The 54,840-nt window shown below is 58.4% G+C and carries 40 protein-coding genes and 1 other RNA gene (1 of these 41 cut by a window edge); 16 read left to right on the forward strand and 25 right to left on the reverse strand.

The genetic code is table 11. The features are described 5' to 3' along the window. A protein-coding gene (ftsH, locus tag MF6396_RS19490) for an ATP-dependent zinc metalloprotease FtsH (protein WP_043863825.1) crosses the window boundary here: on the reverse strand, window positions 1-1,385 show its 5' portion. Its footprint begins 523 nt before the window's first position; only the first 1,385 of its 1,908 coding nucleotides appear in the window; the start codon lies at window positions 1,383-1,385; the stop codon falls past the left edge of the window. A gap of 212 nt (window positions 1,386-1,597) precedes the next feature. Next, the gene (rlmE, locus tag MF6396_RS19495; protein ID WP_043863826.1) at window positions 1,598-2,221 is read right to left on the reverse strand and encodes a 23S rRNA (uridine(2552)-2'-O)-methyltransferase RlmE; all 624 of its coding nucleotides are present in this window, start codon (window positions 2,219-2,221) and stop codon (window positions 1,598-1,600) included. A 101-nt stretch (window positions 2,222-2,322) separates the two neighbouring features. Between rlmE and yhbY the strand changes: the two genes are divergently transcribed. Further along, window positions 2,323-2,631 (forward strand): ribosome assembly RNA-binding protein YhbY, encoded by a 309-nt coding sequence (gene yhbY, locus MF6396_RS19500; RefSeq protein ID WP_038606752.1) that lies wholly within the window; start codon window positions 2,323-2,325, stop codon window positions 2,629-2,631. 12 nt (window positions 2,632-2,643) lie between these two features. Here yhbY and MF6396_RS19505 read toward each other — a convergent pair whose 3' ends face one another. From MF6396_RS19505 to grpE, 8 genes are all read right to left on the reverse strand, one after another. Further along, complete coding sequence (locus MF6396_RS19505; RefSeq protein WP_043863827.1) at window positions 2,644-3,039, reverse strand: hypothetical protein; 396 nt, start codon at window positions 3,037-3,039, stop codon at window positions 2,644-2,646. Between the two features lie 28 nt (window positions 3,040-3,067). Then, entirely contained in the window at window positions 3,068-3,550 is a 483-nt protein-coding gene (gene greA, locus MF6396_RS19510; RefSeq protein ID WP_078481340.1) for a transcription elongation factor GreA, read from the reverse strand. Then, a complete protein-coding gene (gene carB / locus MF6396_RS19515; RefSeq protein WP_043863828.1) occupies window positions 3,547-6,768 on the reverse strand; it encodes a carbamoyl-phosphate synthase large subunit in 3,222 nt (1,073 codons plus the stop codon). The genes greA and carB overlap by 4 nt, the downstream gene beginning before the upstream one ends. Before the next feature lie 108 nt (window positions 6,769-6,876). Beyond that, complete coding sequence (gene carA, locus MF6396_RS19520; RefSeq protein ID WP_043863829.1) at window positions 6,877-8,013, reverse strand: glutamine-hydrolyzing carbamoyl-phosphate synthase small subunit; 1,137 nt, start codon at window positions 8,011-8,013, stop codon at window positions 6,877-6,879. 267 nt (window positions 8,014-8,280) lie between these two features. After that, entirely contained in the window at window positions 8,281-9,084 is an 804-nt protein-coding gene (gene dapB / locus MF6396_RS19525) for a 4-hydroxy-tetrahydrodipicolinate reductase (RefSeq protein ID WP_058540555.1), read from the reverse strand. Between the two features lie 13 nt (window positions 9,085-9,097). Further along, on the reverse strand, window positions 9,098-10,222 hold the full coding sequence (gene dnaJ, locus MF6396_RS19530; RefSeq protein WP_043863831.1) for a molecular chaperone DnaJ: 1,125 nt from the start codon (window positions 10,220-10,222) through the stop codon (window positions 9,098-9,100). 192 nt (window positions 10,223-10,414) lie between these two features. After that, the gene (dnaK, locus tag MF6396_RS19535) at window positions 10,415-12,331 is read right to left on the reverse strand and encodes a molecular chaperone DnaK (RefSeq protein WP_043863832.1); all 1,917 of its coding nucleotides are present in this window, start codon (window positions 12,329-12,331) and stop codon (window positions 10,415-10,417) included. Between the two features lie 102 nt (window positions 12,332-12,433). Beyond that, the gene (gene grpE / locus MF6396_RS19540) at window positions 12,434-12,988 is read right to left on the reverse strand and encodes a nucleotide exchange factor GrpE (protein WP_043863833.1); all 555 of its coding nucleotides are present in this window, start codon (window positions 12,986-12,988) and stop codon (window positions 12,434-12,436) included. Between the two features lie 229 nt (window positions 12,989-13,217). Between grpE and recN the strand changes: the two genes are divergently transcribed. Then, complete coding sequence (gene recN, locus MF6396_RS19545; RefSeq protein WP_054916543.1) at window positions 13,218-14,891, forward strand: DNA repair protein RecN; 1,674 nt, start codon at window positions 13,218-13,220, stop codon at window positions 14,889-14,891. 108 nt (window positions 14,892-14,999) lie between these two features. On the opposite strand, the gene fur is transcribed toward recN, so the two are convergent. Then, window positions 15,000-15,404: a ferric iron uptake transcriptional regulator gene (fur, locus tag MF6396_RS19550; protein ID WP_043863835.1), complete on the reverse strand. Its 405-nt coding sequence runs from the start codon at window positions 15,402-15,404 to the stop codon at window positions 15,000-15,002. Between the two features lie 97 nt (window positions 15,405-15,501). Between fur and MF6396_RS19555 the strand changes: the two genes are divergently transcribed. Further along, entirely contained in the window at window positions 15,502-16,026 is a 525-nt protein-coding gene (locus tag MF6396_RS19555; protein WP_043863836.1) for an outer membrane protein assembly factor BamE, read from the forward strand. A 57-nt stretch (window positions 16,027-16,083) separates the two neighbouring features. On the opposite strand, the gene MF6396_RS19560 is transcribed toward MF6396_RS19555, so the two are convergent. Then, the gene (locus MF6396_RS19560; RefSeq protein WP_078481341.1) at window positions 16,084-16,395 is read right to left on the reverse strand and encodes an RnfH family protein; all 312 of its coding nucleotides are present in this window, start codon (window positions 16,393-16,395) and stop codon (window positions 16,084-16,086) included. Further along, window positions 16,388-16,822 (reverse strand): type II toxin-antitoxin system RatA family toxin, encoded by a 435-nt coding sequence (locus MF6396_RS19565; RefSeq protein ID WP_043863838.1) that lies wholly within the window; start codon window positions 16,820-16,822, stop codon window positions 16,388-16,390. Before MF6396_RS19565 ends, MF6396_RS19560 begins: the two co-directional genes overlap by 8 nt. 170 nt (window positions 16,823-16,992) lie before the next feature. Between MF6396_RS19565 and smpB the strand changes: the two genes are divergently transcribed. Beyond that, entirely contained in the window at window positions 16,993-17,475 is a 483-nt protein-coding gene (gene smpB / locus MF6396_RS19570) for an SsrA-binding protein SmpB (protein ID WP_043863839.1), read from the forward strand. A 99-nt stretch (window positions 17,476-17,574) separates the two neighbouring features. Here the strand turns inward: smpB and MF6396_RS19575 are convergent, their stop codons facing one another. Then, window positions 17,575-18,342 (reverse strand): GntR family transcriptional regulator, encoded by a 768-nt coding sequence (locus MF6396_RS19575; RefSeq protein ID WP_043863840.1) that lies wholly within the window; start codon window positions 18,340-18,342, stop codon window positions 17,575-17,577. A 253-nt stretch (window positions 18,343-18,595) separates the two neighbouring features. On the opposite strand from MF6396_RS19575, the gene MF6396_RS19580 reads away from it, so the two are divergent. From MF6396_RS19580 to MF6396_RS19615, 8 genes are all read left to right on the forward strand, one after another. Beyond that, window positions 18,596-20,263, forward strand: coding sequence for a lactate permease LctP family transporter (locus MF6396_RS19580; protein WP_043863841.1), 1,668 nt, complete (start codon window positions 18,596-18,598; stop codon window positions 20,261-20,263). Window positions 20,264-20,331: 68 nt separating this feature from the next. Continuing rightward, a complete protein-coding gene (lldD, locus tag MF6396_RS19585; protein WP_043863842.1) occupies window positions 20,332-21,477 on the forward strand; it encodes an FMN-dependent L-lactate dehydrogenase LldD in 1,146 nt (381 codons plus the stop codon). 74 nt (window positions 21,478-21,551) lie between these two features. Next, a complete protein-coding gene (locus MF6396_RS19590) occupies window positions 21,552-24,362 on the forward strand; it encodes an FAD-binding and (Fe-S)-binding domain-containing protein (protein WP_058540556.1) in 2,811 nt (936 codons plus the stop codon). Between the two features lie 147 nt (window positions 24,363-24,509). Continuing rightward, a complete protein-coding gene (locus tag MF6396_RS19595) occupies window positions 24,510-24,791 on the forward strand; it encodes a hypothetical protein (RefSeq protein ID WP_043863844.1) in 282 nt (93 codons plus the stop codon). Window positions 24,792-24,892: 101 nt separating this feature from the next. Beyond that, window positions 24,893-25,284, forward strand: a transfer-messenger RNA (tmRNA) gene (gene ssrA, locus MF6396_RS19600). A gap of 188 nt (window positions 25,285-25,472) precedes the next feature. After that, window positions 25,473-26,729, forward strand: coding sequence for an integrase domain-containing protein (locus tag MF6396_RS19605; RefSeq protein WP_058540557.1), 1,257 nt, complete (start codon window positions 25,473-25,475; stop codon window positions 26,727-26,729). Window positions 26,730-27,042: 313 nt separating this feature from the next. Beyond that, window positions 27,043-29,568 carry an McrB family protein gene (locus tag MF6396_RS19610; protein ID WP_058540558.1) on the forward strand — a complete coding sequence of 842 codons (2,526 nt, stop codon included), beginning with the start codon at window positions 27,043-27,045 and terminating at the stop codon, window positions 29,566-29,568. 15 nt (window positions 29,569-29,583) lie between these two features. Then, window positions 29,584-30,894, forward strand: a complete 1,311-nt coding sequence (locus MF6396_RS19615) for an McrC family protein (protein ID WP_058540559.1) — start codon at window positions 29,584-29,586, stop codon at window positions 30,892-30,894. 31 nt (window positions 30,895-30,925) lie between these two features. Here MF6396_RS19615 and MF6396_RS19620 read toward each other — a convergent pair whose 3' ends face one another. The 5 genes from MF6396_RS19620 to MF6396_RS28490 form a co-directional block, all read right to left on the reverse strand. Then, window positions 30,926-33,955: a DEAD/DEAH box helicase gene (locus MF6396_RS19620; protein WP_058540609.1), complete on the reverse strand. Its 3,030-nt coding sequence runs from the start codon at window positions 33,953-33,955 to the stop codon at window positions 30,926-30,928. A 7-nt stretch (window positions 33,956-33,962) separates the two neighbouring features. Continuing rightward, window positions 33,963-35,843, reverse strand: coding sequence for an EH signature domain-containing protein (locus MF6396_RS19625; RefSeq protein ID WP_058540560.1), 1,881 nt, complete (start codon window positions 35,841-35,843; stop codon window positions 33,963-33,965). Continuing rightward, window positions 35,840-36,583 carry an OmpA/MotB family protein gene (locus MF6396_RS19630; RefSeq protein WP_058540561.1) on the reverse strand — a complete coding sequence of 248 codons (744 nt, stop codon included), beginning with the start codon at window positions 36,581-36,583 and terminating at the stop codon, window positions 35,840-35,842. The genes MF6396_RS19625 and MF6396_RS19630 overlap by 4 nt, the downstream gene beginning before the upstream one ends. Next, window positions 36,583-38,931: an anti-phage ZorAB system protein ZorA gene (gene zorA, locus MF6396_RS19635; RefSeq protein WP_058540610.1), complete on the reverse strand. Its 2,349-nt coding sequence runs from the start codon at window positions 38,929-38,931 to the stop codon at window positions 36,583-36,585. Before zorA ends, MF6396_RS19630 begins: the two co-directional genes overlap by 1 nt. A 156-nt stretch (window positions 38,932-39,087) precedes the next feature. Beyond that, window positions 39,088-39,294, reverse strand: coding sequence for a hypothetical protein (locus MF6396_RS28490; RefSeq protein WP_153002451.1), 207 nt, complete (start codon window positions 39,292-39,294; stop codon window positions 39,088-39,090). A gap of 1,233 nt (window positions 39,295-40,527) precedes the next feature. Here MF6396_RS28490 and MF6396_RS19640 point away from each other — a divergent pair. From MF6396_RS19640 to MF6396_RS29060, 4 genes are read left to right on the forward strand one after another with little or no spacing between them, the layout of a single operon-like run. Beyond that, window positions 40,528-41,925: a YfjI family protein gene (locus tag MF6396_RS19640; protein ID WP_078481342.1), complete on the forward strand. Its 1,398-nt coding sequence runs from the start codon at window positions 40,528-40,530 to the stop codon at window positions 41,923-41,925. After that, a complete protein-coding gene (locus MF6396_RS19645) occupies window positions 41,909-42,268 on the forward strand; it encodes a hypothetical protein (RefSeq protein WP_078481344.1) in 360 nt (119 codons plus the stop codon). Before MF6396_RS19640 ends, MF6396_RS19645 begins: the two co-directional genes overlap by 17 nt. Then, complete coding sequence (locus MF6396_RS19650) at window positions 42,246-43,226, forward strand: integrase domain-containing protein (RefSeq protein ID WP_078481345.1); 981 nt, start codon at window positions 42,246-42,248, stop codon at window positions 43,224-43,226. The genes MF6396_RS19645 and MF6396_RS19650 overlap by 23 nt, the downstream gene beginning before the upstream one ends. Beyond that, window positions 43,223-43,483 (forward strand): hypothetical protein, encoded by a 261-nt coding sequence (locus tag MF6396_RS29060; protein ID WP_078481347.1) that lies wholly within the window; start codon window positions 43,223-43,225, stop codon window positions 43,481-43,483. Before MF6396_RS19650 ends, MF6396_RS29060 begins: the two co-directional genes overlap by 4 nt. A gap of 35 nt (window positions 43,484-43,518) precedes the next feature. On the opposite strand, the gene qatC is transcribed toward MF6396_RS29060, so the two are convergent. From qatC to MF6396_RS19685, 6 genes are all read right to left on the reverse strand, one after another. After that, on the reverse strand, window positions 43,519-44,829 hold the full coding sequence (qatC, locus tag MF6396_RS19660) for a Qat anti-phage system QueC-like protein QatC (RefSeq protein WP_235593663.1): 1,311 nt from the start codon (window positions 44,827-44,829) through the stop codon (window positions 43,519-43,521). Next, window positions 44,826-45,341, reverse strand: a complete 516-nt coding sequence (locus MF6396_RS19665) for a hypothetical protein (protein WP_058540564.1) — start codon at window positions 45,339-45,341, stop codon at window positions 44,826-44,828. Before MF6396_RS19665 ends, qatC begins: the two co-directional genes overlap by 4 nt. A 127-nt stretch (window positions 45,342-45,468) precedes the next feature. Next, entirely contained in the window at window positions 45,469-47,373 is a 1,905-nt protein-coding gene (locus MF6396_RS19670) for a KAP family P-loop NTPase fold protein (protein WP_238596456.1), read from the reverse strand. 395 nt (window positions 47,374-47,768) lie between these two features. Further along, window positions 47,769-48,959 carry a GIY-YIG nuclease family protein gene (locus tag MF6396_RS19675; protein ID WP_058540566.1) on the reverse strand — a complete coding sequence of 397 codons (1,191 nt, stop codon included), beginning with the start codon at window positions 48,957-48,959 and terminating at the stop codon, window positions 47,769-47,771. Continuing rightward, entirely contained in the window at window positions 48,952-50,967 is a 2,016-nt protein-coding gene (locus tag MF6396_RS19680; RefSeq protein ID WP_238596457.1) for a DEAD/DEAH box helicase, read from the reverse strand. Before MF6396_RS19680 ends, MF6396_RS19675 begins: the two co-directional genes overlap by 8 nt. 237 nt (window positions 50,968-51,204) lie before the next feature. Next, window positions 51,205-54,042: a class I SAM-dependent DNA methyltransferase gene (locus MF6396_RS19685; protein WP_058540568.1), complete on the reverse strand. Its 2,838-nt coding sequence runs from the start codon at window positions 54,040-54,042 to the stop codon at window positions 51,205-51,207. Window positions 54,043-54,840: the final 798 nt, after the last annotated feature.

The following is a 54,840-nucleotide window of genomic DNA, read 5'->3' on the forward strand; positions in this document are numbered from 1 at the left end:
CGCTTGGACAGGCTGTAGCGGTCCTCTTCCGGCAAGAACATGGTGACGCCCAGGGCGCGACCGCGCGGAATGATCGAGACCTTGTACACCGGGTCGTGCTCGGGCACCACGCGACCGACGATGGCATGACCCGCCTCGTGGTAAGCGGTGTTCTGCTTCTCTTTCTCGGACATGACCATCGACTTGCGCTCGGCGCCCATCATGATCTTGTCCTTGGCCAGCTCGAACTCCTTCATCTCGACCACACGCTTGCCGCCGCGCGCAGCGAACAGCGACGCCTCGTTGACCAGGTTGGCCAGGTCGGCACCGGAGAAGCCGGGCGTACCACGAGCGATTACGGCAGGGTTCACGTTGTCGCCGATCGGCGTCTTGCGCATGTGCACCTTGAGAATCTGCTCGCGACCACGGATGTCGGGCAGGCCCACGACCACTTGGCGGTCGAAACGACCTGGACGCAGCAACGCAGGATCAAGCACGTCCGGACGGTTGGTAGCGGCGATCACGATGATGCCATCGTTCATTTCGAAGCCGTCCATCTCCACCAGCAACTGGTTGAGGGTCTGCTCGCGCTCGTCATGACCACCGCCCATGCCGGCGCCACGGTGGCGACCGACGGCGTCGATTTCGTCGATGAAGATGATGCACGGTGCGTGCTTCTTGGCCTGCTCGAACATGTCACGTACACGGCTGGCACCGACACCCACGAACATTTCAACGAAGTCGGAACCGGAAATGGTGAAGAACGGCACCTTGGCCTCACCCGCAATGGCCTTGGCCAGCAGGGTCTTACCGGTACCGGGCGGGCCGACCATCAGCACGCCGCGCGGAATACGACCGCCCAGGCGCTGGAACTTGCCTGGATCACGCAGGAACTCGACCAGCTCGCCAACCTCTTCCTTGGCTTCGTCGCAACCTGCGACGTCGGCCAGGGTGGTCTTGACCTGGTCTTCGGAGAGCAGGCGCGCCTTGCTCTTGCCGAAACTCATCGGCCCACCCTTGCCACCGGCACCGCCCTGCATCTGGCGCATGAAGAACATGAACACGGCGATGATGACCAGGATCGGGAAGCTGGCGACCAGCAACTGGGTCCAGATGCTTTGTTGTTCAGGCTGCTTGCCTTCGACCACGACGTGGTTGTCGACCAGGTCGCCGATCAGGCCGTTGTCGGCGATCGCGGGACGCACGGTCTTGAAGCTGTCGCCGTCGGTACGCTTACCAATGATGACTGCACCGTCGACCGTCACACGCTCGACCTTGCCATCCTTGACCTGCTGAATGAAGTCGGAATAGTTGAGGGTCTGCGGCTCGTTCGGGCTGGAGAAGTTGTTCATCACAGTCACCAGGACCGCGGCGATGATCAACCACAGGATCAGATTCTTTGCCATGTCGTTCAATTAGCTACCCTCTGAGGCAGGCCTTAGGCGCAGCCGTGCCTCGCATGATAATCACCGGCTTAACTTACTACATTACCTACATGTCTGCAGGCGCCGTCTGTAACCCTTTGTGAAACCTAGACTACACGATGTTCATCCAGGTCAGGCAGGACATCCGATTGGAAATAGCTATCGGATACCCTGGAAGCTGCCGGCCTGAAGCCCTACTCGCCCTTGTAGCCACGCCCCAGCATGTACTGCTCGCGGGAGCGATCGCGTGAAGAATCGGGCTTGAGCATCTGCACCTTGTCGAATTTCTTGCGGGCGTCCTTGAGGTAGACGTCAAACCCCTCGCCCTGAAAGATCTTGATCAGAAAATCGCCACCCGGCTTGAGTACCCGGGTCGCCAGATCAAGGGCCAGCTCGCACAGGAACATGGCCTTGGGCATATCCACAGCGGGCGTACCACTCATATTGGGGGCCATATCGGAAATCACAAGGTCTACGTGCGAATTACCGACCGCCTCGAGAATCTGCGCCAGCACTTCATCCTGGGTAAAGTCGCCCTGGATGAAGGTAACGTCGGGAATACTGTCCATTTCGAGGATGTCGGAGGCGATCAGACGCCCCTGACCGCCAATCAGACGACTGGTCACCTGCGACCAGCCACCGGGCGCCGCGCCCAGATCGATCACGCTCATGCCCGGGCGGATCAAACGGTACTTTTCCTGGATTTCGAGCAATTTGTAGCTCGCGCGCGAGCGATATCCGTCCTTTTGCGCCTTTTTGACGTAAGGATCGTTGAAGTGTTCTTTCAGCCAGCCAAGGCTTGTCTTGGAACGCGCCACTGGGCACCTCGATGATAAGGGTCGTGATTAACTGGGCGGATCCACGGGCCCTCGGGTAAAATGGCCGCCATTTTTACAGAATCTAGACAAAGGGTCAGATTATGCCGCTCAATAACGAGCAGAAGAAACAGTACAAATCCATTGGCCACGACCTGAAACCAGTTCTGATTGTGGCAGGCAACGGCCTGACTGAAGGGGTTATCGCCGAACTCGAGCGCGCCCTGGCCGATCACGAACTGATCAAGGTAGAGATCCGCTCGGAAGACCGCGAAGAACGTGCCGCCGCCATTGCCGCACTGTGCAAGGCCGGCCGCGCCGAACTGGTGCAGACCATCGGCAAGAAGGCACTGATCTATCGCCGCAACCCGCAGCCCAACAAGCAACTGTCGAACATCCACCGCTACAAGTGATGTTCGCGCCGTTCAGTGGCGCGCCTTGCGCGCCCTGCCCGGCGGCGGCTGCAGCACCAGCAGCAAACCGCTGAGGCCCAGCACCAGGTAGCAGAACAGCTGCCAACGCAACTGCCCCGCCCCGCCAACCCGCAAGACGAAATACATCACGCACGCCGCCACTGCCATCAGCAGCAGTTGCCCACGCATGTCTCGCCACAGGCTGGCCATCCCTTCGGCCTGAATCAGCACCAGCACCTGCACGCCGCAGCCCACCGCCGCAAAGGCGACCAGCAGCGACGCGGCCAGCACGCCAAAATCCTCGATCAACAGCGGCGCCAGGCCAATCTGGCCCAGCACCGGCAGCACCGCAAAATGCAACATCCACACGCCGCCGACCCAGAGCACCTGGGCCAGCTGCCAGATCACTGCCGACGCGGCAAAGCCGCGCGGGCGATCAAATGTGACGAACTTCGACAATCTCGTACTCGACTGTGCCGCTCGGCGTCTTGATCACCACAGTGTCACCCTCTTCCTTGCCGATGATGGCGCGGGCGATCGGAGCACCGACCGAGAGCTTGCCGTTCTTGACGTCCGCTTCGTCCTCACCAACGATCTGGTAGGTCACCTGATCGCCGGTTTCGGTGTTTTCAAGGTTCACGGTGGTACCGAAGATCACCTTGCCCGTGTGGGCAATGGTGGTAACGTCGATCACTACCGCATTCTGCAGGCGGCCTTCGATATCGCGGATACGCGCCTCGACCATGCCCTGCTCTTCACGGGCAGCGTGGTACTCGGCGTTTTCCTTGAGGTCGCCCAGCTCACGGGCTTCGCCAATCGCCTGGCTCAGGCGCGGGCGTTCGGTCTTGCTCAGGAAGAGATGCTCTTCCTCCAGGGCGCGAGCGCCCTGAACGGTCATCGGGTATTTGGTAATACTCATGCTTTGAGTCCTGCATGCAGATCCTGCAAGCGACGTACGGTTTTTTCCGGACCGAACTTCAGCGCTTCGCAGATGGCTTCACCGGCCGCAATGGTCGTGGTGCAGTAGATCTTGTGCTGCAACGCATTGCGACGAATCGAGTAGGAGTCGGCAATCGACTGGCGACCTTCGGTGGTGTTGATGATCAGCGACACTTCGTCGTTCTTGATCATGTCGACCACGTGCGGACGACCTTCGGTCACCTTGTTCACGCGACGCACTTTCAGGCCTGCCGCCTCGATGATCTTGGCGGTACCGGCCGTGGCAACCACTTCGAAGCCCAGGTTGATCAGGTCGCGGGCAACGCCAGCCACCTGCGGCTTGTCGTCGTCACGCACGCTGATGAACGCGGTGCCGCCGGTCGGCAGCACTTCGCTGGCGCCCATCTGGGCCTTGGCGAAGGCTTCGCCGAAGGTGTCGCCGACACCCATGACTTCACCGGTGGACTTCATTTCAGGGCCGAGGATCGGATCGACGCCCGGGAACTTCGCGAACGGGAACACCGCTTCCTTCACGCTGTAGAAGTTCGGAATGATTTCCTGGGTGAAACCGATCTCTTTCAGGGTCTTGCCGGCCATGACGCGAGCCGCAATCATCGCCAGCGAGGTGCCGATGCACTTGGACACGAACGGTACGGTACGCGAAGCACGCGGGTTGACCTCGATCACGTAGATCTTGTCGCCCTGCAGCGCCAGCTGCACGTTCATCAGGCCGACAACGCCCAGCTCCAGGGCCATCTTCTTGACCTGGTCGCGCACTTCGTCCTGCACGTGGGCAGGCAGCGAGTACGGCGGCAGCGAGCATGCCGAGTCACCGGAGTGAACACCGGCCTGCTCGATGTGCTGCATGATCGCGCCGATCACCACGTCGGTGCCGTCGCAGACCGCATCCACGTCCATCTCGATGGCGCAGTTGAGGAAGTGGTCCAGCAGCACAGGGCTGTCGTTGGACACCTGCACCGCTTCACGCAGGTAGCGCTTGAGTTCGTCCAGTTCGTAGACAATCTCCATCGCACGGCCGCCCAGTACGTAGGACGGGCGCACCACCAGCGGGTAACCGATGACGCCGGCGGCACGAATCGCTTCGTCTTCGCTGCGCACGGTGGCGTTTGGCGGCTGCAGCAGGTTCAGGCGCTGAACCATCTGCTGGAAGCGCTCACGGTCTTCGGCGCGGTCGATGGAGTCCGGGCTGGTACCGATGATCGGTACGCCGGCTTCTTCCAGGGCGCGGGCCAGTTTCAGCGGAGTCTGGCCGCCGTAGTGCACGATGACGCCCTTCGGCTTCTCGACACGCACCACTTCCAGCACGTCTTCCAGGGTCAGCGGCTCGAAGTACAGGCGGTCGGAGGTATCGTAATCGGTGGAGACGGTCTCCGGGTTGCAGTTGACCATGATGGTCTCGTAGCCGTCTTCACGCAGTGCCAGTGCCGCATGGACGCAGCAGTAGTCGAACTCGATGCCCTGGCCGATACGGTTGGGGCCGCCACCCAGGATCATGATCTTGTCGCGGGTCGACGGGTTGGCCTCGCACTCTTCCTCGTAGGTGGAGTACAGATAGGCGGTGTCGGTGGCGAACTCGGCAGCGCAGGTATCGACGCGCTTGTAGACCGGGAAGATCTCGAGCTTGTGGCGGTGACGACGCAGGTTCTTGTCGGTGATGCCCAGCAGCTTGGCCAGGCGCTGGTCAGAGAAGCCCTTGCGCTTGAGGCGCAGCATCAGTGCCTTGTCGATATCGGCCAGGCCCAGGGTCTTGACCTTCTCTTCTTCCTTGATCAGGTCTTCCATCTGCACCAGGAACCAGCGGTCGATCATGGTCAGGGCGAAGATTTCATCCACGCTCATGCCCGAACGCATGGCGTCGGCCACGTACCAGATACGCTCGGCGCCCGGCACGGTCAGCTCGCGCTTGAGGATGCTAGCAGCTTCCGGGCTGGCCAGGTCGACTTTCGGGTCCAGCCCGCATACACCGACTTCCAGGCCGCGCAGGGCTTTCTGCAGCGACTCCTGGAAGGTGCGGCCGATAGCCATGACTTCACCCACGGATTTCATCTGGGTGGTCAGGCGGGCATCGGCTTTCGGGAATTTTTCGAAGGCAAAGCGTGGCAGCTTGGTGACGACGTAGTCGATCGACGGCTCGAACGAGGCCGGCGTGCGACCACCGGTGATGTCGTTCTGCAGTTCGTCGAGGGTGTAGCCAACAGCCAGCTTGGCGGCGATCTTGGCGATCGGGAAGCCGGTGGCTTTCGAGGCCAGGGCCGAGGAACGCGAAACCCGCGGGTTCATCTCGATCACGACCATGCGGCCAGTGTCCGGGCAGATACCGAACTGCACGTTGGAGCCGCCGGTTTCGACACCGATTTCACGCAGCACAGCCAGCGAGGCGTTGCGCATGATCTGGTATTCCTTGTCGGTCAGGGTCTGTGCCGGTGCGACGGTGATCGAGTCACCGGTGTGCACGCCCATCGGGTCGAAGTTCTCGATGGAGCAGACAATGATGCAGTTGTCCTTTTTGTCGCGGACCACTTCCATCTCGTACTCTTTCCAGCCGATCAGCGATTCGTCGATCAGCAGTTCCTTGGTTGGCGACAGGTCCAGACCACGGGCGCAGATTTCTTCGAATTCTTCACGGTTGTAGGCGATGCCGCCACCAGTGCCGCCCATGGTGAAGGACGGGCGGATAATGCACGGGAAGCCCAGCTTCTCGAGCACCGCATTGGCCTCTTCCATGCTGTGGGCGATACCCGAGCGCGGGCATTCCAGGCCGATGGCCTTCATGGCCTTGTCGAAACGCGAGCGGTCTTCGGCCTTGTCGATGGTGTCGGCGTTGGCACCGATCATTTCCACGCCGAATTTTTCCAGGACGCCTTCGCGCTCCAGGTCCAGTGCGCAGTTCAGCGCGGTCTGGCCGCCCATGGTCGGCAGCAGCGCGTCAGGGCGCTCCTTCTCGATGATCTTGGCCACCGACTGCCACTTGATCGGCTCGATGTAGGTGGCGTCGGCCATGGCCGGGTCGGTCATGATAGTGGCCGGGTTGGAGTTCACCAGGATGACGCGAAAACCCTCCTCGCGCAGGGCCTTGCAGGCCTGGGCGCCGGAGTAGTCGAATTCGCAGGCCTGGCCGATCACGATCGGGCCGGCGCCGAGAATCAGGATGCTTTTGATGTCTGTACGTTTTGGCATGGGTTGTCACTCAAATCCGCGGGTCAGTGGGCAAGCTGTGTCGAACAATCCACTCGAGGAGCGCCTGAACGCGGCCTGTGCCGGTTCAGGGCTGCCTCCGGGGGGTGCTCAGCGGCGCTTGGCCATGGCATCGATGAAACGATCAAACAGTGGCGCGACGTCGGTCGGGCCCGGGCTCGCCTCAGGGTGACCCTGGAAGCTGAAGGCGCTCTTGTCGGTGCGCTCGATGCCCTGCAGGGTACCGTCGAACAGCGACTTGTGGATGGCGCGCACGTTGCCTGGCAGGGTCGCTTCATCTACCGCGAAACCGTGGTTCTGGCTGGTGATCATCACCACGCCGGTGTCCAGGTCCTGGACCGGGTGGTTGGCACCGTGGTGACCATGACCCATCTTGACGGTCTTGGCACCGGAGGCCAGGGCCAGCAGCTGGTGGCCCAGGCAGATACCGAACACCGGCACTTCGGTTTCGAGGATTTCGCGGATCGCCTGGATCGCGTAGTCGCAAGGCTCGGGGTCGCCCGGGCCGTTGGACAGGAACACGCCATCGGGGTTGAGCGCGAGCACTTCGCTGGCCGGGGTTTGCGCCGGCACCACGGTGACGCGGCAGCCGCGCTCTACCAGCATGCGCAGGATGTTCAGCTTGACGCCATAGTCGTAGGCCACGACGTGGTACGGCAGCTCGGCGGCGTCGATGGTCGGGTGGCTGTCGGTCTTCAGGTTCCACACGCTGGAGCGCCACTCGTAGCGGCTCTTGGTGCTGACGACCTTGGCCAGGTCCATGCCCTTCAGGCCCGGGAAGCCGCGCGCGGCTGCGATGGCCGCCTCTTCAGAAATGTTGTCGCCAGCCAGGATGCAGCCGTTCTGCGCGCCCTTCTCACGCAGGATGCGGGTCAGGCGACGGGTGTCGATACCGGCAATGGCCACCACATTGTTGGCCTTGAGGTAATCGGACAGCGACATCGTGTTGCGCCAGTTGCTGGCGATCAGCGGCAGGTCACGGATGACCAGGCCGGCCGACCAGACCCGATCGGATTCGGCGTCTTCCGGCGTGGTGCCGGTGTTGCCGATGTGCGGGTAGGTCAGGGTAACGATCTGCTGCGAGTAAGAAGGGTCAGTCAGGATTTCCTGATAGCCGGTCATTGCGGTGTTGAACACCACCTCACCAACGGTCTGACCGTCGGCTCCAATGGCCTCACCGCGAAAAATGCTGCCATCGGCAAGGGCGAGTATGGCTGGCTTAGTCAAGAAGACCTCCCAAAAATAAAGCCTGAAGGGGCGATCGCAGGTTGCAAAAAAGCGGAATGACGTATAGACACGTCACCCCGCTTTCTTCGTCGAATTATCTGCGCGCTTTTAGTGGACACACTAAAGCTGTAGCTTACAGAAAAAGGCTTTTTCGGTCTACCACTGATGTGCCTGAAAGGCATGGGAATGCGACAGAAAGTCGCTTGTTTCAAACGCTCGGCCAGGGAGGCCGGCGAAGGGGCCGCATGGCAGCCCCTGGTGCAGCGATCAACGCAGGTCGAGCACGTCCTGCATGTCGTACAGGCCCGGCGCACGCCCATCCAGCCACAGCGCGGCACGTACCGCACCCTTGGCGAAGGTCATGCGGCTGGAGGCCTTGTGGGTGATCTCCAGGCGCTCGCCGTCAGCGGCGAACAGCACGGTATGGTCACCTACCACGTCACCGGCACGCACGGTGGCAAAGCCGATGGTCTTGCGGTCCCGCGCGCCAGTCTGGCCTTCCCGGCCATACACGGCCACTTCCTGCAGGTCACGGCCAAGTGCATTGGCCACCACCTCGCCCATGCGCAGCGCGGTACCCGACGGCGCATCCACCTTGTGACGGTGATGGGCCTCGATGATCTCGATGTCCACATCGTCGCCCAGCACACGCGCCGCCATGTCCAGCAGCTTCAGGCTGAGGTTGACGCCAACGCTGAAGTTGGCGGCAAACACGATAGGGATGTCCTTGCCCGCCTCGGCCAGCAGTTGCTTCTCTTCAACACTGAAACCGGTGGTGCCGATGACCATCGCCTTGCCCGCCTTGCGGCAGAACGCCAGGTTCTTCAAGGTCACCGAAGGATGGGTGAAGTCGATCAGCACATCGAACTCGTCGACCACCCGATCCAGATCACCCGACAGCGGCACACCAATACGCCCCAGCGCCGCCAGCTCGCCGGCGTCGGCCCCGACCAGGGTACTGTCCGGACGATGCACGGCGGCGGTCAGGCCCGCCCCCGGCGTCTGCTGCACTGCCTCGATCAGGGTCTTGCCCATCCGCCCTGCCGCGCCCATTACCGCTATACGTCGCATGCCCTGTTCCTTCTTACAGATCGCCGAAGAAGCGCTTCACGCCTTCGAACCAGCCATTGGCCTTGGGAGAATGGCAGCTGTCGCCATCCAGCGAAACACGCAACTCTTCGAGCAACTCACGCTGACGACGACTCAGGTTGACCGGCGTTTCTACCGCCACCCGGCACATCAGGTCGCCCGCGCCACCGCCACGCACCGGCGCAACGCCCTTGCCGCGCAGACGGAACTGCTTGCCGGTCTGGGTCCCCTCGGGGATCTTCAGCTTGACCCGGCCATCGAGGGTCGGCACTTCCAGCTCGCCACCCAGCGCCGCATCGGTGTAGCTGATCGGCACTTCACAGTACAGGTGCTTGCCGTCGCGCTGGAAGATCGGGTGCTCGCGCACATTGATCACCACGTACAGGTCGCCGGTCGGGCCACCCTGAGAACCTGCCTCGCCTTCGCCCGACAGGCGAATGCGGTCACCGGTATCGACGCCGGCCGGCACCTTGACCGAGAGGGTCTTGTACTCTTCGACACGGCCTTCGCCATGGCACGAATCGCACGGATCAGTGATGATCTTGCCCTGGCCGTGACAGCGCGGGCAGGTCTGCTGCACCGAGAAGAAGCCCTGCTGCATGCGCACCTGGCCAATACCGCCGCAGGTCGGGCAGGTCGAAGGCGACGAGCCCTTCTTGGCACCCGAGCCATCGCACGGTGCGCAGTTGACCAGCGTCGGCACACGGATGTTGACCGTGGTGCCGCGCACGGCCTCCTCCAGGTTCAGCTCGAGGGTGTAGCGCAGGTCGCTGCCACGCTGAGCGCCACCGCGACCACCGCCCCGGCCACCGCCGAAAAAGTCGCTGAACACATCACCGAAGATGTCGGAGAAGTTGGCGCCACCGAAACCGGCACCGCCGCCACCCATGCTCGGGTCGACACCGGCATGGCCATACTGATCATACGCAGCACGCTTGCTGGCATCGGAGAGCACTTCGTAAGCCTCGTTGGCTTCCTTGAACAGCTCTTCCGAGGCCTTGTCATCAGGATTACGGTCCGGGTGGTGCTTCATCGCCAGGCGACGATAGGCCTTCTTCAGGTCGGCCTCGCTCGAGCCGCGCTCGACTCCCAGAACCTCGTAATAGTCACGCTTTGCCATAATTCTTTGCACTCTTGAGGACGTTCGGCATACCTCGGCGCATACCGCGCTGTGCCGCCAGCATTCAAGCACGCTCGAATGCTGTAAAAATTCGGGTATTCCAGACACGCCAACGCGGGAGCAAGCCCCCGCGCGGCGACATCCTACCAGTCACTGCCGAACAGCAGTCAACCGGGCGACAACCTGTAGCTATTACTTGTTGTCTTTTACTTCTTCGAACTCAGCGTCGACCACGTCGTCGTGCTTGGGCTCTTCAGCTTCTGGCTGAGCACCGCCCTGAGGCTGTTCGGCCTGCTCGGCGTACATCTTCTGAGCCACTGGCGCGGAGACCTTCGACAGCTCTTCGACCTTGGCTTCGATGGCAGCCTTGTCGTCGCCTTTGACAGCGGCTTCCAGGGCGACAACGGCAGCTTCGATAGCAGCCTTCTCGTCCGCGGTTACCTTGTCACCGGCGTCGGCGACCATCTTGCGGGTCGAGTGAACCAGCGCGTCACCCTGGTTGCGGGCAGCGGCCAGTTCTTCGAACTTGCGGTCTTCCTCGGCGTTGACTTCAGCGTCACGCACCATCTGCTGAATCTCTTCCTCGGACAGACCCGAGTTGGCCTTGATCACGATCGACTGCTGCTTGCCGGTCGCCTTGTCCTTGGCACCTACGTGCAGGATGCCGTTGGCGTCGATATCGAAGGTCACTTCGATTTGCGGTACGCCACGTGGCGCTGGCGGAATCTCGGCCAGGTCGAATTTACCCAGCGACTTGTTCTGCGCGGCTTGCTTGCGCTCGCCCTGCAGCACGTGAATGGTCACGGCGCCCTGGTTGTCGTCGGCCGTCGAGAACACCTGCGACTTCTTGGTCGGGATGGTGGTGTTCTTCTCGATCAGCGCAGTCATCACGCCACCCATGGTTTCGATACCCAGGGTCAGCGGGCTGACGTCCAGCAGCAGCACGTCTTTCACGTCACCAGCCAGTACGGCGCCCTGAATGGCAGCACCCATGGCGACAGCTTCGTCAGGGTTCACGTCCTTGCGTGCTTCCTTGCCGAAGAAGTCGGTCACCAGCTTCTGCACCAGTGGCATGCGGGTCTGACCGCCGACCAGGATCACGTCGTTGATCTTGCTCACGTCGATACCGGCGTCTTTCAGCGCGATGCGGCATGGCTCGATGGTGCGCTGAACCAGGTCTTCGACCAGCGATTCCAGCTTGGCGCGGGAAATCTTCACGTTCAGGTGCTTAGGACCGGTGGCGTCTGCAGTGATGTACGGCAGGTTCACGTCGGTCTGCTGGCTCGAGGACAGCTCGATCTTGGCTTTTTCGGCAGCTTCTTTCAGGCGCTGCATGGCCAGCGGGTCACCCTTGAGGTTCATGCCGCTTTCTTTCTTGAATTCGTCGACGAGGTAGTCGATCAGACGAATGTCGAAGTCTTCACCACCCAGGAAGGTGTCGCCGTTGGTAGCCAGTACTTCGAACTGGTGCTCGCCGTCGACTTCAGCGATCTCGATCACCGACACGTCGAAGGTACCGCCACCCAGGTCGTAGACGATCACGGTGTGATCACCCTTGGCCTTATCCATACCGTAGGCCAGTGCGGCTGCGGTCGGTTCGTTGATGATGCGCTTGACGTCCAGACCGGCAATGCGACCGGCGTCCTTGGTAGCCTGACGCTGGCTGTCGTTGAAGTAGGCAGGTACGGTGATGACCGCTTCGGTCACTGCCTCGCCGAGATAGTCTTCGGCGGTTTTCTTCATCTTTTTCAGAATTTCAGCCGAGATCTGAGGCGGAGCCATCTTCTGGCCGTTCACTTCCACCCAGGCGTCGTTGTTGTCAGCCTTGACGATCTTGTAAGGGACCATCTGGATGTCTTTCTGAACGACTTCTTCGTCAAAACGACGGCCGATCAGACGCTTTACCGCGTACAGGGTGTTGTGCGGGTTGGTCACCGCCTGACGCTTGGCCGACTGGCCAACCAGGATCTCGCCGTCATTGGCGTAGGCAATGATCGAAGGGGTGGTACGAGCGCCTTCGGCGTTCTCGATGACCTTGACGTTGCCGTTTTCCAGAATGGAGACACAGGAGTTGGTGGTCCCCAGGTCGATACCGATAATTTTGCCCATGTTAACTCTCCCGAAACTTTGGATTTGGTTGCCGCAGCGGTGGTTGCCAACTGCGGTAGCACTTAAACGCTTGACACTTAAATGGGGGCCGCCAGGCTAATTTCAAGCCTTCTCGTCAATCGAGGGCGAAACCGGAGCCGGAGCCTTGCTGACCACGACCATGGCCGGGCGCAGCAGACGCCCATTGAGCTGGTAGCCCTTCTGGAACACCTTGAGCACGCTGTTGGGCTCGACGTCCGCACTCTCCTGCATGGCCATGGCCTGGTGCAGTTCGGCGTTGAACGGTTCGCCGTGCGGGTCGATCGCCTCGAGGTTGTAGCGCTTGAGGGTGTCGTGGAACATCTTCAGGGTCAGCTCGATGCCTTCACGCATCGGGCGGATGCTCTCGTCTTCGGCGCTGGACAGCTCCAGGCCGCGCTCAAGGCTGTCGATCACCGGCAACAGGTCACCAGCGAATTTCTCAAGGGCGAACTTGTGCGCCTTCTCGACATCCTGCTCGGCGCGACGGCGCACGTTCTGAAGGTCTGCGGCGGTGCGCAGGGATTGATCCTGGGCCGCCGCCAGTTGCTCTTCGAGCACCTGCACGCGCGTGCTCAGCTCATCGCCGGCCGCCTCGGCGTTCAGATTCTGTTCATCCAGCGTCTGTTCGTCAGCCATAAAATCTCTCCTTTGCAATTTCGTCAGCGAACTTACTCGCACGTCTGCCGGCTATATGGGGTCTGAAAATGCAGCTTCAAGGGCTGATGAACAGTCAGCAGCATTACCCTCATAACCCCTTGCGATCAAAACCCTCACCGAGCAACCGAATCAAACTAAGCACAAGCATTGTCAGGCGATTTCAAAACACTGTATAAATAACCAGACCTTACGCCTGGGAGCCGCCCCAATGCTGGTGCATCTTTCCGTACACAACTACGCCATCGTCGAACACCTGGACCTCGAACTCGCCCGCGGGATGAGCGTCATCACCGGTGAAACCGGGGCCGGCAAATCGATCATGCTCGATGCCCTCGGCCTCACCCTGGGTGATCGCGCCGACAGCGGCGTGGTGCGCCCCGGGGCAGACAAGGCCGACATCCTGGCCACCTTCGACCTGGGCGACATTCCCGAGGCCCGTACCTGGCTGGCCGAGCGCGACCTGGACACCGACGGCCCGTGCATACTGCGTCGGGTGATCACCGCCGAAGGCCGCAGCCGCGGCTATATAAACGGCACGCCTTGCCCGCTGGGCGACCTCAAGGCCCTGGGCGAGCTGCTGATCGACATCCACAGCCAGCACGAACACCAGTCGCTGCTGAAGACCGACACCCATCGCCGCCTGCTCGACGAATACGCCGGCGCCACCGACCTTGCACGCCAGGTGCAACTGGCGGCGCAGCGCTGGCGGCAGACCCGCCAGGAGCTCGAGCGGCTGAGCAATTCCGGGGACGAACAGCGCGCGCAGCACCAGTTGCTCAGCTATCAGCTCGAAGAGCTGGAAAACCTCAACCTGGGCGAAAACGAACTTGAGCTGCTGGAACAGGAACACAAGAACCTGACCAATGCAGAGGCCCTGTTCGGTATCTGCCGCCAGGTCATCGACCATTGCAGCGAGAGCGACTCGGGCAATGTGCTCAGTGCGCTGACCGTCAGCCTCAATCGCCTGACCGCCGTACAGAATGCCCCCAAGGCGCTGGCCGAGGCGGCCAACATGATCGCCAGTGCGCAGATTCAGGTAGAAGAAGCAGTGGGCGAGCTCAACCGCTTTCTCGACCATTTCGACGCCGACCCCGCGCGGCTGCAGCAGCTGGAAGAACGTCTCGACGCCCTGTACACCCTGGCGCGCAAACACCGCGTGCACCCCAGCGAGCTGGCCGACCTGCAGCAACGCTTGATGGAGGAGCTCGAAGGCCTCAACGCCAACGACGAGTCCATTGCCCGACTGGGTGACGAACTTGCCGCCTTTGCCCGCCATTACCAGGAAAAGGCCTCGGAGCTGAGCCGCCTGCGCCAGCAGGCCGCGACCCAGCTGGCTGGCGCGGTGGAGCTTGAGATTCAGCGCCTGGGCATGCCTGGCGGTCGCTTCAGCATCGAACTTCGCCCCAACAGTGGCGAAGACTTGTTGCCCCAGGGCCTGGAGCAGGTCGAACTGCTGGTCAGCGCCAACCCCGGCCAGCCGCTCAAGGCACTGGCCAAGGTGGCTTCCGGGGGTGAATTGTCACGGATCAGCCTGGCGATCCAGGTCATTACCGCTCAGACCTCGCGCATTCCGACCCTGGTGTTCGACGAAGTCGACGTGGGTATCGGCGGCCCGACTGCTGAAATCGTGGGGCAGCTGTTGCGGCGCCTGGGCGAGCGTGGGCAGGTATTGACGGTCACCCACCTGCCGCAGGTTGCCGCACAGGGCCACCATCACCTGTTCGTGCACAAGGTGCGCAACAGCGATGCGACCCATACGGCGGTGGCGAGCCTGGGCAAACGCGAGCGGGTCGAAGAGGTGGCGCGCATGCTGGGCGGCATCGACCTGACCAAGGAATCGCTGGCGCATGCCAGAAAGATGGTCGTCACCAGCAAAGCCTGACTGCCCCCGCAGGAGCCGGCCTTGCCGGCGTACAACATTACAGCCCCCACAAAGCACGAAGGCGACCCCAGGGTCGCCTTCAATGCCGTGCAATTCAAAGCAAAGTGCTTACTTTTTCTTGCGCACGTACAGCACGAGATTGTGATCTACCAACTCGTAGCCGTGCTCCAGCACGATTTCCTTCTGGCGCTTTTCGATTTCGGCATCGAAGAACTCGATGACTTCGCCAGACTCCACGTTGACCATATGGTCGTGGTGGCCGCCGTCGGCCAGTTCAAACACTGCATGACCGCCGTCGAAGTTGTGACGAACGACAAGACCTGCCGCCTCGAACTGGGTCAGAACACGGTAAACCGTGGCCAGACCGACGTCCTCGCCTGCCTCCATCAACGCCTTGTAGACGTCTTCAGCACTCATGTGGCGCTGCTCGGTGGAGTCGAGCATCTGTAGAATCTTGACTCGAGGCAGGGTCACCTTGAGACCGGCTTTGCGTAATTCGCTATTTTCAACCATGGTCAGCTTTCTCGCCGATGCTGCTTCGCAGCTTCTCTGAATACGGGTATGATCGGGGTTTACGTTGTCCAGCCAAGATAGTGGAAGTCGCCCACCGATGCAAAACACCAAGCTCTTGCTAACCAGCCTCACCTTTGTGGGACTGCTCGCACTCGCCGGTTGCTCGTTCCCCGGGGTTTACAAAATCGACATCCAGCAGGGCAATGTCGTCACGCAGGACATGATAGACCAATTGCGGCCGGGAATGACCCGCCGGCAAGTACGGTTTATCATGGGAAACCCTCTGATCCAGGACACCTTCCACACCAACCGTTGGGACTACCTGTACAGTCTGCAACCAGGTGGGGGCGAGCGCCAGCAGGAACGGATGAGCGTGTTCTTCAACGAGAACGACCAGCTCGCCAGCCTGTCGGGTGACTTCATGCCGGGCGTGAGCCGCGATCAGGAAATCCTTGGCGGTGCAGCGGGCACCACTGTCAGCCCTGCCGAAGGCGAGACACCTGCCAAGCAGGAAGCCCCCGCCAAGCCTGGCTCGCTGGAAGACACGATCCAGCGCGACGTCGATACCATCGAAGTCATCCCGGTTCCAGTGCCGGAACCGCTGGACACCTCGCCGCAGTAAGCAAGGCGCAGGCAATAAAAAGCCCGGATCATTCCGGGCTTTTTATTGCGCGGCGTTTCACCGCTTGGCCTTCTTGAACACCCTGGCTACCTTGGCCGCGCGCTGTTTGCGCACCTCCTTGGGGTCGATCAGCAGCGGCCGATACAGCTCGATCCGATCACCCGCCTCGACCGGATGCTGCGACGCAACCACCTTGCCAAAGATACCCATCGGGCAATCCCCGATCGACACCCCCGGCAACTGCCCGGCGATGCCCGACAAGCGTACCGCCTCGCTCACCGACGTACCCGCTGGCACCTCCAGCGCCAGCAACAGCTGCTGCTCGGCGGTGGCGTAGACCACTTCGATGGGCAGCATCGGCTCAGCCATTGAGTTGCTTGGCCCGCTGGCAGAACGCATCCACCAGGGTGTTGGCCGCCTGGTTGAAGATCGGCCCCAGGGTGGCGCGCACCAGCGGCCCGGCGTAATCGAACGACAGGTCCAGGCTGATCTTGCAGGCCTTGTCGCCGAGTGCCTTGAACGTCCACAGCCCGTGCAGCTGATTGAACGGCCCCTCCTCAAGGTTCATCTCGATGGACTGCCCAGGCACCAACTCATTTCGCGTTACAAAACTCTGGCTCATGCCGCCCTTGGCCGCCTCGACTCGCGCACGCATCAGGGTCTCGCTCTGCTCCAGCACCGTGCTGGAGGAGCACCACGGCAGAAATTCCGAATAGCGGGCGACGTCATTCACCAGGTCATACAGCGCCTGAGCGGGGTACGGCAACAGTGCCGAACGTTGAATATGGGTAGTCATCCAGGCGTCACTTCCAAAGCTGAGCGGTAAACACGATGCGAATGCCGAGGGGCGCCACATAGCGCATCAAGAGGAAAAACAGCGCGTATTGTCCGGGATTCACTCCAACGGCTCAAGCGTACCGCTACCCCGTAGCCGACAGCGCGACGACTGCCTATAATGCCGCCCCTATGGCTAAACAAAAGAAGCATCCGACAGGGACCATCGCGCAGAATAAAAAGGCGCGTCACGATTACTTCATCGAGCACAAGTTCGAGGCCGGATTGGTCCTGTCCGGTTGGGAAGTAAAAAGTCTGCGTGCCGGCAAGGCGCATCTTGTGGACAGCTACGTGCTGCTCAAGGACGGTGAAGCATGGCTGATGGGTTGCCATATCACCCCCCTGACCGCGGCCAGCACCCACGTGATCGCCGACCCGACCCGTACCCGTAAACTGCTGCTCAATCGCCGCGAGCTGGAGCGCCTGTTCGTGGGCGTACAGCAGAAGGGCTATACCTGCGTGGCCTTGTCGATGTACTGGAGCAAGCACTTGATCAAGTGCGAGATTGCCCTGGGCAAGGGCAAGAAGGAATACGACAAGCGCGATACCCAGCGCGAGCGTGATTCCGATCGCGAGTTGCAGCGCGCCGTGCGCAGCAAGGGCCGCGACGAGTAGGCACGCCTGCTCTAGCCACTTTGCCAGCAAGGCCGGCTCCTACAGGCCAAGCGAAACCCTGTAGGAGCCGGCCTTGCCGGCGAAAGCCGCAACGCTTGTCTAGCGCCCGTTGCGCCGCTCTGCCCGCGCGACCCGCTGCACTTCCTGACGCACCTCTTCGAGCACCTCCTGCACATACAGAATGTGCTGGCTCGACACCTCCCGTGCATCCTGCGCACGCCCTTCGACAATCGCCAGGTACAGGTCCCGGTGCTGCGCAATCAGCATGTCGCGGGTCTCGCTGCGCTGCTTGTACATACCGCCGATGTTGGTCACCACGTTGCGCTTGAGCAGGTCGAACAACCCGCGAATGGTATGCAGCAGCACCGCGTTATGGCTGGCCTCGGCAATCGCCAGGTGGAACGACGCATCCGCCGCCCCTTCCTCGGCGCGGCTCACCTCATCGGCACGCGCATAACAGTCCTGCAGCGCATCGAACGCCACCTTCAACCGCTCGCGATCCACCGCGGTGGCACGCAATGCGGCGTAATAGGCACACGACGCCTCCAGCGTATGACGAAACTCCAGCAGGTCGCGTTCGACCTCCGGATTGTTCTCCAGCAATTGCAACAAGGGGTCGCTGAACGTCGAACCCATCGACTGGGCAACATAATTGCCGCCGCCCTGTCGGCTCACCAGCATGCCCTTGGCTACCAGCTTCTGGATCGCCTCGCGCAACGACGGGCGTGACACCCCGAACTGCTCGGCCAGTTGCCGCTCGGCCGGCAACCGCTCACCGGCGGTCAAGGTGCCTTCAAGAATCATCCCCTCAAGCCGCTCGACGATATCGTCGGACAAACGGCGTTGGCGGACCTGGTTGAAAACCATCACATGCTCTCCACAATCCCGAGTTCGTTCGGGGCCGCCTATTTTGGCCTATCGGTGCCCACGCCACACCCACCAGTTGGCGAATTTCGAAGCCGCTCAGCCGACCTTTTTTCAACCGTCCGACGAAAGTTTTAGCGGGGCAAATTGACACACCCACCACAGGGCTCTTAACCTAGCGGCTCGACATTGTAAATTGGTATGACCAATTAGCCAATGCCACTGCATGACCAACAACAATTAGGGGCCACCCCATATGCAAACCTGGCAACAACTCTATAGCCCGCTTGGTAGTCTCGGCCTGTCCGCCCTGGCGGCAGTCATCCCTATCGTGTTCTTCTTCCTGGCGCTGGCCGTGTTCCGCCTCAAGGGTCATGTGGCAGGCAGCATCACGCTGGCGCTGTCGATCCTGGTCGCCATCTTCGCCTTCCAGATGCCCGCCGACATGGCCCTGGCTGCTGCCGGGTACGGTTTTGCCTATGGCCTGTGGCCCATCGCCTGGATCATCGTCGCGGCGGTGTTCCTGTACAAACTGACGGTCAAGAGTGGCCAGTTCGAAGTGATCCGCAGCTCGGTGCTGTCGATCACCGACGACCAGCGCCTGCAGGTTCTGCTGATCGGCTTCTGCTTCGGCGCCTTCCTGGAAGGCGCGGCAGGCTTCGGCGCACCCGTGGCCATTACCGCTGCACTGCTGGTGGGCCTGGGTTTCAACCCGCTGTACGCCGCCGGCCTGTGCCTGATCGCCAACACTGCCCCGGTGGCCTTCGGCGCCCTGGGTATCCCGATCATCGTGGCCGGCCAGGTCACCGGTATCGACGCCTTCAAGATCGGCGCCATGACCGGTCGTCAATTGCCGTTGCTGTCGCTGTTCGTGCCGTTCTGGCTGGTGTTCATGATGGACGGCCTGCGCGGCGTCAAGGAGACCTGGCCTGCAGCCCTGGTGGCCGGCCTGAGCTTCGCCGTCACCCAGTACTTCACCTCCAACTTTATCGGCCCGGAACTGCCGGACATCACCTCGGCACTGGCCAGCCTGATCTCCCTGACCCTGTTCCTCAAGGTCTGGCAGCCCAAGCGCTCGATGACCACCGCCACCGGCAGCGTTGGTGCAGCCGTGGTCAACGGTGGCGGCAGCCAGCCTTCGCCATACAGCTTCGGCGAGATCTTCAAGGCCTGGTCGCCGTTCCTGATCCTCACCGTGCTGGTCACCATCTGGACCCTCAAGCCATTCAAGGCAGCCTTTGCCGCCGGTGGTTCGATGTACAGCTGGGTGTTCAACTTCGCCATCCCGCACCTTGACCAGTTGGTGATCAAGACCGCGCCGATCGTCGCCGCCCCGACCGCCATGCCGGCGGTGTTCAAGCTCGACCCGATCTCGGCCACCGGTACCGCGATCTTCTTCTCCGCGCTGCTGTCGATGCTGGTGCTGAAGATCAACTTCAAGACCGGCCTGACCACGCTGAAGGAAACCTTCTTCGAACTGCGCTGGCCGATCCTGTCGATCGGCATGGTGCTGGCCTTTGCCTTCGTCACCAACTACTCGGGCATGTCGTCGACCATGGCCCTGGTACTGGCCGGCACCGGCGCAGCGTTCCCGTTCTTCTCGCCGTTCCTTGGCTGGCTGGGCGTGTTCCTGACCGGTTCGGACACTTCGTCCAACGCGCTGTTCAGTTCGCTGCAGGCCACCACCGCGCACCAGATCGGGGTCAACGACACCCTGCTGGTGGCCGCCAACACCAGCGGCGGCGTTACCGGCAAGATGATCTCGCCACAGTCCATCGCCGTGGCATGCGCGGCCACCGGGCTGGTTGGCAAAGAGTCGGACCTGTTCCGCTTCACCCTCAAGCACAGCTTGTTCTTCGCCACCATCGTCGGCCTGATCACCTTGATCCAGGCGTACTGGCTGACCGGCATGCTGGTTCACTAAAGTGAAAGAGGCCGGGCGCCCCAAGGGCGCCCGGCAGCTGCCCCTTTCAACCGACGCTGCGAGACACCATGATCATTTCAGCCTCTACCGACTACCGCGCCGCAGCCCAACGCAAGCTGCCGCCCTTCCTGTTCCACTACGCCGACGGCGGCGCCTACGCCGAGTACACCCTGCGCCACAACGTCGAAGACCTGGCCAGCATCGCCCTGCGCCAGCGCGTTCTGAAGAACATGTCCGAGCTCAGCCTCGAGACCCGCCTGTTCGATGAAACCCTGAGCATGCCCGTGGCCCTGGCACCGGTCGGCCTGACCGGCATGTACGCCCGGCGTGGCGAAGTGCAGGCGGCACGTGCCGCGGCGGCCAAGGGCATCCCCTTCACCCTGTCGACCGTGTCGGTGTGCCCGATCGAGGAAGTGGCCCCGGCCATCGACCGGCCCATGTGGTTCCAGCTCTATGTGCTCAAGGACCGCGGCTTCATGCGCAATGCCCTGGAGCGTGCCAAGGCCGCCGGCGTGACCACCCTGGTGTTCACCGTGGACATGCCCGTACCCGGCGCACGCTACCGTGACGCCCACTCCGGCATGAGCGGCCCGAACGCACCGCTGCGGCGCATGTGGCAGGCCATGACCCACCCCCAGTGGGCGCTGGATGTAGGCCTGCTGGGCAAGCCCCACGACCTTGGCAACATCTCCAAATACCGCGGCAGCCCCACCGGCCTGGCCGACTACATCGGCTGGCTGGGCGCCAACTTCGACCCGTCGATTTCCTGGAAGGACCTGGAATGGATCCGCGAGTTCTGGGATGGCCCGATGGTGATCAAGGGTATTCTCGACCCGGACGACGCGCGCGACGCCGTGAAGTTCGGTGCCGACGGCATCGTGGTGTCCAACCACGGCGGTCGCCAGCTCGACGGCGTGCTGTCCAGCGCCCGTGCCCTGCCGGCCATCGCCGATGCGGTCAAGGGCGACCTGAAGATCCTCGCCGATTCCGGTATCCGCAGCGGCCTGGACGTGGTGCGCATGATCGCCCTGGGCGCAGACACCGTACTGATCGGCCGTGCCTTCCTCTATGCCCTCGCCACCGCAGGCGAAGCGGGCGTGAAGAACCTGCTCGACCTGTTCGAAAAGGAAATGCGCGTGGCCATGGTGCTGACCGGCGCCAAGTCCATCAGCGAGATCACTCGCGATTCGCTGGTACGCGAATTCGGCGCCTGACCGCCTGCCCCATCACCGCCTGATTGTCCGGGGCACGCGGCGCGATAGACGCCGTGGCCCCGCGAGGAGTTTGCATGAGCCTGCCCACCGCGTTTCTCGACTCGGTTGAACGCCTGATCCCCCGTGAGCGCCGCTTCGACGACCCCACGTCTACCCTGGCCTTCGGTACCGACGCCAGCTTCTACCGGCTGATCCCCAAGCTGGTGGTGCGCGTGGAAAGCGAAGACGAAGTGGTGGGCCTGCTCCAGCTGGCCCAGCGCGACCGCGTGCCGGTGACCTTCCGCGCCGCCGGCACCAGCCTGTCGGGCCAGGCCATCAGCGACTCGGTGCTGATCGTGCTGGGCGACAACTGGAACGGTCGCGAGATTCGCGAGCAAGGCCGGCAGATCCGCCTTCAACCCGGCGTGATCGGCGCCCAGGCCAACGCCTGGCTGGCGCCGTTCGGACGCAAGATCGGCCCCGACCCGGCGTCCATCAACGCCTGCAAGATCGGCGGCATCGTTGCCAACAACGCCAGTGGCATGTGCTGCGGCACTGCCCAGAACACCTACCACACCCTGGCCGGCCTGCGCCTGGTGCTGGCCGACGGTACCCGCCTGGACAGCGAAGACCCGGCCAGCGTCGCGGCCTTCCAGAGCAGCCATGGCGACCTGCTCGAATCGCTCGCGCGCCTGGGCCGCGAGACCCGCGCCAACACCGAACTGGCCGCGAAAATCCGCCACAAGTACCGGCTCAAGAACACCACCGGCCTGTCGCTCAACGCGCTGGTCGACTACGACCAGCCACTGGACATCCTCAACCACCTGCTGGTGGGCTCCGAGGGCACCCTGGGCTTCATCAGCGCGGTTACCTACGACACTGTGATCGATCACCCGCACAAGGCGTCGGCGCTGATCGTGTTCCCGGACGTGGAAACCTGTTGCACCGCCGTCACCGTGCTGAAAAGCCAGCCGGTATCGGCCGTGGAACTGCTCGACCGGCGCAGCCTGCGCTCGGTGCAGGACAAGCCCGGCATGCCGGCCTTCGTGCAGCAGCTGTCCGAGGGTGCGTGCGCCCTGCTGATCGAGTCCCGCGCTGCCACCCAGACACTGCTGCACGAGCAGCTGGGCCTGATCATGGCCTCGCTGGCGCAATTTCCGGTCGAGAAACAGGTCGACTTCACCGAAGACGCCAAGGAAAACGCCAAGCTCTGGGCCATCCGCAAGGACACCTTCCCGGCCGTCGGCGCCGTACGAAAGACCGGCACCACGGTCATCATCGAAGACGTGACCTTCCCGGTCGAGCAACTGGCCATCGGCGTCAACCGCCTGATCGAGCTGTTCGAGCGGCACCACTATGACGAAGCCATCCTGTTCGGCCATGCGCTGGAGGGCAACCTGCACTTCGTGTTCACCCAGGGTTTCAACAGCGCCGAAGAGGTCGCCCGCTACCAGGCGTTCATGGACGACGTGGCACACCTGGTGGCGGTCGAATTCGGCGGTTCGCTGAAGGCCGAGCATGGCACCGGACGCAACATGGCGCCGTTCGTCGAACTGGAATGGGGCCACGATGCCTACCAGCTGATGTGGACGCTCAAGCGCCTGCTCGACCCCAACGGTATCCTCAACCCGGATGTGGTGCTCAGCGACGACCCGCAGATCCACCTTAAAAACCTCAAGCCGTTGCCGGCCGCCGACGAGATCGTCGACAAGTGCATCGAGTGCGGCTTCTGCGAACCGGTGTGCCCGTCCAAGGGGCTGACCCTGAGCCCGCGCCAGCGCATCGTGATGTGGCGCGACATCCAGGCCAAGAAGCGCGCCGGGGTCGATACCACCGCGCTTGAACGCGACTACCAGTACCAGGGCATCGACACCTGCGCCGCCACCGGCTTGTGCGCCCAGCGCTGCCCGGTAGGCATCAACACCGGCGAACTGGTGAAGAAACTGCGCGCCCAGGCTGCCAGCCACGTGAAGACAGTCGACTGGCTGGCGGAGCATTTCCACACCGCGCTAAGCGGCGCCCGCCTCACCCTGCGCGCAGCCAACGGTGCCCGCCGCCTGTTGGGCGCGCCACGGCTGGCCCGCATCAGCCAATCGCTGAGCAAAGCCAGCAATGGCCGCCTGCCGCTCTGGACGCCGGCCATGCCGCAGCCCCTGCAGCCCATCCAGTTCAGCCCGGCGAGCAACGATGCGCGGCCCCGCGTGGTGTACCTGGCGGCCTGCGTATCGCGCGTCATGGGCCCGGCCGCGGGCGATCGCGAACAGACCTCGCTGCTGGACAAGACCCGCGGCCTGCTGGAAAAGGCCGGCTACCAGGTGGTGTTCCCCGAGAACCAGGACAGCCTGTGCTGCGGTCAGCCGTTCGCCTCCAAGGGCTATGCCGAACAGGCCGAGCACAAGCGCCAGGAACTGATCGGCGCGCTGCTGCATGCCAGCCGCGGCGGGCTCGACCCGATCTACTGCGACACCAGCCCGTGCACCCTGCGCCTGGTGCAAGACCTCAAGGACTCGCGCCTGGACCTGTATGACCCGGTGCGCTTCATCCGCACCCACCTGGTGGACAAGCTGGAGTTCACCCCGCAGGACGCACCCATTGCCGTGCACGTGACCTGCAGCACCCAGCACCTGGGCGAGAGCCAGGCGCTGATCGACCTGGCACGGCGTTGCAGCAAAGAGGTGGTGATACCCGAGGGCATCCACTGCTGTGGGTTCGCCGGCGACAAGGGCTTCACCACCCCCGAACTGAACGCACATTCACTGCGCAGCCTAAAGGACGCCGTGCAGTACTGCAGCGAAGGCATCTCCACCAGCCGCACCTGTGAAATCGGCCTGAGCGAGCATGGCGGCATCGACTATCACGGCCTGGTGTACCTGGTGGACCGGGTGACCAGAGCCAGGGCGCTGTGAGCCAAGGCGGCTCCTGCACACCGGCAGGAGCTGGCCTTGCCGGCGAACAGGCCATCTGCCACAACATCCGTCTGAACCCCTGGCATTGGCCGCAGTCCATGCAAATAGGCCCCTTATCCTGAGGCCTTCCCAGCCAAGGAGATTCACATGAAGCGTACTGCGATTACCGGACTGTTCCTCAGCGCCGCACTGCTAGCCTCGCCTGTGTTCGCGGCGGATAAAGACCTGTGTACCAGCAACCTGCAGAAGATCGACGACCAGATGGCAACCATGGGCGCGACCTCCGAAGGGCTGGACGATGCGCTGAAGCAGCACGTGGCTGACGCCAAGGCCGCGCAGGCGGCGGGCAACGACAAGGATTGCATCACCATCAGCGCCAAGGTGCTGTCGCGCCTCGAGAAGACCGACAAGGGCGGCAACGGTCAGTAACCTCGGTGGGCGACCGGACCGGTAGTCGACGTCGCCCGACCGATGGCGTATACTCCGTCACATGCACCCGAAACGGTGCTAGCGCTAGAGCAGTAAAAAATGGGGCCGATTAGGATTCGACGCCGGTGATGAAACTCTAGGTGCATGCCGAGTTGGTAACAGAACTCGTAAATCCACTGTTGCAACTTTCTATAGTTGCCAATGACGAAAACTACGAGGGTTACGCTCTCGCTGCGTAAGCAGCCGAGCCCGCTCTCCTGGTAGCTTCGGCTCCAGCAATCACTAGGGGATGCCTGTAAACCCGAAGTGATTGTCATACAGAACAGGATCGTCGTGTAGCACGTTGGGGGCAAAGCGACTAAAACTTACCCAACTCGTCCAAAGCACCCTGCCCGTCGGGCGGCTGCGGATTAACTCAATAGACACGGCTAAGCATGTAGTACCGACAGCGGAGTACTGGCGGACGGGGGTTCAAATCCCCCCGGCTCCACCAAATGATCAAACAAAGACGTCCACGGACGTCTTTTTTTGTGCCTGGAAGTCAGCGAAATCAAGGGTTTACTGATCTTTTGAGGGCCACAACGTTTTTTTGAGTTCCAGCCATCCCGGTATTCCCCATGGTATTCCAGCTTACCTAGGGCTAATCTTGGGAATACCAAAAGGTGTCATGGAGCATCTCCCATGTGCGCTCAGACAGCTCGTCTCTCCGACCGCCAGCTCAAGACGGTCAAGCCCAAAGACAAGGACTACGTCCTCACGGATGGCGACGGCCTCCAGCTCCGAGTCCGGGTAAACCGCTCGATGCAGTGGAATTTCAACTACAGGCATCCGGTCACCAAAAATCGAATCAATATGGCGCTCGGCTCCTACCCTGAGGTCTCTCTGGCGCAAGCTCGGCGGAAAGCGGTTGATGCTAGGGAAGTGCTTGCTCAGGGGATCGACCCCAAAGCTCAGCGCAATGATCTGGCGCAGGCCAAGCTAGCCGAGACGGAACATACGTTCGAGAAAGTAGCTAGCGCCTGGTTCGAGCTGAAAAAGGACTCGGTCACGCCGGCCTATGCCGAGGACATCTGGCGCTCACTCACTCTGCACGTTTTCCCGAGCATGAAATCGACTCCGATCTCGGAAGTGAGCGCACCGATGGTGATCAAGATCCTTCGACCCATCGAAGCCAAAGGCAGCTTGGAAACCGTGAAACGGCTTAGCCAGCGCCTCAACGAGATCATGACCTACGGTGTCAATTCGGGAATGATCTTCGCGAACCCGCTCAGCGGGATTCGAGCGGTGTTCAAGAAACCGAAGAAAGAAAACATGGCGGCGCTTCCTCCCGAGGAGCTTCCTGAGCTCATGCTGGAAATTGCGAACGCCAGCATCAAACGCACAACCCGCTGCCTGATCGAATGGCAGTTACACACGATGACTCGCCCCGCCGAGGCGGCGACTACTCGCTGGGCAGACATCGACTTTGAAAGGCGTGTCTGGACCATCCCGCCGGAGCGGATGAAGAACCGCCGCCCGCACAGCATCCCGTTGAGCGATCAAGTCATGTCATTGCTGGAGATACTGAAGTCTCACAGTGGTCATCGAGAATACGTCTTCCCGGCAGACCGAAACCCTCGTACTCACGCCAATAGCCAGACCGCCAACATGGCGTTGAAACGCATGGGCTTCCAGGACCGCTTGGTCAGCCACGGCATGCGCTCGATGGCCAGCACCATATTGAATGAACATGGGTGGGACCCGGAGCTCATCGAAGTGGCATTGGCGCACGTCGACAAGGATGAGGTGCGCAGTGCCTACAACCGAGCCGACTACATCGAGCGACGGCGGCCGATGATGGCTTGGTGGAGCGAGTACATTCTGAAGGCGTCGACGGGCAATCTCTCGGCCAGCGCGATAAATGTGGCCAGGGATCGGAACGTAGTACCTATCCGATAGGACGGCGACACTGGCGATATCCCCCGATCAGCAAGGCCCTGAAGCCCGAGCAGGAAACAACCTATGAACTGAAGCTCGGACCAATCGGCTGGAGCGAGACAAATCGATCCTATAAAAGGCTCCCGCGCACTTGATGACCGACGAGCACAAGTGGCATTTTCCATAGATTCCAAACCACCGGGGACCGCTGTGATACTTGGGAGCTACAACATGCCGCATTCAGATCTCATGCTCTGAGGCGTCTTTTTGAAATGATGAACAACACGCAACTTGCAGATAAGCCAGCCAAAAGGACTCGTAAGGTTAGAACACGATGAATGACTTCCAAAAGGAATACGCCCTGTGGGATGACTTCCTGTCTGTGTGGCCGGCCTCCCGACTGACCAGCATGACTCTAGACGAATACAGCCAGGCGGGCTCAAAGGACAGCTTCACCTACTGGATTGAATCGCGGCTCGATGAGCTTGGCAGCATTTGGGGCGGCTCGGCGTTCAAGTTCGGCGTGTTCTCGCGCAAAGATACTGAAGGCAAGAGCTCAGACGCCAAGCTTTCCTATTCCGAATCGCACGGTTGGTACTCATCGCTAGGCACATCGGCAGAGGCTGCCTTCGAGAAAATCCGCAGCTACGTGGCACAAGTAGCCGCCTGGGCCGCCAAGGGGGATCTAGGGGCTATTGAGTCCTTCGGTCTGTTGGGCGAGGCGTTCAAGTGGAAAATTGCCTTTCATTACCAGGACCGTCAGGCCCCCGTGATCGTAGATATTTTCAAGCGGGCACCACTGGCGGTATTCGTCGGCAGCAATGTAAGCCAGGGCATGAGCATATTGCAGACAGCAACGCTCGGAAAACGCCCCAAAGGTCTGGGCATCCTAGAGTTCGGGCGACAGATATGGGAGGCATGGAGCCAGAAAAACCTAGCGATCTGGAAGCTATCGCACGGGTTAGACGATTTCCCCCCAGAGGAGCGCAAGCAATACCTGCAGAGCGAATTGGGGGTGATGCACAGTGATACTGCCAAGGGGCAGGGCGAAAGCTTCCAAGAGGCTCCGGTCGGCAGCTTGTTCTACTTGTGCCACGGCAATGAGCGGCTTCACCTGGTCGGACAGTTCATCTCTGCCCCCGCACCGAGCTTGAAAGGGGATGGTTGGCTACAGCGCCGCTACAGGGTGTTGAAGCAGGGCATCAAAACTGGTGGTTATCAGGGAGGCCAGAAAGGCTGGACACCAAACTATCGCTCAACCTTCAAGCGAGTGCCTGCTCACGACCTACCTGAGTTCGAAACTGCTTTGCTCAAGCCCTTCTTTGGCACAGATCTGGCCGAACTGGCAGCATTGGCTGGCGAGCCCATCGAAGATGTCAACCACCCCATCACAATGGCATTGCCCCCTACCCCTCAGGTACAACATGTGGCCAATAAACCTGTCGCGGCCTGTACCAACCGTCTCTACTACGGGCCACCTGGTACAGGAAAAACCTACACGCTGATGAAGTTGCTAAAGCGCGACTACCAAGAGCAGGTAGCCTCTATTAGCACAGAGGAATGGCGCAGCCAGATTATTGCTGAAAATATTGCTGCGCTGACTTGGTGGGAAGGCGCAGCCGCTGCACTGTATGACTTGGGTGGCAAAGCCAAAGTACCTGAGTTAGCTGAGCATCCGTTTATCCAAGCCATTGCAGATGCTAAAGGGCGCAGCAGCGGCATTAAGCAAACCCTCTGGGGAACTCTTCAACACCACACAATTCTTGAGTCGACAACGGTCAACACGAAGCTCCGCCTTGGATCGGCTGTTTTTGAAAAGTCGGCCAACTCGGTTTGGCAGTTTGCGGGGGATTGGCAGGAAGCATGTTCGGATCTCTTTGCACTTGTCGACAAAATCAAGCAAGGCCCAGAAGCTAACGACTCCGTCCAGCGCTATAGCTTCGTTACCTTCCACCAATCCTACGGTTACGAAGAATTTGTTGAGGGGTTGCGGCCGGTCTTGGCCGACGAAGCTAAAGAGGACGATGCCGAAGCAAGCCAGGTGGCATACAGGATCAAGGACGGGGCTTTCAAGGAGCTCTGCCGTCGCGCACGCAAAACTCCGGACAAGCGCTTCGCGATGGTCATTGATGAAATCAACCGAGGCAATATCAGCAAGATATTTGGCGAGCTGATCACGCTGATTGAAGCGGATAAACGCGACCAGCTTGACGGCACCCCACCTCCTACCGAAGTAGTCCTTGCGTACTCCGGAAAGCCATTTTCCGTACCTGCAAACGTTGACATCATTGGTACAATGAACACAGCTGATCGCTCGCTAGCCTTGCTTGATACCGCCCTGCGGCGCCGCTTCGATTTCGTGCCGTTACTGCCTGACACTCGGGCCGAAAAAGATCCCAGCGATCCACACAGCGCCCCTTTGGCTGGACTACGGGTCACAACAGGCACCACCACCATCGATGTGCGGTTGATGCTGGAGCGCATCAACGAGCGCATTGAGGCGCTTTACGACCGCGACCACTGTATTGGTCATGCCTATTTCACCTCACTGACCAATGTGGCTGACGGGGCGGCCCGCTTCGCCAAGTTGGCTGAGATTTTTCAGAAGCGTATCGTCCCCTTGCTGGAGGAATACTTCTTTGAAGACTGGCGCAAGATTCGACTAGTGCTCGGTGATAACCAGAAACCTGATACGGCCCAGTTCATTATAGAAAGCGATTCGCACGAACAGGATCTGAGCACCCTATTCGGGAACGATCATGGCCTTGATAGCTACTCCACCAAACGTCGTTACCAAGCGCAGGTCGCAGCATATGCTGAACCCGCCGCTTATCTCGGCATTTACCAAGCCTCGATTTAATTAATAGGTACGGAAATGGTGGGCATATCGATTTTCGAGTTTGACACTCTGACGGCTTCCTCGCCCTGCTCGACCGATATGGTCGGGCAGCGCAAGGTTTCTGCCGAAGTTTTTACCTGGCTGGAGACACAGGCATTACGCAGCACCGAGGCAGGTGAGCGGACCTGGCTACGCCTTACTCATCGGCACGGCCGCAAGGCCATTCAAGTGAAAAGCTTTGTTGGCGTCATTCGCTGTCCTAACGGCTTCCAGATTGAAGTGCTGCCCAAGCTAGGCAAGACGAATGGCGAAGAAGAGGCACGGCATCTATTAATCGAGATGCTGCGCTGTCTTGGCTGTTTCCGCCACATACAAACCAGCAGCGCCCAATTGCTCGCCCGCCACATGCCTCTACTAGAGGTGTTCATTGGTGAATTCTTACGGGCGGTGGATCACACCGTCAAGCGAGGACTCCGCAGCGATTACGTAGCGGAGCAGGGTAACCTGTTTGCCCTGCGAGGAAAGCTGCACATGGTCCAGCACCTGCGCAACAATCTGTGCCGTCGCGACCGTTTTTATACTGCGTACGATGAGTATTCTTTCAACCGGCCCGAAAATCGCCTACTACACGCTGCACTCAGGCGTGCATTGAAGTGGACTGCCTCTCAGCAAAACCAGCAACTGGCACGGGAATTATGCTTCGTGTTCACCGGCATTCCGGCATCTGAAGATATCGGCACGGATCTTGCGCAGTCTCGACCAGATCGCGGCATGGCACATTACGATACGGCATTGGCCTGGGCGCGGTTGATTCTTCAGGACGAGACACCACTCACCGGGACGGGATCGCACCAGGCACCATCACTGCTTTTCCCAATGGAAGTAGTTTTTGAGGCCTTTGTAGCTAAGCACCTTAGCCGACAACTTTGCTCAACCCTCAGCCTTCGCCTACAGACTCGCAGCCTCAGACTCGTCCGCCATAAGGAGCAGGACTGGTTTCAGCTCAAGCCTGATATGCTGGTACAGTCGCTCAAGACCAACCGCTTAGTACTCGATACCAAGTGGAAGTTGGTTGATGCCAAGAAAGCCAACGGCAAGGAAAAGTACGGGCTAGATCAAGATGACTTCTACCAGCTGCAAGCTTACGGCCAGAGCTACCTCGACGGAAACGGCGATGTGGTCCTGATCTATCCCAAAACAGAAGCCTTCAGCCAGCCCCTAGCTGTATTTGATTTCCCCAAGTCACCAGGCCTACGCTTGTGGGTATTGCCTTTTTGCCTGCACACCAAGCAGATGCTCTTACCGACTTGCGGTAGTCTCGACCTGTTTTTCACATCAAACACTTGAGCGATCAGCGATCGGCCACTTGATAGCAGATTCAAAGTCCCATGGATTGAATCATCTCACTCTCGCTAACCGCTTCAGGCGTCACGACCGCATCCTTTAGCATCAATTTGCCTCGAAGGAGGCGATCCAGATGAACATCGAACGAGTCATATTGTGGGTGTCGTACAGCAGGAAGATGAATGTGCACGTCTTTCTTTTGACCAATTCGATAAACCCGGTCAGATGCCTGAGCTTCCTTTGCAGGGTTCCAGTGACGCTCCAAGTGTACAACGTGGTTGGCACCTACCACTGTCAATCCAACCCCAGCAGCTACTGGTGACATGATCATCACGTTGAATCCAGGCTTGGATTCGAAGACACCGATCAATTTCTTGCGAGTCAGCTCGTCAGATTTCTTTGCAACTGCCGCCGTATCACCGTTGATGATTGCTACATCCAGTCCATAGATCTGATCAAGCCAGAGCTTCAGGATTCTCTGGAGCCGCTTGGTGACCATGAACAAAATGACCTTTTCTTCATTCTCTCGGATACGATCAAGTAACTCCAAAAGCACTGTCAACTTGCCCGACTGCGCCATGCTCGCACGTGCCTCGCTGGCACTGTTTGCCATCAGTTTTGCTTCTTCGCGAAGGCGAGGGTGCAGAGAGATCTCTCGCAACTGTGCCAACGCCGCCAGTGCAGTACCTCGCATGTCCTCGGTCGCACGTCGGGCACGAAAATCATTGAGTACTGCATCGTATGCCTGCAGTTGAGCACCCTTCATACAAACGGAAAGATGAGCCGCGTGTAGCAGTTGGCCGCCCTTCGGCTGCTCCACACCGCTATGGATGGTCTTGCTGGGAAGCCCCTTAAGCTGATCTTCCTTGATGCGACGGAGCATGAACCTGCCAACAGCTTCGCGTAGCCCCGCGCCAATCTTCCGCCTTACCTCATCCTTTTCATCATCTGCTGCGGAAAGGATGGGTTTGATCCAGCTATCGCGGAACTGGCTCCATCCTCCAAGGATGCCCGGCTGTGCGGTATCCATTAGGCACCAGAAATCCCCCAGACTGTTCTCGACTGGTGTACCAGTGGCCAGCAGTTTGAAATCCGCCTTCAGTCCTTTTGCCGCTCGCGTCTGCGCTGCATTGGGGTTCTTGATGTTCTGCGCCTCGTCAAAGATCACCAATCCCCAGTCAATCCTGCACAATGAAAACTGATAGTCCCTTAGTGTCTGGTAGGTGGTCAGTACCAAACGGCGATCCATGTCCAGACGATGTACTCCAGACTCCGGGCCGATAGTAAGAGCGTAACGAATGGCATCGTCGGCCATTGCTCCATCTTCATCAATGAGAGAGGCCAACTGTGCCGATTCCCGCTCGGAGCCCTTGACCCTGAAGCGACTTAAATCTCTTCCCGCCTGCAGCATCACGATGTCCCGGAATGGAATGCCCTTGAAGGTTTGACTGACCTCATCCTCCCAGTTCTCAAGGAGACTCAAGGGAGCCACGACCAGAACGGGCTTCTGTGCACGCCCCGCAACTTTCTGGCGGACAAGGTATTCACCTACCGCAACCAATGACATGTAGGTTTTGCCAAGGCCCATGTCGTCGGCCAATAACCCACCCTGAAGTCGGTAGAGATCACCATGATCATCTCGAACTGCCGACTCCAACAGCCCCAGCATCCATTCGATACCCTCGCGCTGATGCGGGAACGGTTGGCGCGCATAAGCGCCCCAATCTGGCTCATACTCTGGCTTGGCTTCACTTGCCTTGCTCAGCAAAGCACTGTTGATCTTGTCGGCATCGCGCAACAGCACACTGACTCGCTCCTTTGGCCCCTCCGAAGGCTCCACACCAGCAGTTACGTCAGGTTTTAGGTCTCCCAGACCACTCACGACTTTGTCGAGCTGCGCATCAATACGCACAGGGTCGGAGATATCAATGACCTCTCCCCCGAAACTCATGCTGTCCGCGCCCTGTTCCTTTGCAGCCTTGTAAGCTTCGTGGAAACGCGCCAAGTCCTCCTCGGACTGCACCAGGGTCGGAATAATTTCTGCGGGCGCCGGCCGTGAATCAAGCGCAAACCAGTCATTCTTCCGATTGTCTAGGTCACCAAACTCCATATGCTGGAGCTTGCCAATGCCGGCGACACGTACTGAAAACCCAACATCGAGATTGACTAGGGCGGCATCCAGAAACGCACTAGGAGTAGCGATGAACTCGGCCACTTTTTCAGCTGGAATTCGCTTGCTGCCCAGCACCTCCCTGATCGCTGCCATTTTCTGCGGATCAAGAAGCACCACGCGATTGTCGATTCGCAAAACGCCGCCATCGGCCCCGATGTCCAATTGCGACCAGCGCTTCTCCAATTGGTCCGGTGTAGAACCATCTCCCAAGCTAGGGCTGAGCATCAGGCTTCCATCGGGCAAGCGGGTGGCAATCACACCGATGTTCTCTGGCACCACCACATCAAGCCTGTCGAAATGGCTGAGGTCGACACGCATGCCGCTCCGAGCCGCAGTCTGCAGCTCAGCCATCATACGCAGATTGGCTGCCTCCCCACGCTGCTGGGGAAGCAGATTCTGGTGACGTTCCCAAGCCATCAAGCCCATCAGCTCAGCCGGGGTTAGGCGATAGGACTCTGTTGAGGTGAGAAAAAGCAGCGGTCCCTTACGTGTGAAAGGTGCCTCGGTGGCACCGGATAAAACTGCCAGATCGACATGGAAACCGCTATTCCCCGTCCTACCACTGATTTTGCTGGTGAAGTTCATGTTGAAACGTCGAGGCAGCCGGAGAATTTCTGCCTGCTCCTCGTCCATGCCTGCAACGTCTTCGGCAGCGACATGGAATCCATTGGCGAGCGGCTCAGCTAAACCCTGCTCCTGCAGCATGCGCAGAACGATCATCTGGACCTTCTGCAGGGAGTTACCTTTTCCCTCCAGCAATGCGCCATGCGCTGTCTTATCCAGATAGAAGTTCACACCATCCGAGTCCGCTGCATGAACGAATCCCTGCTGAGTACTCAGAGTTGCTCGCCCCTCTCCCAGCAGGCTTTTGAAGATGTCAGCTAGTCCCATAATCATCTCACTTCTCTGTGGCCTGGCGATCCAGTACAGAAGAAATTTCTTCCTTCAGCGACCAACTGAAGCCACTGCCTTGCTCGCAAAAGCTCTTCAAGGGCCCATAGAGCACTCGATTAATTTCACGTGCATCAACCCCCAGCACATTCGCCGCGTATCGAACTTTGTCCCCAGGGTTTTCCTTGAAATACCAGAGCACCTGCAGCTCAAAGACTCCGAGCTGCCCTATGGCAGCGTCTGCATCAGCGACCTCTGACACAACGCGGGACGCCACTAAACGTCGCGCCAATAGCGCCGCACGCGTTGCTGGCTCGGCGGCAGGGGCCGAATCAGAACGCACGCCGTGCTGGGGAAGAGGCTCAGTTCGCGCGGTCTTAAGTCCCACTACCGGCATACCGTACCTAATCAAATACGACTTGTACTCAGCTCGACTCAGCAGCTTCTCGATATCCAGTGCAATACCGTTAGCCGCCAAGAAGTCGAATACCTTGCGTTGCCAGGAGCCGTTGTGGGTTACCGACTCGTAGGGAAGATTCGGGTAGGCGGCCCTGTACTGCCCTGGCAACGAAATGGTCAAATCGGAGTGCGAAAACTGATTGCGTTCGTATGACTTGATCCAATCCCCAGGTTGGGCGAGATACACCCAGATCTTGAAGCTGTGAGAGCCCTCGACCAGATGAAAGTCGCCGCAGTCCAGATAGATCACAGCCTTGTCATTCATCACGGAGTCCATGCTGGCAAAGCTGGTCTTTACGTCTCCTCCGAGAATGCGCTTAACCGAGGCTTTGGCACTACGACCGAGCATCAACCTCGTGTGTCGGATCAATCCGAGCCTGAACAGACCTTCCAAAAACAATTTTCGCGCCGGGAACATTCGCTTGAGATCTTCTTTTCCCGACTCCACCCCGTACTGCTCGACTGCCTGCAGGAATAAACGCAAGTCCTCCTTGGACAGCCAGCCACAGACCTTGGCAATACGCTCATCGCCTAGTGGCTTCCACCACTCCCGGAAGTTCGGTGCTGAACTGGCAATTCGCGGGTCGCCGGCCAGAGTGAGGAAGAAGTTCTGCCAAGCGTCACCAGGATCGTCCCCCGCTCGGTCGATCATTATCTCTAGCGCGGCATGACCGATTCGCTTCTCGCCCTCGTAAGGAGCCTTGCTCACCGAGGGTTTGAGTAGCTCGTCGAGCACATCATCCCATTCCCCCGGAGGCAACTGGCTTAACACATCAAGATAGTAGTGTGCGCGACAAATATCGCCATAACGCCCAACATCAAAGCCACTTAGACCAAGGGCTTCAAACGCTTCTCCCAGCTCGCCCCCCTTACTACGTACTGACTTCACCAGCGCCGTCGGGCCATCGAGCGTCAGCAGCCACTCACCTTCCCGATTCAGGTTGACGAGCGGATCTACGCCGAATACCTGGCGTGGCGCCGGCATTCGCTGAAGCTGGTCCAGCAGGTGAAGCTCCAATCGACCGCGCAGGCTGCTTTCCGCTTGTTTGTCCCGCTCGTCCAAGCGATCGAAATAGCGGAAGTACAACTGCAGCAGTTGGATCAGAGTCAGCCGGCTAAGGCGAGGCTGCTGGTGCTCGATCAATGCATCAAGCATTCGCGCGTTGAACAGTCGGAAACCCACAACCTCGTCATGCAACCAGAGCCAAGTCAGCGCCCTCGCACCCAACCGACGCCCAAGCAATTCTTTAAGGCCGTCGAAGCGCCCGCTGCTAGCCATGTCGCGAAATCGAGCCAGCATTCGTTCAAAAGCGTCGCTTCCTCCCACTTTGGCCTTCATCCGATTGGCCTTTTCCACCAGCCGCACCCAACCCTCAATGACCGTAGGCGGCCATTCACCCGGGCGGTTGTCAATCGGCGGCAGATTCATTGGCTAGAGTTTCCAAGCAAGGTCTTGACCGCCTCATAATCAGCACTTTGCGGCCGGCGGATAGTGAATCGGATGTCAATGCGACGGTTCAGCCGATAGTCATCTTCTCCATCCTGCTGTTTGCTCACAGGTCGAGTCTCCGCATAGCCACTGACTGAGAACAGAGGTTCGCCATCCTGGTTGCTCAGCCGGTTCAGGCGATCAGCCTCTGGTATCTCATTGCTCCAGAATTGCCAGAGCGAAATTGCGCGGAATGTCGAAAGCCCCCAGTTACCTTTACCCATGAAGCCAGGAAACGGACGATTGTCCGTATGACCTTCGATAAAAATGGTGTCAAGGTAGTTGATTCGGTCGTCCTTGCTGATCACTTGATTGATGACCTCACCGATTTCCAGTGCCGTCTGCTGATAACGCGGCTGGATCTCGTAAGCGCCGGTATCGAAACCAAGCAGTTCATTGGGAATGCGCAGCACCGTATGGTTTTCACTGACCTCTACCTTGATGCCCCGCTCCCTCAGTTTTTCGACTGCCTCATCGAGAATCTGCTGCCGTACCGTTTCGGCCTTCTTCAGTTGTTCGACCTGCTGATCGAAGTCAGCGCTCTTCTCCATCAACTGCAAAATAAGAACAACCGAGGCGAGGATAAAAAGCACCAGAAGCGCCGACATGATATCCACGAAGGACTTCCAGTACGGATCCTCATCCTCCATCGGCACGTCATGGGATTTACGCCAGCGCATCAACGGGCCTCCAGCTCATCGACCACGTTGCTGATCGCCTGTACCGCTGCATGCATCTGACTGGCGAAGCTCATGGTCTCTTTGTTCCATTGATCCATGCGCTCATGAACCTGGTCACGCACCTCACTGGAGTATGTTCGTAGCCATTGTTCGGCCTGCTGCTCGATGCCCTGGACCTGCTCACGCAGAGCCTCACCTAAAGCAGTGAACTCGCCCCGCACGCCAGTAAGAAATTCCTGCTGGTGCCCCCTCAACTCGCCAAATCCATTGCGCGCCTCAGCGGCAGTCTGCTCAAAACGCTGCGCACTTTCCAACAGGGCACTCTGAAGTTGCGACAAAGCGGCGGCCTGGCCTTGTAGATGGCCAGCCAGCTGAGCGTTCTGCTCGCCTGCGGACTCGATACGCTGCGTCACGCTCTCCAAACGCTGGCCGAGCAAGTCAGCCGCCTGACGAACATTGGTCGAAAGCAGACCCAGTTGATTGGCACTGCTGTCCATATGCCGGCTGCTGGCAGCTGCGGCCTCACTGGCCTGCTGCAGGCGGCCCATCAGTTGCAGATGTTGTTCGCTCATCTGCCGGCTCTGTTGCTGAGTCGCCTGAACGGCCGTGGCTATACCCTCAAGCAGCGCCTGCTGTTGAGCCGCCATGCTTTGCATCTGCTCGTTGAAAAGCTTTTGGCGCGATTGCTCGCGGTTTTCCGCTTGCTGGTCATGACCCGCCATCTGCTCACTGAAGTTACTCAGCATTTTGCCGACGGTGACTTCTAGTGCCTGCTGCTGAGCAGAGGCAGCCTCAGCGATAGCGTTGATTTGCTGCTGACTGGTTTGCCCCAGGCTACCAATCAATTGCTGCTGTTGCGCCAGCGAGGCGGCCTGTTGCTGCTCGTGACGCTGAGCGCGCTCTTTCTCACGTGATTCTGCGGCGCCCATCTGCGAATCCAGCTGAGTATTCAACGTCATCATCAATCGGGAGAACACGGCTTCCAGGTTACTGTGTCGCTCATTGCCAGCCTCAGCCATGGCTTGCAGCTGTTCACGACTGGCGCCGGCGAACTTCTCAAGCAGCGCAGACTGGCTCTCACCTGCCTTGGCCAGCGTTCGCTCGAACAGTGATTGGCGCTCCACATCCCGTCTTTCAGCAGACGCAAGTTGTCCATCCAGTTGCCCCGTCAACCCACTCATAAGCTCGCTGAAGCGCGCCTCCAATTGATGCTGGCGCTGGTCTGCCGAAGTGGAAAGCTGTTGCAACTGGGCCTGGAACTCTCCACTTTGCTGGCGGGCGACTTCCAGTTGGCGCCCCTGCTGATCGCTCAAACTCTGGAAAAGCTGGTTCAGCTGGTTCGACATACCACTTACGGCGGTATTCACATCCGCAGCAGCCTGCTGCATCAGATTACCTTGCTCACGCCCTGCCGATGTCAGCCCTTGCGTGAAGTTGCTTACCAGTTGCTCAAGGACCTGAGTAGATTGCTGACTGGTGGTGCTGACGAGCGTCTGAATGGCAGGGGCCATGATGTTGTTTAGCGCATCGGTGAGTGCCGCTTGCATCGCCTCATTCATACCTGCAAGGCTTTCCTGCAAGCGATCGCCGATACGTTCGTGCAACTCTTGGAGGGCTTCCTTACTCTCACGGCTGTAATCGGCGATATGGACCAGGGACTGCTCGGCAGGAATAAGTGGATATAGCGCGTCGATCTGGTGCTGCAGGTCATGTATTCGGCCCAATGCCCAGCGTTCAGTGACCTTCTCGATCAAGTTCAACACAAGGCTGAATCCAACACCCCATACCGATGCCATGAAGGCAACCGCCGCGCCCTGGATCATTACGGAGATGCCCACCCGCAGCTGATCCACTCCCCCGCTGCTGTCTAGCTTCAGTTTGGAGAGGCCGATTGTAAGGCCCACGAAGGTGGCCAGAACGCCCAACCCAACCAATAAGCCAGGCAGCGAACCGAAAAACCGACTTCCGCTCAGGCCCGGAGCCAAGGTGCGCGCATTGAAGAAATGCTCAGCATCAAGGGTGTTGAACAACTGCTTGTGGTCACTTGAACTCACTAAGCTGTCGTCAAACTCATGCCACAGCGCGCCGATGCGCTTGACCTTGAGGCCAGTCGCTTTCTGCAAGGTCTCTCGCCGATTCAAGGCCAGGTTTTCACGACTCTGCCCAACGATCAGAGTGTTCAGCGCCTGCATGCGCGCATTGAAGCTCAGCCCGCTGCGAAACAAGGAGTAGAGCGAGTAGGAGAAAAGTGCCGCCATGATCAACCAGAACACGACACCCAACGCCTCGGTACTGCCGCTCTTCAGCAAAGAAAAGTTGGGCAGCAGGTGATTCAAGAATTCCATGATATCGGTCCGAAGGATCAGCGTTAGCAGTGAATAGGCAGCCTTCTCAACGAGCACATTGGCCAGTGGTTTATGTTGCTGGCAATGCCTGGCTGAGCGAGGCGTTGGGTTAGCCGCGGATTGGCGTTAGTTGATCAGCCTTGGCTGACAAGTAATGTGTTATTGCGCGGGAGGAAAAGAGTGATGAATGCTCAATGTCATCGCCCCCATGAGGCTCAGGCGCGAGTCGCGGCGCGCAACGATGCTGCCTTTTATCAGGCCGAATTTCTCACACACCTGCTTGCCCATGCCCCATCGCTGACAGGAGATGGCTGGTGAGATAAGTTTTCGGCAGATGTCTCGTAATGAGAGCGACTTCTTGTCCATGCTGAATCCCTAAGAGGCGCGGCCGCGCCAGCTCAAATAAACGCTCAGAGAAGCGGCTTTGTGCCCCTCCGTACACAACTTCGTAGGTCGCTGTGTGTGACTGCGATCACAATAACCACCTGATTTTCGTGCGTAAAGGTCGGGGAGCGCTGAAATGGAACTATTCGGACAAAAGACTGTCTCCGCAAATTTTTAGATCGTTCGCGGATCACCACTCCTCAACCACCACCGCGGCTTAAGTAGCCGACAAGCATTGCATCCCAATCAGTTTGGGCGGCGACAACGCCGACAGACCACGTAGCGCCTACATCTTGGTCGTCTGAGCTGATGGCGACAGTCGCCAATTCGCCTCGATTCTGGCTTTTACGGCTAAGCCCGTGGGCATGGGGAGGCTTCACATCCACATCCACATGCCCACGGGCTAACCCTAGAAAAGCGACAAACGGCCACCTTGCCACTGACAGCCACCGACTTCCAAAGCACACCAGAGAAGGAATCTGGCGCATTTCCATGTGCCCTTCACCAATTGACCCGTGCCGCGGTGACCGATAGAACGAAGACTCAAAGCGCTGCCTTAGGCAGCACCCCAGATGACCAGAGCCTTCAAGGTCATGCCGCTAACCCGGTGGCTCATCCCAAAGTGCGATTCGCGCCCGGAGGCTCGCACGGTCATTCGCCAGAATGATGGACGCCCTCTAAACAATCCGCCCAGTGCGGCTGCCCGCTAACCCTTTAGCCCTGCAGCAACGAACCTGCTCGGCCAACGTTTTGCGCCAACCGTTCGCCCGTCTCTTTTTCCAGAAAAGAGACGGGCGCTCCTACCACTGCTGCAGCCCTCATCGCACATGGCTCTGCGGCAATTCGCCTCGTGACAATCGGCGTGACAAACGCCGATGTCACCAGCAACAGCGCTGTAGATGATGGTGCCGCAGACCGAGGAATGGACTGCACCTGACTGACAGTCAGGCATGCCCCAGTCATCGCATTGCTGCTTGCACATGGCTCAGGATCTCGCGGCACTGGTCTCGTCAGCCAATGCAGCCTCCACCCGCCCACCGGTAACGGTGCTCAGGAGGCCAGATCATGAGATGCCCTTGCTCCTGGTCGTAAGGAGCCGCCAGTCCCGCGTCAGTGGACACCCTCACAGGTCGCAGGGGCCTTGATCCCTGATAACACTCAGCATTCTTGGCGGGATGACGTGAGGGAGAGATCGGTAATTTATGGAGGACGGCTATGCAACTGCGCGAAGTACAAGGGCCACCACGCCCCTTGTTGGAACAGCAGGTTACGCCCCTACCCTACCCGGTCGCGGCGCTGGGCGATCTATTGGGGCCTGCCGTGGAACGCATGGCCGATGTGATCGGCGTGCCCTGCGCCATGGCCGCGCAATCCATTCTGGCCACGGCAGCTTTAGCGAGCCAGGCGCACGCCAATGTTCACCTCGACGGCCGAATCTATCCGTTGTCGCTGTACTTGCTGACGGTGGCTTGCTCGGGTGATCGCAAAAGCGCGGTGGACCATATTGCACTGCAGGCCGTACGCGACTGGGAAAGACAGCAGTGGATCGCCTATGGCGAACAGCTCAAGGCGCACCGAGCTGCAATGAGCCTCACCGCGAAGTCACCGACCTCGAAGAAGTCAGCACAGCTAGCGCTGGACGCCCAACCTGAACCCGTCCAACCGAGACTCCTCAGTGCTGAGCCGACCATTGAAGGCCTGGTCAAAAGCCTCTGCCATGGTTTGCCGAGCATGGGGCTGTTCAGCGATGAAGGCGGGCAGTTTTTGGGCGGCAGCACCATGAGCAAGGACAACATGATCAAGGCGATCACTCACTTGTCGACGTTATGGGACGGTAGCCCGATTGATCGGTCACGCGCGATGGCTGGGGAAAGTCTGCGTGCCTATGACCGCCGCCTCAGCATGCACTTGATGCTGCAACCCCGCCTGGCAGAACGCTTGCTGCAGGACGCTGATATCAAAGACCAAGGCATCCTGGGACGTTGCCTGATCAGTTGGCCCGAGCGTCTGGTTGGACAACGGCTGTACAAAGCCATCGACCTGACCCGAGATCCAAAGGTGCACCTGTACCAGCAGCGCATTGCCGCGCTGATGCAGAAGCCTTGGTCACGCCATAAAGACGGCGGCCTCAACCCTGCGGCCCTGGAGTTGAGCCCCCGCGCCCGTGAGGCCTGGATTGCCATTCACGACACCATTGAATGCGAGTCAGGGGAGTTCGGCGAGTTGGTCAACGTGCAAGCTGCCGCGGGCAAAGCCGCCGCGAACGTACTACGCATGGCTGGTGTGATAGCGGTGGTTGAGGAATCGACTGTATTGGAAAACATGCACATTCAGCGCGCCTCCACGCTGATGGATTACTACCTGGCAGAGAACCAACGCCTGACTGAACAGGAACCACTGAATAAGCTTCGCGCAGAGGCTGATTGCCTGCTGCGCTGGTTGATAAAGAAGAACTGGCCACCGTTTCGCCTCCGCGATCTAACGCGGAACGGCCCTCGCTTTGCCCGTAAAAGCACGCGGCACACCTTCGAGTTATTGCTGCAACTGGTTGCCCATAACTGGCTGGACAATGACGGGGACACATTCGAGGTGCGCCATGTTCCGACTCAATGACGCCGTGCGCCGCTATCGAGCGCAACATCGCTCGCCGACCGAGTTACGGTGTGTCGCCGCCACTGCCACCACTTTGTCGCCACGTACCAATCCAGATGCGGCGGGGGTTGTCGCCAGTGTCGCCGCTGTCGCCGCTCCAACCTCTGAGTCAACCGACCTCGCTCGGCTCATCGAGCAGTTGCAAGAAGAAGGGGCTTCGCTGCAACACAGCGAAAACGCCCTTCACATCCGCCCAGCACACTGGGGGCAGTTGGACAGCGTCAGCGCCCACTGGAAAGCCCTGCTGCTGCACCTAGAAACCAACGATCAAGGTGAAGACAATGGCACTGGTCGGTCGGCGTGACGGGCGCAACTTTGGTTATGGCCGACAACTGAGCTACGCCGGTCGGCAGGCTCTGGAAGATCTGTTTGCCGGCGGCCACTTCGCCACGGCCAAAGCGCATGGCGATCGCTGGCAAGCCTTCGTACGCTGGTGCCGGTCAGAATACGGGCCTAGCTACAATGATGCGCGTCAGATCGATCGGCAGACGCTAAATGACTACGCCGCTTATCTTCGCCAGCAGATCCATCAAGGCACTCTTTGCATCGCAACCGCGCAAAATCGCCTGAGCAGCGTCAACCGAACTCTCGCTGCACTACGCGGTGATCAGGATGTGAGAATCGTCAGCCCGAGCCAGGCGCTAGGACAGCAGCGTTCCACCGTACGCACTCAAGCACCAGATGGCCAAGACCATCAACAAGTACAGCGAGTGCTTCACACGCTTACTGAGCAGCGACGCGAGCGAGTAGCGGCCATTGTCATGCTGGCCCGAGCAACGGGTATGCGTCTACGTGAAGCGATCCTGGCGGATCTGCCACGCCTGCAACGCGAAGCAGTGCACCTAGGCCGCATCAATATTCAGGACGGTACCAAAGGCGGCCGCTCAGGGGCATACGCGCCACGCTGGATCATCGCCACTGAACAAGTTAACGCGGCGCTCCAATTAGCCCGTGATGCGTCGCCGCGCCATAGCCGCAATTTGCTGGCCTGCGACGAAAGCTACGCCACATTCTTGCAACTGACAGTTCTCCCCGCCCGCGAAACACTTCATCGGCACGGGCTGAAGGGTTTCCATGAACTGCGTGCGGCTTACGCCTGCGAGCGTTATGAGCAACTCACTGGCCACGCCGCACCAGTCAATGGCGGTCACTGCTATCGAATTGACCGCGGCCTTGATCAACAGGCGCGCCAACTGATCAGCTTTGAGCTCGGGCATAACCGGATTGATGTAGTTTCAGAGTACATTGGGGGCAGAGCATGAGTAAGGCCTTCGATATGACGCTGTTCCTGAGCGGTGTCCTAACAGGCTCGAAGGCAACACAGCAACGGCACCTACGGCAAGCCCGAATCATGCAGGCGGCCATTCAACAACGATGGCAGCGAAATAGTCCTTGGACCTGGCAGATGAAGCACGTGCGATGGTTTCTCACCCGTTACCTAAAAGACCACAGCGAAGCTACCCGATATTACTATCGGCTGACCGCCCGATTGGTGTGGAAACGATTAGGAAACGGCTGAGATTTTTGATCTGACACCGAGAGATGGCAGCTCCTTCAAAGCAGACCGAGAGAATATAGATAGTTTCTAACCTCGCCCATGCCTCTGCTGGCTACACCTATTAAATGATCACGCGACTGGCGGTGAAGAGGAAGCGGACCGGACTGACGCACCCATTTCGCGACATCCTCTGCGGGCAATCTGCGGGCTGCCAGAATCATGGCCATCAGGTCATCTCTGGCATTCACGTCCCGAACTACTGAGGTCAGATCAGCTCCTTTGGCATGGTACGCGGTGCCATCCGTCATTCCGGCAGCATGGAACGAGGCGCGTCGAATGATACATGGGACGCACTTACCACACTGCTGGTGTGTCCGCTTCCACTTACCACACGATACTGTTTCTGATGCCAATATCCGTAAGTTTTCTTGATCTAAGCACCCTGAGAGCATCTCTCCCTTCGTTTGAAGCGCGTATGGATTCTTGACTCGTACAGGTAGGCCGACCGTATCCAGGATTTGTTGGAATAAATCCAGAAAATATGGATGCGTCGTTCTGGTACTTAAGGCGCCAATTCTGCGAGCAGTCATTGGAGGGTTCAGCGCAATGAGCCCGTTCTCGGGAACAAAAAGATCTACTGGAGTGCCAGTGACTCGTAGCTGCGCTAGTGTGGCTCCAACCAGTGCTCCGTAGGCGAGGAAATTGAAACTTCGAGTACGCATCTGCACATCGGTTTTTCTCCCAGTTAAGGACACTGGATTTGCCACCGCAGCGAATCTTGAGACCTCCACCGGTAGATGACCCCGTACCATGATTTGCTTTTCCGAGTCACCTCGATACGCATGACTTATCAGCAATGGGCGTCTGCCATCTGCTAATAAATTCAATGCTCCAATTCCGCTATCCATCCCCCCCGAGAACAAACTGACACAATCGTGACCAGCCATAACGGTGATGCGACCACGGTTCTGAGATGTGAGCTGCCTGGGTCCATCAGGCAATAAAATAATTTCCCAAAGATCGCCGCTTAAGAAATGCAGAGCCTTCTGTAAAAGCGGTACTGCGGGCTGCCAAAGTTGCGGATCAGCGATGGGGATGAATAAATGAAGGTCCCGGGCCCAACCATCATCAGCTTCTGCTTTATCCACAAAAGTATCTGCGGCTGTTACAGCCATGGCTATCGTCAACAAATCGAACCCGGTTCTACTGACCGGAGCACCCAAACGCCTCACTGCGGCACGAACCGGCCCCCCGATAGAGCAAGTGCCCCGCGCCGGTGGGCGACTGCCGTACATCAGTACCGGAATTCCATTAGCCGTTTGCGAGTAAAGCTGATCAGCTTCGTGATGGAAAATGAGGTCTGTCACTCTTGGTACGCCTCCCACTCACTCCAGACTTCACGGATGGCGGCCATCTGAATCTTTTCAATTTGAGTGCTGGAAAGCGCTTTCAGACTGCCGCCCAACAAGGGACGCATGTGCTTGTCGGTCACCGATTCAACGAGGGAGTACAGTTCCTTTTCGGCCTGCTCGACTTGGCGAGGTGACTCAGCTTTTGCGAACGCATCGTTCGAGTCGAGCACTACTTGCCCAAACACACATCTGGTGACGTACACCAGCATCATCTGTACAAGCATCTCGTCAGTGATGTTCGCGAAATCGAACTCTTGGTAACCCTCCAGGCATTCAGATAGCGCCTCGTTCATCGCTACCCGAACGCGATCAGAATCGCCGTCTTCGGTGGCAAGCACCTGCACGAGCATGTCAATAGCAATGTCCGTGTCCTGGCCGTTCAACGCAGCGAGATCCAGCCCCGGCGGAGATTGCCCTTCCCTCAGTGTGGCCATCGCACCAAACAAGGCTCCACCAGCTCCGGCCATGGAGCCAAACCTGGCAGGTCCAATGGCACTGCCACCGGTTGCACCGCCCGCATAACTGCTTATCGCTGAGCGAAGATAATCGCCATCTCCTGTAGAGACGAATCTTCCCAAATTTGTGCGGAAGTCTTTAAATCGCTGCGGAGGAGCCTCGGGTACCTGCTGCCCGTCGATGTCCACCCACCCAGGCACAAATGGAGAAGTGCCCCCAGGCCCTTTGCTTGACGTAGAGGTTCCCATTATTTCTTCTCCCGCTCCTTGTACCAGTTCGCGCCCTTAAGCTTACTGCTGAGCCAAGGCCGAATTTTGTCCGGCATAACGGTGTGAATGAAGTCCGACAGCAGTGCACCGGCTTCTGGCGATTTTCGGCAAGCAACTGCGCGCCGTCGAAACCAACAGGCTTGCTTGTCCACTCAGAATGCGCACGCATCGATTCAATCAGCTGGGTCATGACGGCCGCCTGCTCACCGCCGGAGATCGTCTGTAGAACAGCTTTGGCAGAAGGTGACGAGGTGTTAGACGTGCGTTTGAGCACAGCAAGCGCTTCGGCTGCATCAGCAGAAAGACCTGCGCGCAACACCCGTAAGGGAGTGGTTTCCCTGCTCAGATAAACGACCGGACGAAGGTCTACTGTCGAAAGTTGCGGTTCAAGCCTGATCCAATCTCGCACAAGATCTACTTTGGTCCATAAATCTGGACAAGCCCCCGCAAACTTCTCGGGGTCTTCCAGCAGGTCTTCTAGTTCGGCTAGTACTTCAGGTTTACCACCGGCAGCACCATTGATCATCGAGTAAAGATGGGCAACCGCTTTCTCCTCCATGCAACGTTCAAAAAGAGCTACCTTGGCGATTAGGGCCTCGTCTACAGGCATTTCACGCAATGCCGCTACCCGTACCCTCATTCGAACGACGTTGAGCATACGCTTCACGATCCTGGGATTACCCAACACAGAGCTGGAGCTTGCGAGCATTGGCGCAATTCGATCAGCAATCGGCAAAGCTTCGGCAACTTCCACTGGCACATTAGAGCCCAGCAGCTCCAAGGCCCTCTCTGTACTGATCGGCTCGTCTCTCCATGCCTTGCGCAAGTTATCTTCAAGTCCGACTCTCAAAGCCTCGAGGCGCTCGCCAGGGACCTTGTTACCGGCCGAGGCAAACAGCATGAAGAGGTACGCCCGAACTTCCTGAACGCCCAACCTGGGCACACGAACAGGTACTTGAATAAGTTTGTCTAAGTAATCAGTGATATGACGATCACCAGGATCTTTGAAATGTTCACTGACCGAATGGCGAACCATCTCCTCATCTGCCGCCACGACAAAAGCCGTATGATTCATGAAGAGGAATAGACGCAGAGCCTCCAAGGTATGGATCGTCTGCTTGGGCAAGCAGCGATCTAAGTTGTCCACAAAAACAACCAACGTTTTTTCGAGACCGATGAGGACCTCTGAAAACTCCTTCCGGAACGCCTCGATCTGTTTTGGGGGAGTTTGCTGCTTTTCTGGGCTAAGCAGCCCGGTAAAGCTGTCCTTCGCCTTACCACCTTCATCTTTGAGAGTTCCTAACGAGTCCTGATCCGCTTCGCCGGAAAAAAGCTTCCCCAAAGCCTCCACCCCTTTTGCACCAAAACCGAAAGCAGGCATACCCAGAGCAAGCGCTCCGCCTTCGACCATGAGACCAAGCATCCGCATTTTGTTGGCCCGTGCATAAAGCTTCTTCGCCCCAGGTAGAAAACTGGTTTTTTCGGCAGCGTCGATAAGGCTGGAGGCGATGACCTCCATCAGCGCGGCACGGGAGTCATCGAAGCCCTGGTACAACCAGGCGTCAAAACGAACAACGATGAATTCAGATGCTCCCTGAGGAGGGTTTAGTCCATGCTCGATCAGATTGAGAAGCGTGGACTTCCCTGTACCCCAGGAACCGAACACGCCTACGGTAACCGGGCGCATGGACGGATCACGGATGACGTCCACAACCAGATCCGCCACTTCTGAGTAATTCAGAAAATCGCTTTTTGTATCGACATCAGCCCACATCTGAGCCTCCTTGCTTACGGACCATCCCTTGCTTGCAAGCTGGACTTACTGCCACAGGCACGCAGCATCGCCTTCATAGCCGCCATCATTCGATAAAAAGCGATCAAATGCCACTATTTCGGCATCTGGTGAATTACACCGCTCCTATAAATCCGTCGGGCCGCCTGGTCGTGGGCAAAAGCCAAGGAACGAGAAAACGTAAATCAGAAGAGCGGCGGCGCGAAAGCCGGGCTCCGTAGATTTCGTGCATACATTACTGACATCGGCAGTAGCGTCACTCGCACGTCCCAGAACAATTTAGCGGACACTCGGAGGGCTTTCGGGATTAGTCGAGATCGAAATCACGTGCAAGCGCGCGACATCGATCTCGAGATCGCTATACCTCATCAGTATCTTTAGCTGACCAGGCGAGCAGAGTGGGGATCGTAGACCACATCGGTAACCGACCCATCCCGAATGCGCTCAACCGCTTCATCGATCACATGTAGCGGCACCAGGAACCACTCCATAGGTTTGACTGGATGGCCGAAACGGTCTTCGATGGTCAAATCCAGCTGCGCTGCGCTGAACAGGCGATGGAAGATGTTTTCCAACCGAGTGCGGTTGAGGTTGTGAAGTTTGTAAGTCGCGACCACTTCCACATCAGCCAGTAAGTAGGTGGCATCTTTCGCCGCCGCCGCGATGCGGGTTTCCACTCGGCCTCCGGTTACACCGATCTTATGGATCAGGTCACGGTGCTCGGCGACGTACGGATGGTTGGATAGGCTGCGTAACACATAAATGGTGCCAGTCTCGATGTCGTCCGGCTCGGATATGTCGCCGAATAATGGGCCGGAATCTACCTTGATGATGCGAGACCCTGCACGCCCGTCACTATCTTTGTAGAGCGCACGCTGCAAAGATCTTAATAGCAGATCACTTTCAGTCTCATTGGAGTAGATAACGCGCAAACGCCCATTGGTCTCAGCATTCGGTGTCTTGTAGGTGTCTCCCACCTCGGCGACATAGGCAATTAGCCCGCTTAGAATGAAGAAGTCCCCTGCCTCGATGCTGGCGTTTTTGCCAAAAGGCTTGGTTACCCATAGCTTTTGCTTGAGGCCTGCTTCCACTTCATCAAACAGTGGCTTAAATCTCTCGAAGTCTGTACATGGGTTCCGTGCGGCAATTTCTTCTGCCGCCTTTATTGCCGCACTGGAACGCACATGCCGCAGCACTGTGATGTCGTCCTGCTCGACGGACTCAGTACCGATGCCCAGCTCGGCGAGCAAGGCGTCCTCATCCAGGTCATCCACATTTACCGTGGCTGCCGCGGCGCCCGACAGTAGGCCCTGACTATCCAAGCCTGCCAGTAGGGTTTGTGCTTCCGGCAACTTTCGCAGCTGATCCAGGCGGACGGCGTACAAGCGTTCGAAAATGTCACGATCTTCGCCATGCAGTGGGGCTCGGTCATGGGCCTGATAGAAGAGCTGAATTTCCTCGAAGCCAGCGATAATACGTTCTTCGCGAGGGGTTCGAATGGATGTCTTAAGCGAGGGAACTTCTACCCCTAACGCATTCAGCAGATCGTCATCGCTCATTTCAGCCATTGGCGGATTCTCCCTGCGCCGCTTTAGCTTGGGCGCGGTAACGTGCAAACGCAACCACGCCTTCAGCCATTCGTTTCTCCCAGGCATCGCCGGAATTGATGTCTGGGAGCCGCCCACGTTCGTTTTTGAACTGCAGAGCGCGCATTGCAAGATCTCTTGCTTCGCTCTCTGGAAGACTCACCTTCTTGGCTGCAATGCTGGCCTGCACTTGGCGCAGGGATTTTTCATCCATCGCCTTGGCCAGCACCGCGTAGGCGGCCTCAAAGGGGTTGATGCGATCGATCAGATCAATGTCTAGCTCACGCACATTAACGAATTTGCGCACACCCTCCAGTAGTGCTGTGCTGCCTTGTGAAGTGTCACTCTCGTCGGCATCGGCCTGAGCCAACATCAACTTGGCCTGCTGGGTAATGTTCATGGCAGCGATGGCATGCTGACGGATTGCTTCCTGGTCGACGTCGCTCAAGTCGGGATAACGCTCGCGCACGATCTTCCCCATCCGTAGTTGAGTCAGCTCTTCGGGTAGGGTGTTTTCCTTGTCGAATAGGCCACGCTCCAGCACGGTTTTGTCCTGCAGGAAGCTGGTTACCACTTCGTTCAAGTCCTCCTTGCAGATGCGCGTGGCCTCTGTGCTTTGCGGCGGGGTCAGACCATTGATTTCAACATGGTATTGGCCTGTGGCTTCATTTACGCCCAGATTGGTGCCGCCTTCTTGATAGCCCTCGCCACCGTTGTAAATGAAGCCTTCTTTCGGCCCGGTATTTTTCGGGGTGAACTCATAGCGGGGGGCGAGGACCTGTTCCATCAAAAGACTCGCGGAAATGGCTTTGAGCATATCGTTCACTGCTTCGGCTACAGCCACTTGGTCGGCCGTAGGCTCGGCGATAAGGTTGGTGAAGCGCGAGCGTCCCTTGCCCTCGGCATCCCGCGTGGCACGGCCAATGATCTGCACAATTTCGGTCAGGCTGGAACGATAGCCGATGGTCAGCGCATGCTCGCACCAGATCCAATCGAAGCCTTCCTTCGCCATGCCCAGTGCAATGATCACATCTACATTGTCGCGGTTATCCTTCTGCACCGGGTCCTTTAGTGCACTGAGCACTTTGGAGCGCCTGGATGCGTCGCTGTCATCCACCAGGTCGGCCACTTTCAGTACGCGACCATCTTTAGCTTTGATGAGGTGGAAACTGGTAACTGGGTCTACGCCCTGCCAATCGCCCAGCGCACTCATGATTTCGTTGACCTCGCGCTCCTTGTCTTTGAGGCTTTCACGGGCAGCAGGATGAGGAATATGTACGATGGTTTTCAGATTTGGGTCCAGAACCTTGGCGACGGCATCCACATACTTGCCGGTATAGAAAAAATACCCGATGTCCAGCGACTTGAGCCAGCGGTAGCCATTGAGCTGTTCGTAGTAGGTATAAGTAACCGTCTCAAACCTAGCCTCTTCTGCCGGGGCCAGTACGGCCTCGCTGTCGCCGCGAAAATAAGAGCCCGTCATGGCGACCAAATGTACTTTATCGCGACTGATAAACGCACTTAGTTGGCCACCCAGTTTGTTGTCCGGGTTAGCGGAAACGTGGTGAAACTCGTCGATGGCGATCAGGCGGTTGTCGAAAGCGCCCACTTCCAACTCTTCCACGGCAAAACGGAAGGTGGCGTGGGTGCAGACCAATATTTTTTCGGCGCTCTTTAGAAAAGCACGTACGGCCTCGACCTTGGACTTGTCCACTCGAGGCTCGTCAATGCCAGGTGCATTGCATAAGTTCCACTGCGGAGTTACTTGCCAATCCCAGTAAAAACCAAACTTGCTAAGCGGCTCATCGGCAAAACTACCGCCGATGGAGCGCTCTGGCACGACGACAATCACCTGTTGCAAACCCTGATTATGCAGCTTATCCAGCGCGACAAACATCAGTGCGCGAGACTTACCTGAAGCTGGAGGCGATTTGATCAGTAAGTACTGTTCGCCGCGCTTGGCATAGGCACGCTCCTGCATAGTACGCATGCCCAATTCATTAGCCTTATTGGATGCTCCAGTGTGCGCTGTAGCGATGGATACCGACGGCACCCTGTAACTATTGGTCGGGTTGGTAGTGTTAGTCACTGTGATTCATCCTCCATGAGGGTGCCGTCGCCTGCTGTTTCACGTTCAATTTATTCAACGCTGTGGATGCAGCTTTTGAGATCGGCCAACCACCCTTATAGCCCTCGGTTAGGGTTGTCAGGCCAAAAAAGAAGTCACTCATGCCATTTTCCCTCGCGTCTTTTTCGGTGCGGCCTTCGCTGCATCTGCTGTCATCTTGGTGTAGAGGTCAAATAGCTTTTCTAGCCGCTCAGTGTCGTTTCTAAAACGGCGGCCGATATAGATACGCTCCAGCACTTCATCATTGCGCGCATGGGCTCTGCGTAGATCATCCGGCATGCTGTCTGGCTCATACAAGTCGGCAATGGTAGCGGGAAAGTGGGCTTCGCGGGCCAGCAGAATTTCTTCAGCACAAGCAGTCAGATCGGCCTTGTTCTGTTCGGTAAGCAATGGAACTGGAAAGGTGTTCCAACCGAGGGTATTGGAGTAACGGTAGTCAGTCTTCATCTTCCCGCAGATGGTAGCAACCCAGACCAAATGCAAGCGGCTAGCAATTATCCCCATACACCAGCGTGGGGCATCATAAAATGCAAATGCCTCTGTTACGATGGCTCCCCGTGGATATAGGGACACGGGTAGATAATCACGCTGTTCAGAAGATGTTTTAGCTACAATCATTACAACTTCATTGCCGGTCTGCCGGACCTCGCCGAATCTGTAGGGTGCATCGCCAAGCTTTTTCGTCGCCGCTCGATCACTTGACTGACGCTTTTCTTGCACGCTCTCAAAACGGGTACGGAGCCAGGTATTGGCAGAAGCATCATCATAATCGGCTGGGCTCACCCAGATACAACGACGCTCAATACCATTAATAAACTCCTTCGTGCCTAAAGCCGGACGAATAAATTCCGGCTGCACTGCATGGTGTTTAATTGCTGACGCCCCATCATCAAAACTCATCAATAGATGGCCGCCATCATTCGGCATACTGCCGAAACTCATTTCTGCCAGCCCACTTATTGGAGTTGAACTAGGCGCAACAATGACGTTCTTTGCCGGAATCAGGTAAGGATTAATATTCTCAACATTTTTTACGGTGAGCGCTCCTTCCTTCTCCGCAACAAACAGCCTCCGGATTTTACTGGCTCGATTTGACAGCCCCACAATAACTACTGTCACACCCGCATTATTTGAAGCCAAATTCTTCCATTTGAACGAAGTGTGAGCGAACTCTATCTCGTACCCTTCCGCCAAGATCAATGGCCACAAAACTGAGACCTGCTGACCTTGGCAGATCGAGTTAGTTGTCACGAGTGCCGTCGCAGTTTCCGTCTGTTTACCGTACTCAACGGCCTTCATAAACCAACCAGCTACATAATCCAGCGTCCCAAACGTGTTCGTGCGTTTTTCAAAGACAAACTTCAAGTCCGCCTTACGGCTTTCAGCTTCTTTCTTCAAACGCTCCTTTTGCTCGTTACTGGCGCCCTTCGGCGGCTTGACGTTAGAGCCAACGTACGGTGGATTGCCGCAAATGTATGTTTCACCACCTTCATTCTTGAAGTCGATCTCTGCCTGATTCAGCGGCGTGCCAAATAAGTCATCGGCAACAACTTTGACGCCCGTGCCCGTCGGCGGGCAGATGCTCAACCAATCCAGCCGCAACGCATTGCCGCAAACAATCCAGTTTTGCGCATCTAACGGCAAAAATTCAGCCAAAGCATCCTGCTGGCCGCGATACAGTACGTCGCATTGAAACTCGGCGATGATCAATGCCAGGCGGGCAATTTCTGCCGGAAAGTCACGCAGTTCGATGCCTCGAAAATTGGTGAGCGGTATTTCCGATTTATTGTGGGCCTCTTCCCGGCGATGGTTGATCTCCGCTTCGATCTCGCGCATCTGCTTGTAGGCGATAACAAGAAAATTGCCGGATCCGCACGCTGGGTCGAATACGCGAATATGTGCCATGCGCTTGCGTAGGTTGAGTAGCTTGGCCCTGTTGTCACCGGCCGCGTCCAGTTGCGCACGTAGATCATCTAGGAACAGCGGGTTCAGCACCTTGAGAATGTTGGGCACGCTGGTGTAATGCATGCCCAGTGCGCCGCGCTCCTCATCATCGGCCACGGCCTGGATCATGCTGCCGAAGATATCCGGGTTAATTTTCTGCCAGTTCAGGTTGCCGGCGTGCAGCAGGTAAGTACGCGCCATGCGCGTAAAGTTAGGCACTTCGGTGCTGCCAGAGAACAAACCGCCATTCACATAAGGAAAGGCGTTGGCCCAGCTAGGTAGGCGAGGCTGAACGCTAGCCCGGTCGGCCAGCTTAATGTTCATGGCTCGGAAGGTTTCTGAGAGCACCTGGTCGGTGTTGGAACCATCTCGCTCGCTGAATCGCTCAACTGTTTTCGTAAACAGGCCATCGCCACTGAAAATATCGGTGTCTTCAGCAAAAAAGCAGAACACCAGCCGCGCCATAAAGTGGTTCATGTCAGCGCGGCGCTCAGCTTTTGCCCAGTCCGGGTTTTCGTTCAGCAGCTCGACGTACAACTTGTTCAGGCGGCTGGTGGCTCGCACGTCGATGGGGTTGTCCTTGATCTCCTTGATGGTGGAGATGCCGGCCAGCGGAAGCAAAAAACCGAAGTGGTTGGGAAAGTCAGGGTAGTCGCAGGCGATCGTTTCCCCCGTGATCAGCTCTTCGGCTTCCAGGGTTTGACCGTCGGTGGCGAGGATAAACTTGGCTTTGGCTTTGGTAGTGGCTGGGCTAGCGCGCAGCCTCTTGAGCGTGTCGCCCACTGTACCAGGCTCACATGCGGCGATATGAATATTGCTGCGCAGCAGTACACCACCGGGTAGGTCTGACGTGTTGTTGTTACCCACACGCAGGCGCTTGAGCGCGGTTTCCTTGTTGCCGAATGCGGCCAGGAACGTGAACGGAAACTCCGCCGCATCAAAGGGTTGAAGGGCCAGGTCCGAGATGGCGGACTCAATTTCTACTGCATTCATGGTTTGCCACTGTCCAGGCCGCTGATGTGTGAAGGCTGCGATTTTAGCCGCAAAAAAATTCTGATGGTGTATTCCGACCGGCGCATGCCATTTTGACGCCAAGCTTTCAGCACAGGCGATTGTGCGCCGCCACGGCTTTCCGGAGGTTGCTATCTACGTCAGCCGAGCGCCGTATGCCAGTGATCGGGAACACGATGATGGAGATGATAAAGCAAAGAGGTTCTGTCAGGCATAACAGTCCCAGCAGCCCCGTATTTTCCTGCAACCCTCGTGGCCGGTCAGAAAAATGGGGATGTGGTCGTTTCCACGGCGGCGGTCAAACCTAATCTGTTAGATTGTTGAATGAACAGCAGGCGCGCTGAGGCATTAAGTGACCTCGTTAGAGCTTTCGTTTTTGGCCGTTTCCGGCCAGTGGCGGTCGTCCGCTCTGTGCACTTCACTGTCAATCGTGATTACGAAGATTGCTGATCTGATCGAGTGCACATATGCAGTATAGCGGAGACCGGTATTCCAATTGGCATTCCCATAAAAAACTAAAAATAATTTTAGTTAGGAAAACCAACATATTGCTGAATCAATTCAAATCCCCCCGGCCCACCAAACTCAGAAAAGACATTCTCGGACTTCTTCTCTGACCCCCCTCATCCATTCATAGTTTAGTAAACCCCAATCGGCATTTTTCAAGGTAGTTGTCGCGTCAACCGTCTAACTATGCCGCCATTTTCTCGTTCTGTTGCTCTCGATCCGGGTTCAACAACACGGTGCCGATCGGTTCCCAGTTACGCGTCCGGCCTGACC

The sequence above is a fragment of the Pseudomonas sp. MF6396 genome, from assembly GCF_002018915.1.
Lineage (GTDB): Bacteria > Pseudomonadota > Gammaproteobacteria > Pseudomonadales > Pseudomonadaceae > Aquipseudomonas > Aquipseudomonas palmensis.

Coding starts and splice junctions, on each gene's coding strand:
- yhbY (WP_038606752.1), top strand. CDS start 2,323: ATGCCGCTCAATAACGAGCAGAAGAAACAGTACAAATCCATTGGCCAC.
- greA (WP_078481340.1), bottom strand. CDS start 3,550: ATGAGTATTACCAAATACCCGATGACCGTTCAGGGCGCTCGCGCCCTG.
- carB (WP_043863828.1), bottom strand. CDS start 6,768: ATGCCAAAACGTACAGACATCAAAAGCATCCTGATTCTCGGCGCCGGC.
- dapB (WP_058540555.1), bottom strand. CDS start 9,084: ATGCGACGTATAGCGGTAATGGGCGCGGCAGGGCGGATGGGCAAGACC.
- dnaJ (WP_043863831.1), bottom strand. CDS start 10,222: ATGGCAAAGCGTGACTATTACGAGGTTCTGGGAGTCGAGCGCGGCTCG.
- dnaK (WP_043863832.1), bottom strand. CDS start 12,331: ATGGGCAAAATTATCGGTATCGACCTGGGGACCACCAACTCCTGTGTC.
- grpE (WP_043863833.1), bottom strand. CDS start 12,988: ATGGCTGACGAACAGACGCTGGATGAACAGAATCTGAACGCCGAGGCG.
- recN (WP_054916543.1), top strand. CDS start 13,218: ATGCTGGTGCATCTTTCCGTACACAACTACGCCATCGTCGAACACCTG.
- fur (WP_043863835.1), bottom strand. CDS start 15,404: ATGGTTGAAAATAGCGAATTACGCAAAGCCGGTCTCAAGGTGACCCTG.
- MF6396_RS19555 (WP_043863836.1), top strand. CDS start 15,502: ATGCAAAACACCAAGCTCTTGCTAACCAGCCTCACCTTTGTGGGACTG.
- MF6396_RS19560 (WP_078481341.1), bottom strand. CDS start 16,395: ATGGCTGAGCCGATGCTGCCCATCGAAGTGGTCTACGCCACCGCCGAG.
- MF6396_RS19565 (WP_043863838.1), bottom strand. CDS start 16,822: ATGACTACCCATATTCAACGTTCGGCACTGTTGCCGTACCCCGCTCAG.
- smpB (WP_043863839.1), top strand. CDS start 16,993: ATGGCTAAACAAAAGAAGCATCCGACAGGGACCATCGCGCAGAATAAA.
- MF6396_RS19575 (WP_043863840.1), bottom strand. CDS start 18,342: ATGGTTTTCAACCAGGTCCGCCAACGCCGTTTGTCCGACGATATCGTC.
- MF6396_RS19580 (WP_043863841.1), top strand. CDS start 18,596: ATGCAAACCTGGCAACAACTCTATAGCCCGCTTGGTAGTCTCGGCCTG.
- lldD (WP_043863842.1), top strand. CDS start 20,332: ATGATCATTTCAGCCTCTACCGACTACCGCGCCGCAGCCCAACGCAAG.
- MF6396_RS19590 (WP_058540556.1), top strand. CDS start 21,552: ATGAGCCTGCCCACCGCGTTTCTCGACTCGGTTGAACGCCTGATCCCC.
- MF6396_RS19595 (WP_043863844.1), top strand. CDS start 24,510: ATGAAGCGTACTGCGATTACCGGACTGTTCCTCAGCGCCGCACTGCTA.
- MF6396_RS19605 (WP_058540557.1), top strand. CDS start 25,473: ATGTGCGCTCAGACAGCTCGTCTCTCCGACCGCCAGCTCAAGACGGTC.
- MF6396_RS19610 (WP_058540558.1), top strand. CDS start 27,043: ATGAATGACTTCCAAAAGGAATACGCCCTGTGGGATGACTTCCTGTCT.
- MF6396_RS19615 (WP_058540559.1), top strand. CDS start 29,584: ATGGTGGGCATATCGATTTTCGAGTTTGACACTCTGACGGCTTCCTCG.
- MF6396_RS19620 (WP_058540609.1), bottom strand. CDS start 33,955: ATGGGACTAGCTGACATCTTCAAAAGCCTGCTGGGAGAGGGGCGAGCA.
- MF6396_RS19625 (WP_058540560.1), bottom strand. CDS start 35,843: ATGAATCTGCCGCCGATTGACAACCGCCCGGGTGAATGGCCGCCTACG.
- MF6396_RS19630 (WP_058540561.1), bottom strand. CDS start 36,583: ATGCGCTGGCGTAAATCCCATGACGTGCCGATGGAGGATGAGGATCCG.
- MF6396_RS28490 (WP_153002451.1), bottom strand. CDS start 39,294: ATGGACAAGAAGTCGCTCTCATTACGAGACATCTGCCGAAAACTTATC.
- MF6396_RS19640 (WP_078481342.1), top strand. CDS start 40,528: ATGCAACTGCGCGAAGTACAAGGGCCACCACGCCCCTTGTTGGAACAG.
- MF6396_RS19645 (WP_078481344.1), top strand. CDS start 41,909: ATGTTCCGACTCAATGACGCCGTGCGCCGCTATCGAGCGCAACATCGC.
- MF6396_RS19650 (WP_078481345.1), top strand. CDS start 42,246: ATGGCACTGGTCGGTCGGCGTGACGGGCGCAACTTTGGTTATGGCCGA.
- MF6396_RS29060 (WP_078481347.1), top strand. CDS start 43,223: ATGAGTAAGGCCTTCGATATGACGCTGTTCCTGAGCGGTGTCCTAACA.
- MF6396_RS19665 (WP_058540564.1), bottom strand. CDS start 45,341: ATGGCCGGAGCTGGTGGAGCCTTGTTTGGTGCGATGGCCACACTGAGG.
- MF6396_RS19670 (WP_238596456.1), bottom strand. CDS start 47,373: ATGTGGGCTGATGTCGATACAAAAAGCGATTTTCTGAATTACTCAGAA.
- MF6396_RS19675 (WP_058540566.1), bottom strand. CDS start 48,959: ATGGCTGAAATGAGCGATGACGATCTGCTGAATGCGTTAGGGGTAGAA.
- MF6396_RS19680 (WP_238596457.1), bottom strand. CDS start 50,967: ATGCGTACTATGCAGGAGCGTGCCTATGCCAAGCGCGGCGAACAGTAC.
- MF6396_RS19685 (WP_058540568.1), bottom strand. CDS start 54,042: ATGAATGCAGTAGAAATTGAGTCCGCCATCTCGGACCTGGCCCTTCAA.